This window comes from Jatrophihabitans lederbergiae (genome assembly GCF_031845305.1).
GTDB lineage: Bacteria > Actinomycetota > Actinomycetes > Mycobacteriales > Jatrophihabitantaceae > Jatrophihabitans_A > Jatrophihabitans_A lederbergiae.
In genome coordinates this window covers 56211-113377 of record NZ_JAVREH010000009.1, presented here as the reverse complement: position 1 = coordinate 113377, position 57167 = coordinate 56211, and the positions used below count along the sequence as shown (strand labels likewise).

Genomic DNA, 57167 nt, shown 5'->3' with positions numbered 1-57167 from the left:
GCAAGACGGCGGTGCTGCGCAGTTCCCGGCGACAGGCGGTGCTGGGAACGGTGCTGAACGTCAAGCCGTCCATCGACCGGCGAGAGCTCGACAGGCTCAGGGCGGTGCTGCACAACTGTGCCGTGCACGGTGTCGCGAGCCAGGCAGGTGGCAGGCCGGTACCGGAATTCCGCGAGCGGCTGGCGGGGCAGCTGGCCTGGGTCGGGTCAATCTCTACGGAGAAGGGACAGCGTCTGCGGCGGGAGTTCCAGGAGCTGGACTGGAGTTCCGGCTGACGGCGCAGCCGGCACGGAGTGCCCAAACAGCCAGTGTCAGGGCATCAGCGCCCGCACGTCACGAGCTATCACGCCCATGAACCCGGCCAGGTCGGGTTCGTCCCGGGTGGGCTGGAAGACGATGGTGTCGGCTCCGGCCAGGACGTAGCGTTGCGCGGCCGCGGCGATGGCTGCCGCGTTCCCGGCGACGCCGATGCCGCTGTCCGTGCCCATGCCCCACTCCGTGAGCTCCCGCGCGAGCCGGTCGCCGGCGTCCGGCCCGGTCGCCGCGGGCAGGTACACGGTCACGGTGTGCCGACGGCTGACGGCCGCCTCGCGGCGCGCGGCGTCGATGGTCTCGCGCGCGGAGGCGACCTGCTCGGGCGTCGTTGCGCCGGTGAGGATCGTGCCGTCGGCCAGCTCACCGGACAGCGACAGGGTCTTCGGGCCGACGGCGCCCAGCAGCAGCGGCGGCGGGAAGGCCGGCGGCCAATCCAGCGCGACGTCGTCCAGGTGCACGTAGCGGCCGGCCGTCTGCAGGGTCTGGCCCTCGAGCAGGGCGCGAAGCGCCGTGGTCTGCTCCCGCAGCAGGGTGAGCGGCGAGGCGACCCGGCCGCCGACCTGTTGCATCCAGTCCTGCACCCCGTGCCCCACGCCGGCGAGCAGCCGATCGGGGAACATCCGCGCGAGCGTGGCCAGCTCCATGGCGGTCAGGGCCACGTTGCGCAACGGCACCGGCAGCACACCGATCCCGACGCGCAGGCGGGTGGTCCAGGCCAGGGCGGCCGCGGCCGCGGCGATGCCGCTCTCGCGGAAGCAGTCCTCCCACAGCCAGAGCTCTTCCAGGCCCGCCGCCTCCGCGGCCTGGGCCGCCTCGCGCAGTTGTTCCGGCGGCAGGAACGGTAGGAAGACAACGCCCAGAGTGGTGGTCACCGGCACATCATCGCGTGCGGCGCCGGCCCTGCCCGCCCCGCCCCCGCGGCTGTCGTGACGTCCAAGAGCTGGTGGCGGGGGATCAGCTCCACCGGGCGGTACCTTTACGCCATGTTCGACCCGACATCCGGCAGCTGCCCGCCATCGGCCTGGTTGTCGAGACGTCCTGTCGTTTCCTGCGGCAAGCGCTGGCCACCCTCGGCTGGCACTCCTGCCGCACGGTCCCCGGCGACACCGGTTTCGAGGTGCTGCTGCCACTCACCAGCCGCACGACAGAGGAGAGCTGAGCATGGCCAACGGCATCAATGCGGCGGCGGTTCCGAGCGGAACCGGCTGTGCCGACTGCGAGCGGAGCCGGTCGTGGTGGTTTCACCTGCGCCGGTGCGCGGAGTGCGGGCAGATCGGGTGCTGTGACACCTCGCCGTCCCAGCACGCGAGCAAGCACGCCGCCGAGACCGGCCACCCGATCATCCGCAGCTTCGAACCGGGGGAGGACTGGTTCTGGAGCTATGAGACCCAGGACTACTACGACGGTCCGGCGCTGGCGCCTCCGGAGTTCCATCCGCTCGACCAGCCCGCGCCCGCACCGGCCGACCGCGTTCCGGCCGATTGGCAGCGGCACCTGAACTGACCCGGCCGATCAGGGGCCTGCTGGCATCCCTGATCGGCCGGACCTGAGCGCCGAGGTCAGACCGTCAGCAGGGCGAAGAAGCCGCCGACGACCGGACGCGCCTGGAAGCCGACCTGGCGATCGGTGACGGTGTCGTACCAGTCGGTCATGGGGACGCGCTGAGCCGAGGTGTTGGCGAAGGCGTACACGCCCGCGACGAGCACGTCCCGGATCTCGGCGTGGTCCTTGAGCCAAGCCGCGGTCCACAACTCCCAGTCGGCCTTGGTGTACTGGTGGCGGATGTCCAGCGGCACGCCGTAGGTACTCGCCCGGGACAGGTACCAGCGCGCCTCGACGGCCGCCACCGACGCCGGGATCAGGTGCAGTCCCAGTAGCCGGTCGGCATAGCCGTTGTACTTCAGGCTCCAGGTGCCGTCCTGGTCGTAGGCGAGCTTCAGGTGGTCACCGGCCGCGTCCGTGGCTTTCTGCCGCCACTGGCTGATGTAGCTGCGCGCGGTGGCCAGATACCCGGCGGAGTCGGCCTTGTTGCCCGCCATCATGGCGATCTGGCTCATCGCCCCGACGCCGATGATGCCCTTGAGGGCCAGGTTGACGCTGTGCGCGATGAAGCCGGTGAAGTCGTCGGTCTGGTTCTGCAGGTTCGGGTCCAGCGCATTGTCGACCAGGTACTCGGCCCACTGCTTGAGGATCGGGTAGTGCGCCGTGGCGAACGCCGCCTGGCTGGCTGCCGGCATCCGCGCCAGGTACGCCGCGGTCATGATGAGCATGTTCGCCGACTCCTCGACGGGCATGTCCTCCTCACCCGTGCCGTTGAGGTGACCGGTCGCGTTCGGGTAGTTGGAACCGAGGTCATGGGGCGCGAAGGTCTTGGGATAGCCATGGTTCTCGACGTAGTCCAGCGTCGGCGCCAGGATCATGCCGAGGTAGGCCGGATCGGCATACAGGAACACCGGCATGCACGGGTAGGTGACGTCGATCGTGGAAACGTTGCCGTCGCTGGAGATCTCCTTGAGGAAGGCCCAGGGTCGGCCGTTGCGGCTCACCAGTTCGGTGCCGGCGTAGGCCTGGCGCAGGGACAGCGCGCACAGTGCCGCGTAGTCCGCGCCGCCGGCCCGGGTCGCATCGCGGTGGATCTTCTGGTCCAGCCGGCCGGTTCGCTGCACCGCGGCCGGGAAGTCGGCGTGGAACGCCGCCACCATGGCCTGCCACGTCGGGTAATAGCTCTTCCAGAGCGGTGGCAGCTGCTCGCCCAGGTAGTTGATCGCGGGCTCACGGAGGTGGCCGATGCTGACCAGGAAGGGCGCGGACCGGCTGTGTCTCACCGATCCGAGGTCGAGAGCGAAGCCGAACACCGGGTAGTGGTCGTTGATCGGCCGGGGCTTGCGCTGGTCGACGGTGTCCAGCAGCGCGCCCTTGCCGACGAACTGGCTGCGGACGTCGGTGTCCGCGCCAATCTGCCAGCTGAGGCCGGAGCGGTCCTCGCTGGACACCACGACGGTTCCCCACTCGGCGGTGTCGGCGTCCTCGGCGAGCACGCGCGGGGCTGACTGGGCGTAGGTGAGGCTGATCAGGTTGGTGCCGCTGCCGGAATACCGCTGCTCGTCCCAGGTGATCGAGCGACCGGAGTCCGCCGCCGCCCACTCACCGGAGATGTCGAAGTAGACCGAGACCTTGTGGCGCTTGCCGTCGATGCCGCGCGCCGAGATCGCGATGTAGCTCAGCGGCTGGGACTGGCGCTTGAGGTCACCGGGCTCGACGGGCGACAGGAAGCTGACCGTCAGCTCCACCCCGGCCTGCTCGAGCACGAACTCGGACTTGGTGGCGATGGTCGTCACCGACAACTGCCGCATCGTCGGAAAAGGATTGGCGTTGGGCAGGCCGGGCGCGCCGAGGAAGAGGAACGACGTGCCGTCGATCGTGGCGAGGCCGGCCATGGCGGTGATCCGGCCGGTCCAGAACGTCGGCCAGGTCCCCGGCAGGTTGTCGGCGGGAAGCCAGGTGCTGAGGTACGGCGAGCGAACCACCAGCGGAATCGCCGGCGGCCGCACCGGGTCGAAGACCGGAGTCACCGCGGTCCTGGAGGGGGAGCAGACCGGGTGGTTCGGATCGACGGTCGGGTGGTTGGGTTCGGCGGCCGAGGCCACGTCGGCGGGGATGAGCGTGCTCGCCGCGAGACCGACACCGGTCGCGGTGCCCAGTTGCAGGAAGCGGCGGCGACCCAGTCCGCCCGCTGAGGTGTTCGTCGACGGGCTGGGTTGGGACGGAGCGTGGGGATCGTGGGCCATGTGGCGCCTCCGAGGGGTCGGCTGCGCAAACAGAGTCGTTCATTCACGGCTTTGACGTTGCGCATGGTGATGGGGGGTGACATGGAGCTAAACGCCCGAACAATCAAAAGTCAACAGCTTTGATCAATTTCGGCCAAGCTCGGCCGCCTGTGGAGGTTCGAGCCATTGTGTCCCCACGGGTGACGCTGGTTCTGTTCGTCCCCTTCGCATGGCGGTGCGGATGTGGCATCGTGACCGCGTATGTGGGTGTGGCCGGTGCTACTCGGAGTATTTCTCGTCACTGTCGTGGCGCTGTGGCGATTCGCCCGGTACGCCAACCGCATCGAGGACGACAGCGGCTACCTGGCCGACGAGCACCAACGGGCTCCTTACGGGCAGAAGTTCCTGAACATCCTGCGCGGCAGGGGGTAACCGGCGCGGGGTTGGCCGAAGCGTGCCGCTTGGGGGCCGTCGAGTGGCGGACCGGACGCGGCACAACCGGCTGAGTCAGGCCCAGAGCCCGTGTGCGATCGCGGCGCCGAGGAACGCGGCGCCCACGCCGGCCACCACGCTCGCCGTGACGTTGGCCAGCGCCGGCCGGCGCAATCCGCGCTCGACCAGCCGCATGCTCTCGTAGGAGAACGTCGAGTAGGTGCTCAGCGCACCGCACAGCCCGGTGCCCAGCAGTGCCTGCAGGTTGTGCGAGGCGGCTCCGGCAACCACCGCGCCGGTCAGCATCCCCAGCACCAGGGACGCCGCGACGTTGACGGTGAGGGTGCCCCATGGAAACTCCGTGTCGTGCCGGGACTGGACCGTCCGATCGGTGACGTACCGCAGCGGGGCACCGACCGCCGCCCCGATGATCACCAGCAGCAGCGTCATCCGGTTGTCCCACGTACCGCGTGCCGGCTGAGCCAGGTCGCGGCGGTCACCGCGGCCAGCGCCGCCAGGACGGTGCCGATCAGGTAGCTCAATGCTCGCGCCGGATGCCCGGTCGCGATCAGGCGCTGGATGTCGACGGCATAGGTCGAGAACGTGGTGAACCCGCCGAGCACCCCGGTGCCCAGGAACGGGCGCAATAACCGCTGCTGGGCAAAGACACTGCCGACGAGCACGAGCAGGACGCCGATCAGGGCGCAGCCGGCGACGTTGACCGCCAGCGTGGTCCAGGGAAACGCCCCCGCCGCGGTGGGCCAGGCCAGCGACGCCTCGTAGCGGGTCACGGCACCGAGCACCCCGCCGGCCGAGATCACGCAGAGAACCGCGGCCTCGCCGTCGCGCCAGGTGCCCGACCTGCCGCCATGGACACCAGAACCGACACCAGGACCGAAATCGATATCGGGGTCTATCGGCGGCGTAGCCGAGTGCTGCCGTTCCTCCACGACTGGACTCCTGCCTGCGCTTCGATCCGAAGGCAGCAGCCTATCCGGAGCAAGCGGCGTCCCGAGCCGGCTCAGTTCTTCGCGACGTGGCGGCGTTCGGCACCGGTGCTCCAACCGCTAGTGGCACCGGGGTTCGTCGGTTACCGTGAGGCGATGATCGTCGAGGTAAGCCGCACCTCGTCAATCCGGTGCGATTCGCCGGAGGCGACGGCGTCGCCACCCAACAGACGATGTCGCACCCAGCAGACGATGTCGCACCCAGCAGACGATGTCGCACCCAGCAGACGATGCCGCACCCAACAGACACTGTCGCCACCAACAGACACTGTCGCCACCAACAGACAATGAGGGAGACACGATGGACGCCATGACCGACGACCAGTTCGCGGAGCTGACCAAGGATTACGTCGCGGCCACCGAAGCGCGGCTCGCACTGATCAAAGCCGATCTGCCCGCCACACCCGAGGCGGTGGCGACCTACCGCGAACTCGCCGACCGCGAGTGGACGTTGGGACAGGCGTGGGACGCCGAACTCCAGCGCGTCGTAGAGGCCTGAGCCCGCTGACGGCCTGAGTGGACACCATGACCGGCGTGCGAACGGTTCAGGTCGACCCCGCCGTCGACCTGGATCGGCACGTCTACGGCGAGCGTGGAGCACCGGTCACCTTGGTCGAATACGGTGATTTTCAATGCCCGTACTGCCGTGCCGCCGCTCCCGTGCTGAAGGAGCTGGTGGACGGATCGGGCGGCCGGGTCCGGCTGGTGTTCCGGCATTTCCCGCTCTTCACGGTGCATCCGTTCGCGCTGACCGCGGCACTGGCGGCCGAGGCGGCGGGCGACCGGTTCTGGCAGCTGCACGACCTGTTGTTCGCTCACCAGGACCGGCTGACCGACGCCGACCTCACGGTGTACGCCGACTCCGCCGGGGTGACCGGCGTGGTCGGCGTACCCGCGCAGGCGTTCCGGCCCGCTGTGGAGGCCGACTACCGCGCCGGCGTCGTGGCAGGGGTGTGCGGAACCCCGACGCTGTTCCTCGACGGCGAGCCTTACCACGGACGGCTGGAGCTGGCGGCGCTGCGCGAGGCTGTTGGCCCGTGAGTCAGCCCGGGAACTCAGCCGGGCAGCAGCGTCGGGTCGAGCCAGGGTCCGGTCGGCAGCGCCGGCGGTTCCACCTCGTCGATGCTGCACAGCGGCAGCCGCTCGCCGAGGTAGCGCAGCAGCACCGAGCCGAGCGCCGCCGCGAGCACGGAACCGGCCAGCACCCCGATCTTGGCGTCCCGGCGCAGCACCTCGTCGGTAAGGGCGAGGTCGGTGATGAACAGCGAGATCGTGAAGCCGATGCCCGCCAGGACCGCGCCACCGAGAAGGTGACCGTAGCGGACCCTCCCCGGCAGGTCGCCCAGGCCGCTGCGCAGCGCCACCCAGGTCATCGCGGAGATCCCGATGGCGTTGCCGGCGAGCAGACCCACGATGACGCCCATCGTCATGCCGGACGTTGCCGCCGAGCGCAACGCGTGGCCGTTGAGCAGCACCCCCGCGTTGGCGAGCCCGAAGACCGGCACCACGACGAACGCGCTGACCGGGTGCAAGGCGTTCTGCAGCCGGTCGTTGGCGGGAACCGTGGCGCGTGCCGCGGCCGCCGCGAGCCGCGCGGTCACCGGATCGGCCCGCTCGATTGCGGCCTTGCCGTAGAACCGAACGCGATCCCCTTGCGCCACGTCCACCCGGGCCGCGGGTACCAGCAGGCCGATCAGCACGCCGGCGAGGGTGGGATGCAGTCCGGAGGCGTACACCGCGCACCAGAGCGCGAGGCCCACCAGGATGTAGGGCTGTAGCTGCCACACCCGCGCCCAGCGCAGGAAGGCGAGGGCGAGGAACAGCACCAGCACGGCCACCAGCGCGGGAGCCGAGACTTTCGGCGTGTAGAAGAAGGCCATCACCACGATCGCGCCGATGTCGTCGACGATCGCCAGGGTGAGCAGGAACAGCCTCAGCTGGTCGGGGCATCGCGGGCCGAACAGCGCGAGGATGCCGATCAGGAACGCGGTGTCGGTGGACATCGGAATGCCCCAGCCGGTCGTGGCCGGGCCGCTGTGCTCGAACGCCAGGTACAGCAGGGCCGGCAGTACCAGGCCACCGACCGCGCCGAGCGCCGGCACCACCACCGTGCGCCGGTTGCGCAGCTCGCCGACCGTCACCTCGCGGCTGATCTCCAAGCCGACCACCAGGAAGAACACCGCCATCGCGGCATCGTTGACCCAGTGCCGCAGATCCAGCGAGGTGGACCACGTCCCGACCCGGAACAGCGTCTGGGTGCTCCAGAAGGCCTCGTACCGAGCACCAGGAATGTTCGCCCACGCCACGGCCGCGACGGTGGCAGCGAGGAGCAACACCGCGCTGCCGGCCTCATTGGCCAGGAATCGCAGCATGGTGGGGGAGACGTAGGACCTTGGCAGGCTGATCCGTGCTGCCGGGCCGGGCCGGGTCGGAACGCCGATGGTGTCCTCGCTGGTCATCGCCTCGCCTTTCCAAGCCGACCCAGTGGCCCGGTGCCCTACCGCGCCTGTCCGGTGCCCTACCGTACGGCTTCCTCCGTGGCTGGAGCTGAGCTGACCACCCCGCAGACCACCACCAGGATCAGTAGGAACACGCCGGCGAGGAAAGTGGAAAGCCGGGTCCGCGCACCGGACTTGATGTTGATCATCGTCTGGCCGATCATCGCGCAGCCGCCCATGCCGCCGAAGAAGCCGGTCACGATGTTGGCGATTCCCTGGCCCCACGACTCCCGGTTCTTGTTGGATCCGGTATCGGGGAGATCGTCCACCAGCCTCAAAGCTGCTGATCGGCCGCCAACCGGGGCAGGTCGGTATCGGCGTCCCATTCCAGGGCGATGATGCCGAATTGTCTCGGCGCCGACGGCTCGGTCCGAAAGTGATAGCACATGAAGGTCTGCCCGTCGCTCACGAGAACGCTGCAGTGGCCGGGTCCGAACAGCCCGTCCGCCGGACGCGGCCCCAGCAGGCTGCGCTCCGGAGTCGGGCTCAGGTCGGACCAGGAGCCATCAGAGCCGGCGGCCGCGATGCCCACGCCGTAGAAGTCGTTGAAATTGCCACCGCTGTACAACACCACCTCCCGGCCACGCGGCGACGTGAGCACAGCCGGGCCCTCGATGGTCGACCACCGGACCGTTTCCGAGTCCTCCCAGCGCACGCCGGGAATGTCCTTCCACGGCATCGAGCGCTTCGGGTCGAAAACCTGCCAGGGTGCTGAGGGGCGCGCGACCACGACGGGGTCGGATTCCAGCCGTCGCAGGTTCCGGCTGATCCGGGCGCGGACTATGCCGGTTCCGTAGGGCTCGTCGGTGACGAAGTCGACGGCGAAGTACAGCCAACTGGTTCCCTCGGGCGTGACGTACACGTCCGGATCGATGGCGAAGTCGAGCTGCGGTGTCAGCACCTCACCGGAGTCGGCGAACGGGCCGGCCGGCGAGGTGCTGTCCGCCCGGCGCAACCGATGGCCCTGGTGACCCTCGGTCTCACCGGTCCCGTCGGCTCTCGAGTAGAGCATCACCCAGGGCCGGTCGAGGCCCTCGACGAACCGGACGCAGGGTGCCCAGCACCACCGGTCGGCGTCGACGCCGGGGTGGCTCTCGCCGACCCGCCGCCAGCCGGCGGGGTCCAGCAGGCTGTTCGACCCGTACACCGGAAACCCCGGCGCGGTGACGTAGACATAGAAGCGGTACGGAACCTCGGCGCGGTAGAGCTCGGGCACCTCGAGCAGAAACGGGTCCCCCTGGTCTACGGCTGGTTCTGGACAGAGGGCGACACCCAGTGCCGCGATGGTTGTCATGTAGGGCTCTCCGATCGGGGCACGATGGGGCGCCGGAGCGCCGGTCGTGCCGCGGGGTGAGGTCGCGCGCCGCTGTCACAGCGCGGGCGGGTCGAGGGCTGGCGGGTCAGCTCGGCTGGTGAACCGAGGGCAGGCCGTTGTGCCAGACCAACGGCTCGAGCCACAGCTGGCGACCGGGAGAGGACGAGCCGATGGCCGATGGCTGCCAGGCATGGAAGAACATCACACTCGACCCATCCTTCAGATTCAGGACGTAGCAATGCCCGGGACCGGCAGCCGCCCCGTCCGAGGCAAGCAAAGGGCTGGTCGAGCGATCGGTGCACGGACCGGTCGGCCCCTGGCAGCTGGCGTATCCGACGGCGTACTTGTCGGAGGCGTAGTCGTTGGCCGAGTAGAACAGGAAGTACCGTCCGCCGTGACTGACCATCTCGGGCGCCTCGATGAGATTGCCCTGCCAGCCTCGGGTGTTGGAGAGCAGGGCCACCGGGGAGCCCCTGACGCTGCCGGCGTCCGGCGCCAGTTGCTGTACCCACAGCTGCACCGGCTTGTCACAGCAGTTGCCGTCGTTCTTCCAGTACAAATAGAGGTTGCCGTTGGCGGCCCGCACCGGATTCGGGTCGATGGAGCCGCCCAGGCCGGTCTGGCAGATCAGCGCCGCCGATCGCGTGTCGGTGAACGGGCCGCTGGGCTCGGCCGATTCTGCCCGTCCGATGCACTGCTTGCCGGACTTGTTGTCGTGCGCGACGTAGAACATCACGTACCTGCCGGACAGTGCCACCACCTCGGGCGCCCAGGTGCTTCCCGTGCTGGCCCACGTGCCCACGTTCGGCAGCGCGTCCGCCGCGGTGGTCCAGGTCGTGAGGTCGGGGGAGGTGAGCACCTGGATGTTGGACCCGCCGCCCTGCGTCCCGTAGGCGTAGTACCGCGTGCCTGCCTGGATCACCGCCGGATCGGGAAAGTCCTGGTCATATACCGGGTTGGAATAGCGTTTGCCCAGCACAGAGTTGGACGAACCCGCTGCCGGTGCCGGTGCCGGTGCCGATCCCGAAGTCGAAGCCGACATGCCCGCACTGCCTGAGTTGGCCGACTGGGACGCCGGCTGGGAGGTGCCGCCGCAGCCGGTAAGTAGGGCTGCCAGGGCTCCCGCGAGCACGGCTGGTTGGAGTCGCAAGCGAACTCAGCCCTTCAGGCCACTGCGCGAGACGCTCTCGATGACCTGCCGCTGCGCGATGATGAACAGAATGATCACCGGGACACTGGCGACCACGGCTCCGGCCATGATGATCGGATAGTCCACCGTCGCGGCGTTCTGCAGTTTCGCCAGGCCAGACGGCAGCGTCAGCTTGTTCGGACTGAACAGCACGTACACCGGCCACAGGAAGTCGTTCCAGTTGGTGAGGAACGACAGCACCGCCAGGGTGGACAGCGCCGGCTTCGACAGCGGCAGGATCACCGTGGTAAAGATCCGCCACTGGTTGGCCCCGTCGATGATCGCCGCCTCTTCCAGCTCCTTGGGCAGCGTGGAGAAGAACTGCCTCAGGAAGAACACCCCGAAGGCGCCACCGGCACTGGGAACGATGATCGCCCACAGCGAGTCCAGCCAGCCCAGCTTGCTGACGATCAGGAAGTTGGGGATCAGGAACACGAAGGCGGGCAGGAAGATCGTCGTGATGACCGTCCCGAAGATGAGCTTCTTACCGGGAAAGTCCAGTCGTGCCAGCGCGTAGGCGGCCGCGGCGTCGACCGCGACGATCAGGATGGAGTTCGCCGCCGCCGCCACGATGCTGTTGAGGAACCACCGCAGCACCGGGTTCGCCGAGCCGGAGCCGAACAGCGTCCGGTAAGAGCCGATGTCCCACGGCCGCGGTATCCAGGACAGCGGCAACCTCGTCGCGTCCTCGTGCGTCTTGAACGAGGTGCTGATCATCCACAGCAGCGGTGCCAGGAAGATGACGGTCAGCACTATCAGCATCAGCCAGAAGAGCACCTGACCGAGCGGCGTCTTGGCGGCCGGCTGCCGGGGGGCCTGCTCGGTCCCGGGCTCATTCGGATCCGGCTCGATGTCCGCCGCGGAACTACCGGATGCAAGGGTCGTCATGTCAGTCCTTCTCCCGGAACAGTCTGAAGTTCAGCAAGCTGATGCCGATCAGGATGATGGCGACGATGTAACTCATGGCGGCCGCGATGCCCTGCCGGTATTGCTGCAGGCCGACCTGGGAGATGTAGAAGATCGCCGTCCGGGTCGTGTTGTCCGGTGCGCCCTTGGTGATCAGGAACGACTGCCCGAACATGTTGGCCGAGGCCAGCAGGGTCAGCGTGAGCACGAACAGCAGAACCGGGCGCAAACCTGGCAGCGTGATGTTGCGAAACTTGTCCCAGTTGGTGGCGCCGTCCACCTCGGCTGCCTCGTACAGCTCCGGCGAGATGTCCTGCAGGCCGGCCAGGTAGATGATGGCGTTGAAGCCCAGCGTCCACCAGACCGTCATGCCGACGAGGCCGACCCACGCCCACGGCACCTGGGTGGTCCACGGGGTGGTGCCGCTGAACCCGATCATGCCGAGGTAGTAGTTCAGCAGGCCGATGGTCGGGTCGAGCAGGAACCGGAACAGCACACCGACCACAGCCACACCGAGGACGTACGGCGTGAAGAAGATCGCCCGGAACAAGGTGCGTCCCGGAAACTTCCGGTTCAGCACGACGGCAATGGCCAGCGGGATCACGACCAGCAGCGGAACGCTGAAGATCGTGAAGATCGCCGTCGCGCGCATGCTCTTCCAGAAGTCGGCCCCGTCCCGCGAGCCGGACTTGAACAGGTCGAGGTAGTTCTGGAAACCCACCCATGGCTGGTGCGGCAGCAGGTAGTCGTAGTCGTGCAGGCTGATCCAGATGCCGTAGATCGCCGGCAGGATGATGAACCCGATGAACAGCACGCCGTACGGAGCGAGAAAGAGGTACGGCGTCGCCCAGCCGCTGCGGCGGATGCGCCGGGCAGAGGTGCTGCTGCCCGTCGCCGCCGTCGCCGTTCGTGCCTCGGTGGCCGTCATGATCAGCCGTACTTCTTCTTGTTCTGAGCCAGGATCTGCGATGCCTTGTTCGCCGCGGAATGCAGCGCGGCGGCCGGGTCGGACTTGCCCAGCACCGCTGCGTTGACCGCGTCGTACATCGCCGTCATCGCGTCACCGACACCCGCGACCGCCGGCGGGAAATGCACGTCGGGCACCTCGTCGGCGAACGGCTTGAGACCGGGGATGGAGGTGAAGTCGGTGCTCGCGGCCAGCTTGTTCTCGGCGGGCACCTTGCCGCTCTTGGCCCAGTCGGCCTCGTGCTTGGTGAACCAGCTGACGAAGTAAGCCGCAGCCGACACCTTGTTGGCGTCGTTGCCCTGGGTGCGGGGGAGCACGAACTGGTGCGAGTTGCCCCAGACGCCGCCCTTCTCACCGATCTTGGGAAGCGCCGCGAGGCCGATGTGGGTATTGGTGAGCTTGGTGACCTCGTTGACCTGCCAGATGCCTTGCCAGTTCAGCGCGTTCTTGCTGTTCTTCAGAGCGACGTAGTCCGCATCCTGGCCGACGTTCTTCGGGCTGTAGCCGTGCTTGACCAGGTCGGTCATCCAGGTCAGCGCCGAGATGCCGGCGTCGGAGTCCCACGTTGCCTTCGTGACGTCGCTGTTGAAGAGGTCGCCGCCGAACTGCCACAGCAGTGACTGGTACATGAGACCACCGGTGAACTGGAACGGGCTGACCCAACTGCCCGCGATGCCCTTTGATTTCAGCTTGTCCAGGGCGTTCATGTACTCGTCCTTGTTCGTCGGCGGCTTCTCCGGGTCCAGGCCGGCCTTCTCGAACAGGTCCTTGTTGTAGAACAGGCCCAGGCAGTGGACGTCCACCGGAATTCCGTAGCGCTTGCCGTTGTACATACCGCCCTGCCACACCGCCGGCGCGAAGTTCGACTGGTTCAGCTGCAGGTTGTTCGCCACCGCGTCGATCGGCACGATCACACGCTGTGCCGCCTGGGTAGGGATGTCGTCGATGTGCATGGCGGCGATGTCCGGGCCGTTGCCGCTGGTCACCGCGGCCGGCATCTTCTGGAAGAGGTCCGCCCACTGGAAGACGTTCATGTTCACCTTGACGTTCGGCGTCGCGGCGTTGAACTCGTTGATCATCTTCTTGGCATAGTCGCCGTCGGCGCCGGTCCAGCCATTCCAGAAGGACAGCGTCACCTTCGGACCGGTGTAGGAACCACCGGCGGCGGCACCGGTCGGACCACCGGCGGCACCAGGCGGCTTGCTCTGCCCGCCGCATGCCGCCAGCGCCAGCGCACCGCCCAGCGTGCCGGCAGCGCCGAGGAAGCCCCGGCGGGACAACGGAACGGTGAACTCATTCATCGGGTCTCCTTGGTGGAAAGAAGGGCCGGCGGCCGGATCGGTCGGGTGCCCTCGTTCTGTTGAGTTGGAACCACACATCTGCCGTGCGATGCCGCGCGCGGACCGGAGCCGGTGAGCGCTGGCGGCGGGCCGGGGCGAACAGCGACAGCGGGCCGACGGTCCCGCCGTCGCGCGGATCGCGGTCGTCTCGACCAAGTGGGCAATGGTCGGAGTTGACCATGACAGCGGATGCTGCCCGCCTCGTTCGTCGAAGGTAGTTGCGACACCCACGGCAACACCGTCGACACCCCATTGGTATCAAGCTGTGCCCGGGCCCGGCGAGCGCTTGTCTGCTTTGCCAGGTGCGGCACGTCGCCACGCGACGGTCGCCGTCCAGCCGACGTTCCACTGCGCTCCCGTCACGGGTGACGCCTTTCTCTTAGGTTGGCCCCTGGTTCTACAACGTTGAACATCCGCTTGTAAAGGGTTGGAAACAGAAGCGTGCTCTGATCTTGATCTACGCTGGCGCTACTGTGCTCGCAACCCGTCCGGCGAGAACTGATCCGGCGCGTCGGATACCGGCACGCGCCTGCGTGGCCGCCTCCGTGCCGATTCGGCAGGCCGTGGTCGTGGCGCTAGCGTTTGCACGGTGACCGCGCAAACCCCCACGGCCCCGCACCCACGCCCCCAACTGACGCGCGAGCGCTGGTTCAACCTGTCCGGACAGTGGCAGTTCTGCTATGACGACCGGGACGTCGGCCTGGACCGACGCTGGCACGAGTCGTGGGACCCTTCGGCAGGCGTCGTGGAGCGGACCATCGTGGTTCCGTTTCCTCCCGAGTCGGCAGCCAGTGGTATCGGTGACACCGGCTACCACCGGGTGCTCTGGTACCGCCGTACCTTTATCGCTCCGCACGCTCCTGGTGAGCGGCTGCTGCTGCACTTCGGCGCGGTGGACTACTCGGCACAGGTGTGGGTGAACGGGCACCTGGTGGCAGAGCACCGCGGCGGCCACACGCCGTTCAGCGCCGACGTCACCGGCGTCCTCGCGGACTCGGCCGACCAGGTCGTGGTCGTCCGAGCCGTGGATGACCCGCACGACCTCGAGCAGCCGCGTGGCAAGCAGGACTGGCAGGAGAAGCCGCACGCGATCTGGTACGAGCGCACCAGCGGCATCTGGAAAACGGTGTGGCTCGAGCCGGTGCCCGCAACCCGGGTCGAGCAGCTGCGTTGGACGCCGGATCTCGAGAGCGCCATGCTCACCCTCGATGTCCGGCTGAACCGGGTTCCCGAACGGGCGCTGCGGCTGCGGCTGCTGCTGACCCACGAGGGCGAGACCCTCGCCGACAGCGTCGTGTCGATGACCCGGGACCGCGCGACCATCAGTGTGCGGCTCCAGCAGGCCGACATGACGCTGGAACGCCAGCGCATGCTCTGGTCACCTGAGACGCCCAACCTCTTCGACGCCGAGATCAGCCTGTACGGCAACCCCGCGCCGGACGGCTCCACCGCCGGCGAGGCGGGAGAACTGCTGGATGCCGTCTTCAGCTACACCGCGATGCGCAGCATCGCCGCGTCGGACAACCGGATCCTGCTCAACGGCCGGCCGTACTTCCTGCGGCTGGTGCTGGACCAGTGCTACTGGACGGAGTCGCATCTGGCCATGCCCGACCCGGACGCTGCCCGCCGTGATGTGGAGCTGGTGCGTTCGCTGGGCTTCAACGGTGTCCGGCTGCACCAGAAGACCGCCGACCCGAGCTTCCTGTACTGGTGTGACCGGCTGGGCCTGCTCGTCTGGGCCGAGATGCCCGCCGCCTACGAGTTCACCTCGCGTGCCGTGCAGCGGGTGACACACGAGTGGCTGGAGGTGCAGCGCCGTGACTACAGCCACCCCTGCATCATCGCCTGGGTTCCGGTCAACGAGAGCTGGGGCGTGCCGAACCTGGCTACCTCGTCACCGCAGCGCGACTTCGTAACCGCGCTGTATCACCTGACGAAAGCGCTCGATCCCACCCGGCTCGTCATCGGCAACGACGGCTGGGAGCAGATCGTCACCGACGTCATCACCGTGCACGACTACACCGCACACGCCGAGGTGCTCCGGCAGCGCTACGGCAGCAACGCCGGGGTCAGCGACACCCTGCAAGAGGTGCAGCCCGGGTACCGCAGCGTGCTGCTGCCGGGGATGACCCGCGACGGCCACCCGCTGATGATCACCGAGTTCGGTGGCATCTCCTACGACGCCGAGGACGGTCCGTCCTGGCACGGCTACTCGGTGGTGCATTCCACGGAGGACCTGATCCGGCGCTATCGAGGCCTCGTCGACGCATTGCTGGACGCGCCCGCGGTCGCCGGCTTCTGCTACACCCAGTTCACCGACACCCTGCAGGAGAAGAACGGCCTGGTCGGCGCCGACCGCAAGCCCAAGGCCGACCCTGCCGTGCTCCGGGCGATCACCCGGCGACCGTCGGCCGCTGTTCCGGCGGACGAGATCGGCTCGTTCGAGTACGGCGATTACCCGTCGACGGTGATGACCCCGCCGTCTCCCACGGTCGACTTCCCTGAGCGGTTGAGCTAGTTCCGCAACCGCGGGGCCAGCTCGTTGTCGACCATTGAGAAGGCCGACGCGATGGCCATGTGCATGTCGAGGTACTTGTACGTGCCGAGCCGACCGCCGAAGTACACGTCCGGCTCGGCGGCGGCACGGGCCCGGTAGCGGGCCAGCACGGAGCGGTCCCGCTCGGTGTTCACCGGGTAGTAAGGCTCGTCCGCGCGACCGGCCTCCCGGGAGTACTCCCGCACGATGACCGTGCGGTCCTGCGGATAGGACGCCCGCTCCGGGTGAAAGTGCCGGAACTCGTGGATGCGGGTCCACGGCACGTCCGAGTCGGCGTAGTTCATGACCGGCGTGCCCTGGAAGTCGCCCACGTCGAGCACCTCCTGCTCGAAGTCGAGCGTGCGCCAGCCGAGCTCACCCTCGGCGTATCCGAAGTACCGGTCGATGGGGCCGGTGTAGACCACCGGGGTGCCGGGCCGCAGCTGCGAGCGAACGTCGAAGAAGTCGGTGCCCAGCCACACCGAGATTCCCGGGGTGTCGGCCATCCGCTGCAACCAGGCGGTGTACCCGTCGGTCGGCAGGCCCTCGTACTTGTCGTTGAAGTACCGGTTGTCGAAGTTGTAGCGCACCGGAAGCCGGCTGATCACGTCGGCCGGCAACTGGCGGGGGTCGGTTTGCCATTGCTTCTCGGTGTATCCCCTCACGAAGGCTTCGTAGAGCGGCCGGCCGATCAGCGCGATGGCCTTCTCTTCGAGGTTGTCGGCACTGGAGGCGTCGATCTCCGCGGCCTGTTGCCGGATCAGCTCCCGCGCATCGGATGGTGTGAGGTGCTCACCGAAGTACTCGCAGATCGTCGCCAGGTTTATCGGCATTGGATAGACGCGGCTCTTGCTGATGGTGAAGACCCGGTGCTGGTAACCGGTGAACGTGGTGAAGCGGTTGACGTAGTCCCACACCCGCTCATTGGACGTGTGAAACAGGTGAGCGCCGTAGCGGTGAATCTCGATGCCGGTGCTCGGTTCGATCTCGGAATAGGCGTTTCCACCCAGGTGATTACGGGATTCGAGCACGAGCACCCGGAGGCCGAACTCGCTCGCCACCCGCTCCGCGACGGTGAGGCCGAAGAACCCCGAGCCGACCACGACCAGATCGTGCGCGGGTAACCGCTCGGCGGCCTGCTGGCTGGAGCGCACCGTCGAGGTCACGGGTTCAGCTCCTGGGCGGTCTCGCAGGGGGCGGGCACCGCGCAGGTGGGGCAGCGGCCGTCCACGTCGCCGGTGATCGGGTGTATACGCAGGGCATTGAAGATCCTGCTGAGCAGTGGCGCCCGCAGGAACGGCGTCGCGGACGAGACGGCAGCCTCGGCAAGGATCGGCACACCGTGCCCGGTCAGCCGCAGCGCCCCCAGGGCGGCATCCTGCATTCCGTGGCCGGCTGCGATCACCCCTTGCAGGTGGGCAGATTCGAGCTCGCTCGTCAGAACGGTGGGGGATGCGCTCACGCCGATACTCCCTCGTCATCGGAGCTGTAGTCCGCTGTGTGCCCGTGCTCGTCCAGCAGGTCAGCCATCGAGCCGGCGATGTAGTCCCACTCCTGGCGCGCCTGGATCGGTCGCAGCCGATGGTCGCGCTCGGACAGCCGGTGGGTCACCACCTCGCGGCAGGCCTCCGCGAACTCCGCGCCGTTGTCGGCGAAGTGCACGATGTCGGCATAGTCGGCGACGACGTCGGCGATCCGGGTGGAGACCACCGGCAGGCCTGCCGCGAGGTACTCCAGCGTCTTGGTCGGGCTGATCGCGCGGGTCGCCTCGTTCAGAGCAAAGGGCATCAGCCCGACGTCGAAGCCGGCCATCACCCGCGGCAGGCTGTCGTAGGGAACCTGGCCGGCGTAGTGGATGTTGTCGGCTTGCGGCAGCGCGGCCTCGTCGATCTTGGCCAAGGGGCCGACGATCTGCACGGACCAGTCCGGCAGTGCCGCGGCCATCGCCTCGAGAATGGCGAGGTCGAGCCGCTCGTCGATGACTCCGACGTAGCCCGCGACCTTACGCGTACGGGATGCGCGCAGCCCACGGGAGATCGCATAGTGGGTGCTCTCGACGCCGCTGGGAAACAGGTGCACGCCGTCGCGGCGCTGGTTGAGCATCGACCGGTGCAGCGACCGTCCACCGGTGAACACGATGTCGGCGGCGCTCAGCAGTCGACGCTGGCGCAGCCGGAGCCCCTCCGGCGCGTACCGGAAGGCGGACAGGTCGTCCATCACGTCGTAGACCAGGCGACCGCCCGGCAGCTGCCGCGCGATGTCGTACGCCATCGGCGTGTACAGCCAGAGGTCCGGGGCCGGGGCGCATCCCTGCTCGGCAAGCAACTCCGACAGCAGAGTGCCGTAGGTCGACGCCCGCGGATCGGTGAAACTGATGGAGCCGGTGGGATCGTTGACCCCCGGGACCTCCAACCACACGCGGGTGATCCCGTCGGTCCGCTCCGAGCGGATGGATGCCTGCTCGACATCACCGGCGAGGGGTTCCTCGACGAACCAGGTCTGGGCGCCGGACTCCCTACGCTGCTCGGCGAACCGCGAGACGAGGTGCTGCGGGCGCTGCCAGACCCACGGCCAGCGCAGATGTGACAGCACTACCAGATCCGGCTGGGACTGCGTATTCATGACGACCTCCTGGTCAACGACGACGGAACCGAAATGGCGGCGGTGGCGGAGTCCTCGGGTGGGTCCTGCCACGGCCAGTGCTCCAGTTGGGCGACGACGCCGCTCAGCAGCGCGTCGCACGGGGGTTGGAAGCGATACGCGGGCAGGTCGGCCGCCGTCGCCCCGGCGGCGACCTTCTCCCAGGCATCGGTGAAAACCGTCCGCCGCCGAGCCAGGGTTGCCGGGTCGATGGCGTACACCCCGACCGGATCGACCCGTCCGGCGGTGCGTGCGAGCAGCGAGTCCCAGTCGGAGGAATCCACCTGGGGAAACCAGCAGAAGCCGTGCAGCGCAATGCCCCGGTCGAGGGCGAGCTCGTACTGTTCCAGGACGTAGCGCAGCCACGAGACCTGATCGGACGGCTGGCCGCGGAGGTTCGTCTCGGTCAGCATCATCGGCAGCCCGTACCGGTCGGCGTAGTGCTGGGCGACGGCGGCGAAGCCGACCGGGTGCGGCGAGGGGGCGCGTGCCCCGGTCTCGTCGTAGTACCACTCGGAGTGGCAGTAGTAGTCCAGGCCGAGCACGTCCACCCGCAGCGGTGTCAGCTCCGTCAGCGGGCCACCACCGGCCCGGAGGAACTCGGCCAGGAACGGGCGGGACGGATCGAGGTCGTGCCCCAGCATCAGGTCGAGAAAGAGGTGGCGCCTGTCGTTGGCCAGGGCCACGTACTCCGCCGATGCCGGTGAGCCGGCGTGGTGTTCCGCGGTATCCACCCAGACGTGGCGGGCCTGCGGCAGCAGCTCCGCCCAGCACTCGGCGGCCCTGCTGATCGCGGGCAGCACCGAGCTGGCCAGCCGCACGAGCCCGCGCATGCCCCGGTCATACGGCGGCCACAGCGCCTGGTGCCCGGCGAGGAACAGCGTCGCGAACGGCTCGTTGAACAGCGTGTACGCCGGCAGCCAGGGATACCTGTTCGCCACCGCCTCGGCAAAGTCGACAAGAGCCGGCCCGAAGTCGGCGCCGCGGAAGCCGTCACTCAGCCAGTCCGGATAGCTGGTGTGGTGGACGAGATCGATGATGGGCACAGCCTCGGCCGCACGCAGGTGCCCGAGGACCCGGTCCGTCTCCGACCAGTCGAAGCGTCCGCGCTCCGGTTGGATCGTCGGCCACCGGAGCGGGTAGCGCAGGTGCCGGACACCCGCTGAGAGCAGGTCGTCGAGGTCTGCCTGCCAGCTCCGCGAATGGCCTGTCACCTCGACGAGATCCGTGCCGTAACCAGGCAGATAGGTGCTCTCGAAACCTGCCACCACGGTGCTACCGATCGGGGGCAACGGAAAAGGACCGGCCAAGCCAGCGTTGTGCATTACAGCTCCACATAATGGGCGCCGACGAACCGGCATCCCAGGAAAGCGCTGCCGCACTGCGTCAGCGACACTGGGCTGCGGGTTCAGCCATGGTCACGTACAACATCTGAACGCGTCGGTACCGGTGGTTGCGGTGTGTCGCGCTGTGCCGTCGTACGGACCCATGTTCGTAACCGGAGTGTAGCCGACTCCGCGGTCCTGCGGCCGGCCGCTGGTGCGACTGTTGGAGCAGCCGGTCCGCGCGTGCGACCGGGCGCCGGCCGAGTTCGTCTATCACTTGGTGTTCCGCAACGCCCCTGAGGAGCGCCCGCTATCGGACGAGGAATGGGCCGGCGTGTGCACCGAGGCGATGAGCCGGACCGGTATCGCCCGTAGCGCAGTGTCGCGCCCGTGCCCGTAGCAGCGGTAGTGACACCGCCGCAGCCGCGCAGTGCGCCGGCCTCGCGGCGATGTCGTTCGCGAGTAAGCCGCGGAAGGCCCGTCCGTACAAGGCCACACCCGCGGTCCGAGATTCAGGTAGGGCCGCCGCTCGAGGCGCGCCTCTGATGTCACATGCCTCGGCTGGGAGGTGCAGCAGCGAGTACTTGCCGGCACCACGACGGTTTGGCTCAGGTGGCAGGCATTTCTTCCAGCTCGGAGCGCGCGTGGACTTCTGTGCCAGCGGTGGGAAAGCGAACTACGACGCCACCCTGCGTTTGGTTATGAGGGCTGTCATTGAGGAGCATGACGACGGTGCCGACGGGATCCTCGGGGTGGTCGGTCGGTCCCTTTACGCGCACTCGCGTACCGATCCTGAGCGGCTGTGCTGCGGTGTGCATGCTAGTAGGTTAGTCGCGGGCGCAGCCTGTGGGGCCTACGTGGCCTGCCACGTAGTAGGCGGTGATGATTCCTTTCGGACCGTAATTGGTCCCGCTGTAGGTGTAATCGTTGTCGTCGAGCAGCACGCACATGGTGCGGGCTATCCCTCCTGTACCGGTAAATTGGTACGTCGCGAGTCGGCCGTTGGCGAACGGGATCGAACCGCCGACTCCGTTCACCCAATTGTCCATGGCCCGTTGCCAGTACAACTGCGCCACTGAGTCGGTCGGGTGATTCGCCGTATTACGGGTACTTCCCCCAATCTGGATGTGCGTCCACCCAAAGCTGCTGGTTCCCGTGCGAACGACGTTCTGATACCAGTCGTTCGAGGTGTTCGCGTAGGTCTTGACGATGTGGCTAGCTCCGGGACCCGAGCGGGCCGTAGTCATTGGATGCACGGATGCCGCCGCGGTGCTGCCCTCGGCTGCTGCTGCTGCGTTCGCGGACGTCGATGACCGCCTCGCGCAGCGCGAACACGTCCAGCTCGCTGTAGCCGATGCCGCGACCGCTCAGCCCGGCCGTGCCGACCCGCTCGGTCAGGTAGGCCGGCTCCGAGGAGTCGGCGTACTGCCCGGTGACAGGTAATCCCCCACCATCCGGCTGCTGATCGGACTGGTGCGTGCCGGGCCGCTGAATGGGTAAGAAAGGCCATAGCGATCAAGGGGGAGCGGGCGTAACCTCAGCGCCATGCACGATGCCGGGTGTACCGGCTACGGCGCGTGGACATTATGTGACATCGAGGTGCCGTCATGACCGCAAGCTCGCAGTCCGGAGCCGCCCGCGGAAGCTCAAGTCCTCCCGCCGGAGCCGCCGACGCTTCCGCCACCCCCGCCGACTACTACGCCGACCTGGTCGAGCAGCTCTTCTCCGAGTACGAGTCGGCGCTGTCCCTGTCCCGCATAGTCACGGTGGTCAACCAGTGCAGGCATGACCTCGCGGGCAGTCCCGCCACCGCCATGCCAGAATTGCTGGATCGCTTGGCGCGTTGCCGGTTGTCCGCGCTCGCCGAGGAGGCGACGGAGCAGCGGTAGCCCAAGCTCGGCGCCGGCCGTCAGCTGCTCCAGGCCTCGACTTCCGTGCGCACCGTGCGTCCGGAGGCGATCGCCTCATCGATGGCCAGCCCGACGAGGTGGTCCTGGCAGGCCTGCGCGAGCGGGTACGGCGCGGGGCCCTCGTCGCGTGCCCAGGCCGCGGTCGCGCTCATCATGCTGGCGATCGCGATCTCCTCGTCCATCAGGCGAAGCCCGGCGTAGGGATTGCGGTACACGACCTCACCGTCGAAGCTGATGTGCTCGGTGTCGTAGCCGTCGAGGTTGAGGTCATAACCCAACTGCGACCGAACCAGCGAGGACCGAACGATGGAACGCGGCGCCGTCAGCCGAATCACGGTGTCGTCGGCGATCTCGCCCAGGCTGCCCCGAATCAGAATCCGCCGCAGCCGCAACTGGTTGTGCCACTGGTTGTCGGTGAAGTCGTAGAGCCCGCTCCGGCCGTCGCCGAAGTCGATCGTGGCCAGCACGGTGCCGGCCTGCTTCGGGGCCTCGTCGTCGGTCCAGCCGTCGCGGGACAGCGGGTCGACGAGCGGCGCGGTGAACCGGACGCCGGCCACCTCCGCCGGTCCGAATCCGACACCGAGCAGTCCGCGCATCAGGGACACCGCGTGATAGCCGTGCGTCGATGAGACGTGCACCGAGCCCGGCTGGCCGATCACGCCCCGGTCCACCAGTTCGCGGCGAGCGGCGTGGCCGGGCAGCCGGAGGTACTGCTCGGCCACCTGCACCGCGTCACGGCCGCCGACCCGGTCCCACAGCGAGCGGAGCGCGGGCGCGTCCGGGGCCGGCGGTGTCTCGCACAGCACCCGGGTGCCACCCTCGACCAGCGCGGTGATCACCTCGGGGTTGGCCGCCCACGGCACGCTGCTGACCACCAGATCCGGATGCTGCCCGGCGACCAGCTCAGCCGGCGATGAGTAGGTGGCGATTCCCCAGGTACGGCGAACCCGCTCGGCCACCTCCGCGCGGCGGGCGGTCGCCCCGACCAGCGTGAACTGCTCCGGAAGCATCGCCGCGAGCCGAAGGAAGAACTCGGCGCGCCAACCGGTACCGACCACCGCGATGGAACTGGGTCCGCTCATGGCCCCAGTGTGGCAGCCGACCGGAGGCCACCGGTGGTCACCGGTGGTTATCGCATGCCGGGATCAGGCCGGGTTCTCGCCGTCGGGCTCGGCGCCGTCCAGGAACGCCTCGACGACGGCGAGGTAGCGCTCGGTCTCCTCGACGTGCGGCATGTGGCTGGACTCGGCGAAGACCCGCCAGCGCGAGTCGGGGATCAGGTCGAAGAACGGCTGGACGGCGACCGGCGTCGCCTCGTCGTACCGACCGGAGATGATCAGGGTCGGCACGGTGATCCGCGGGAGTCGATCCACCACGGTCCAGGACTTCAGGGACCCGACGACGTGGAACTCACTGGGGCCGTTCATGGTGTGATAAACGGTCGGATCGTCCTCGATCGCCGCGAAGCTGGCGGCGACCTCGGGCGGATTAGGAACGACCCGGCAGACGTGGCGGTCATAGAAGACCTGCATCGCCCGCAGGTACTCGGCCGAGTCTGTGGTGCCCGCCTCTTCGTGCTCGCGCAGGGTCTGATCGACCTCGGTGGGCAACTCGGCACGGAGCGCGGCTGCCGCCACGCTCCACAGCGGCATCGAGGCAGGCGAGTCGGCGATGATGAGGCGCTGGAGACCGGCTGGCCGGCGGACGGCGAATTCGGCACCCAGCATTCCGCCCCAGGACTGGCCCAGCAGGTGGTAGGCGGCGCCGATTCCCAGTCCTGCCAGCAGATTCTCGAGTTCTGCGACGAACAGGTCCGCCGTCCAGTAACTCGGGTCCGCCTGCGGCAGGTGACTGGACCTGCCGTTGCCGATCTGGTCGTAGTGGATGACCGGGCGCCCGCTGCGCGCCAGCGCGGTGAGCCGCAACAGGTAGTCGTGGGTGCAGCCGGGGCCGCCGTGCGCCACCACGAGCGGAACCATCGGGCTGTCGAGGTCACCGGTGATCCGGTACCAGGTCTTGGACCCGTCGAAGTCGACGGTGCCTTCGCGGTCAGCCGGAAGGATCTGGTCGAGCTGCTGTGTGGACATGGAGTTCCGCGCTCCTCGGGGTAGGTCCGCGGCCACCTCGCGTGGTCGCCGGCTGAGCAGGACCCTAGCAACGACCACCGGCCGCCGTCAGGTCCTCGCCAGGGACATCGGCGAATCGTTTAGCCCTATTCCCGCTGCACAATCTGCCATCCGCATAACGTAAAGCCCAATTGTCCGGGCCTGTGGGTAACTAACATTTTCTTCTGGAAAGTGGCCGTTGATTAGTGACCTACGGAGCCGTACCGTGCTCGTGTATACAGTAGACCGGATCATTTCAGGTTCGGTTCACCGTTCGATCGGACCCGGAGGAACCTGCCGATGAACGACGTCCCAGCGCAGCTGCCGAGCTTTGTGCTCATGCCCGACACCACCGGAGCCGAAGTGCCACAAGGCATCTCACGGCGCAGCATCCTGGGTGTCGGCGCGTCCGTCGCCGCGGCGACCTTGCTCGCCGCCTGTGGTGGTGGCAAGGGCGCCGGCGGCAGCACCGGCAGCAAGAGCAGCACCCTCACAGTCGGCATCCCCTCGACGCCGGACACCCTCGATCCCGGTGCCACCGGGCTCGCACTCACGCTTCTGATGGCATTCACGATGTTCGATCCGCTGGTGTGGTGGTTGCCCGACGGCAGCAACGGCGCGAAATTCGTCCCTGGTCTGGCCACGAGTTACTCCGTCAACAAGGACGCGACGGTCTTCAATTTCAAGCTGCGCAAGGACGTCACGTTCCACGACGGGACGAAGTTCGACGCGACCGCGGTGAAGGCCACCTTTGACCACGTCGTCGACCCCGCGACGAAGTCGAAGAGCGGTCTGGGCGCACTCGGGCCGTACAAAGAGACGCAGATCGTCAGCCCGTACGAGGTCAACATCGTGTTCAGCTCGCCCAACGCAAGCTTCCTGCACCAACAGGCGGCCGGCAACTTCGGCATCGCGTCGCCCACGGCGCTGTCCAAGTACGGCGCCGTTGGCTTCGGCAATCACCCCGTGGGCACCGGACCGTTCAAGTTCAGCAGGTATGTCTCAGGTGATCGGCTTACTGTCGTCCGCAATCCCGACTACAAGTGGGGCCCGTCCGATCTCGGGACGGCCGGTCCGCCGGCCCTGGAGTCAGTCATCTTCCGCGTGATCACCGATGACAGCGGTCGCTACAACGGCCTGCAGTCCGGCCAGACTCAGGTCGCGATGAACCTGCCGCCCAACACCATCAACGTTGCCAAGGCCAAGTACGACCAGCTGACCGTGCCTTCGATCGGCACGCCCATCGGCCTGATGATCAACGTGACCAAGGAGCCCACCGACGACCCCAAGGTCCGGCAGGCGATCCTTTACGCCGTCGATCAGGAGACGCTGGTGAAAAGCGTGCTGTTCGGCACGAGCACGGCTGCGCACGGCGTGCTCACCCCGACCACTCCCGGCTACAGCAAGCCCGGCGCAGCGCTCTACTCCTATGACCCGGACAAGGCGAATGCACTGTTGGACTCGGCCGGCTGGGTCAAGGGATCCGACGGCACTCGCAGCAAGAACGGTAAGAAGCTGCAGCTGGAGATCCTGCTCTACAGCGGCGCGGGAATGGAGCTGCCGACCCAATTCGTTGTCTCCCAACTGGCCAAGGTCGGCTTTGCCGCGAACACGTCGGTGCAACCCTTCGCCACCGCACAGGGATCTTTCAACAACGGCGTGCACAACCTCGGTTCGTTCGGCTACTTCGGCATGGACCCCTACCTGCTCAACATCTGGGTCAACTCCAACGCGATCAAGACCGGCTTCAACTGGTCCCATTACACCAACAAGGCCATCGACGCCGAGATCGCCAAGGCCAACGCCACGGCTGATGACACTGCCCGTAACGCGATGTATACCGACATCGGCACCAAGCTCATGCAGGACGGGGTCTTCCTGCCGCTGTACGACGTCACCTTCGCGTTCACCATGTCGAAGAAGTTGTCGGGCGTGAAGACCACGCTCAACGGCTACGTGCTTTTCCACGGCGCAAAGCTCGGCTGACCATGGGCTTCATACTGCGGCGACTGGCAGCCGCGATTCCCGTTCTGCTGGGCATCACGATCATCGCGTTCTTGCTGATTCACATGCTTCCAGGCGATCCGGCCAAGGTCATCCTGTTCGGCTCGAATGCCTCTCCCGAGCAGATCGCCGCCCTGCGTCAGTCGTTGGGCCTCAATGATCCGCTCTTGAGCCAGTACCTGCAGTTTCTCACCCAGCTGCTGCATGGCAACCTGGGCACCTCTTACCTGACCCAGCAGTCAGTGGCCCACGAGTTGCTGTCCAGGACGCCAAGCACGTTGATCCTGACCGGAGCGGCCATGCTGGTCGCGATCGTGATCGGCGTGCCACTCGGGCTCATCGCGGGCATGCGGCCGAACTCGCTGGCCGACCGCCTCGCCCGTGGGGCGTCGTTTCTCGGTGTGGCCGTGCCCTACTTCTTCCTCGCACTGCTGCTGGTGCTGCTGTTCAGCGTCAAGCTCAATGTGCTGCCGGCCATCGACGACGGCACCGGCAAGGCGTTGATCATCCCGGCCGTCTCCCTCGGTTGGGGGTACGCCGCGATCCTCACCCGGTTGATCCGCGGACGGGTGATCGATGAGTACCGCAGCGACTACATCAAGTCGGCGCGGGCCAGGGGTTGTTCGGAGTGGCGCGTGCTGCTGCGACACGGGGCCCGCAACTCGGCCATCCCGGCAATCACCACGATCGGCCTGCAGTTCGGCAACATCCTCACCGGAGCGGCCATCACCGAGGTCATCTTCGGCCGGGCGGGGTTGGGCAGCTTCCTGGCCGCGTCGATCAGTGACAAGAACATCCCGGTGGTGCAGGGGTCGGTCGTGCTCATCGGGCTCGGCTACGTGCTGATCAACCTGATCGTCGATCTGATCGTCGGGGCCGTCGATCCGCGCACCCGTCTCGCTACGGCGGCAGCATGACCAGCGCCGCGCGGCGATCTGCCGCGAGCCCCCAGTTCGCAAGGAGCATCCAGTGACAGCGACGACAACCGCGACAATCATCCCGACAGTCAGGCTGGAACACACCGGGGGCGGCGGCGGTGGCCGCACCCGTCGCATGATCGGGCTGATCGTGGTCGCCCTGCTGGTGCTGACGATTCTGGTCGTCATGGTCCTGCCCGGCGCGGTGGCACGCACCAACCCGATCACCACCGGCGTCGAGGTCCTCCAGGCGCCCAGCGGCTCGCACTGGTTCGGCACCGATCAGCTGGGCCGGGATGTGTTCAGCCGCACTGTCTACGGTGCTCGGCCCGTGCTGGTGGCCAGCGTGCTCGGTGTGCTGCTGGCCACCGTCGCCGGCGTGATCATCGGCATCATCGGCGGCGCGGCGCCGTCCTGGATCCGGGCCGTGGTCATGCGGGTGGTCGACGTGCTGCTGGCACTGCCCGTGCTGCTCATCGCGCTGATCCTGATCGCGACCGTCGGTGCCGGCATTCCCAGCGTGGTGTTTGCCCTCGGAGCCGCGTTCACGCCCGGTTTCGCCCGGGTGGTGGAGTCGTCGGTCCGCCGGCTGCGCTCAGTCGAATACGTCGAGGCCGCCAGGGTATTCGGCTCTACCGGCGTGCGGACGTCGTTGCGCCACCTGCTGCCCAACTTGATCACCGAGGTCGTGGTGCTGGTAAGCAGTGCCGTCGGCTGGGCCATCCTGACCGCCACCACTCTCAGCTTCCTCGGCCTCGGTGTGCGATTGCCCGCAGCGGACTGGGGCAGCGACCTGCACGCCGGGTCGTCCAGCCTATCCACGTCGTGGTGGCTGTCGACCTTTCCCGGGGCGGCGATCACCGTCACCATCCTGATCGCGAACTTCGCCGGCGACTACGTCATGACCGCGCTCGACCCGCGCGGTGGTCGGCGCGCGAAGCACGGGCTACGCGCCTTCATCGGACGCGGTGGCAGCACCACAAAGGAGGACGCATGACCAGCTCGGCCACCTCGGCCCCGGCCGGCCAGCTCAGCCGAAACGCCGGATCAGGCGCTCTGCTCGAGGTCATCGACCTGCAGATGGAGATTCGGACCCGGGAGGCTCGGGTCCGGCCCGTCGACGGCGTGACCTTCTCGATCAACCGGGGCGAAACCGTTGGCCTCGTCGGTGAATCCGGCTCGGGCAAGACGATGACCGGGATGTCGGTGATGCGGCTGCTCCCGCCGGGCGGCTCCATCGTCGGCGGATCACTCCGCTTCGACGGCCGAGAGCTGTCCAGTCTCGATGCGGCCGAGATGCGCGCCCTGCGCGGCAACGACATCGCGATGGTCTTTCAGGACCCGATGACGTCGCTGAACCCGACCCGCACCATCGGCAGCCAGCTGCGCGAGGCCTACCGAATCCATCGCGGCGGCGGCCACGCAGCGGCATCCAGGCGGGCCGAGGAGGTGCTCGGCCTGGTCGGCATGCCCCGGCCCAAGGAGCGGCTGGACGACTACCCGCACCAGTTGTCCGGCGGTATGCGGCAACGAGCGATGATCGCGATCGCTCTGGTGTGCGAGCCGAAAATGCTCATCGCCGACGAGCCGACGACTGCCTTGGACGTCTCGATCCAGCGCCAGATCCTCGAACTTCTCGACGATCTGAAAGAGCGCCTGGACATGGGCATTCTGCTCGTCACCCACGACCTGGGTGTCATTGCCGGCCACGCAGACCGGGTGGTCGTCATGTATGCCGGCCGGGTCGTCGAACAAGCCGGCACGCCGCAGTTGTTCGCCGACCCGCGTCACCGCTACACCGAAGCCCTGTTCGAGTCGATGCCCACCCTCGAACTGGACGCGCGACAGTCGCTCGCGGCGATTCCGGGGACACCTCCGAAGCTGACCGGCTTACCGCCGATGTGCCGCTTCGCCCCGCGCTGCCGGTTCGCCGCGGAGGACTGCCGGACCGAGGACCCGCCGCTCGTCGATGTCGGTGCCAGGCACCTGCACTCCTGCTTTCACCCCCGCTCGGTGGACGTCCTGGACCCGCTGCGGAATGTGGAGCTGGGCCAGCGGGCCGACCGGATGGACACCTCCACCCACGAGCCGTTGCTGGAGATTCTCGACGTGCACAAAGAGTTCGGCCTGCGCAACAGCATGCCGTTCAAACCGAAGCGCCGGGTGCACGCCGTCTCTGGCGTCTCATTGAGTGTGCTGCCCGGCGAGACCCTCGGCATCGTGGGCGAATCCGGCTGCGGCAAGACGACCATCGGACGCATGATCGTGGGCCTGGAGCACCCGACCAGCGGCACAATCGGATTCGACGGCCGGCAGCTGACCGGGATGAGGGGAAGCGAGCTGCGAAGCAGGCGGCGCGACTTGCAGATGATGTTTCAGGACTCATCGGCTGCCCTCGATCCCCGGATGCCGGTCTCGGCCCTGGTCGAGGAACCGCTGGTGGCCCAGCACGTCGGGACGCGGCGCGAACGCAGGGCGACCGTGGCGGAATTGCTCGACGCGGTCGGTCTGCCCGGCGACGCCGCCGACCGCTATGCCCACGAGTTCTCCGGCGGCCAGCGCCAGCGAATAGCGATGGCTCGTGCGCTGGCCTTACGGCCGAAGCTGATCGTGGCCGACGAGCCGGTGTCGGCCTTGGACGTGTCGGTGCAGGCCCAGATCTTGAACCTGATGCGCAAGCTGCAGGACGACTACGGCCTGACCTACGTGGTCATCTCCCACGACCTGTCGCTGCTGAAGTACCTCGCCGATCGCATCGGCGTCATGTACCTGGGAAAGTTGGTTGAGCTGGGCACCAGCGCCGAGGTGTACACCGCCCCGAGACACCCCTACACGGCCGGGTTGATCCAAGCGATCCCGCTGCCGGACCCGACCCTGGAACGGTCCAAGACGAGCGCTGGACTCGGGGGGGAGATCCCGTCGGCAATAGATCCACCCAGCGGATGCCGGTTCCGGACGCGCTGCCCGCTGGCCACCGAGAAGTGCGCCCAGCAAGTGCCCCTGCTGGCCGAGAGCGGCGGACGCCACGCGGTTGCCTGCCATTACCCGCTCGACTCAGGCATAAGCTCCCTCCCCACGCCCAGGACCGCTTCGTGACCGAACACTTTCTGCAGCCGGGCCATGACACCGTTGTCGATGTCTTCGATCCGCACGCGGCGGCCGTCCTCATGGTGGAGCCGGGCGATAGCGTAGAGGTGCGATCCCTGAACGCCCATGGCCACATCGAGCGGCAGACAAAGCCGGGCGAGCAGGTGGCGACGCTGTTACGCGGCTCACGCGGTCACACCCTGACCGGCCCCATCGGCGTTCGCGGCGCTCGGCCCGGGCAGATCCTGGCCGTCCGGCTGCACTCCCTGACGCCGGACGACTGGGGGTTCACAGTATCCGGAGCGAAGGACAACGAGCTCAACCGCCGGCTCGGAATTACCGGCGAGCTGCCGGCGTGGCTGCTCTGGGACCTGGACGTCGAGGCCAAGACCGGGACCGACGATCGAGGGCACACCGTGGCGCTGGCGCCGTTTCTCGGCGTGACGGGCGTCCCGCCGGCCGAGCCCGGCCGGCACTCGACAATCCCACCCCGGACGGTGGGAGGTGGCAACATCGACTGTCGCGAGCTGGTCGCCGGTTCCACTCTGTACCTGCCGGTCACGGTTGCCGACGCGCTGCTGTCCGTTGGCGACGGTCATGCCGCGCAGGGGGACGGCGAGGTCTCCGGAACGGCAATCGAAACCGGGATGACGACCAGGATGACCCTCGATCTGCTCGACGAGGCGGCCATATCCGGCGTCCACGCCGAGACTCCCGCTGGACGGATAACCTTTGGTTTCAATGCCGATCTGAATATCGCCATGACCGACGCCCTTGCGGCCATGGCGGACTGGATGCAATCGATTTACGGTCTCGACCGCTCCACCACCCTCGCTCTGGCCAGCCCGACGGTGAGCTTGCGGGTTACCCAGGTCGCCAACGACACGTGGGGCGTCCACGCACTGCTGCCTGAAGGCGCTATTCGATGACTGGCCGCGGTATGCAGGGTTATGCGTGTGGGAGGTAGCGATGGAGGAGGTCCTCGGCGTGGTTGCCCAGGCAGGAGACACCATTGGGGCGCAGGATGTGCCGTTACGTGATCAGGTGTTGGTCGCGTTGCGGCAGCGGATCGTCAATGGTGATTATGCTCCCGGTGAACGGCTGACCGAGGATCGGCTCGCTGAGGATTTCGGGGTTTCGCGTAATCCGGTACGTGAGGCGTTGCGGGTGGTGCAGGCCGAGGGGTTCGTGGTGATGGTGCCGCGCCGGGGTGCGGTGGTTGCCTCACCGGATGCGACCACGATCGCGGATATGTTCGCGGTGCGGCAGCGGTTGGAGACCCTGGCTGCGCGGCTGGCCGCCGAGCGTGCCTCGGCGGCTGATGTGGTCGTGCTGCGGGAGTTGCTGGATGCTGCCCGGCAGGCCACTGATCAGGTGCAGTTCGCCCGGGTCGCGGAGTTGAACAGTCAGTTGCACCTCAAGGTCATCGATATCAGTGGCAACCGGTGGCTCTCGGCGATGGCCAGTGCGTTGTATCTGCATGTGCAGTGGGTGTTTCGGATGGGTGCCGCGCATCGGGCGCCGCATTCGTGGGTCGAGCACATCCGTCTCGTCGACGCCATCGAGGCCGGTGATCCTGATGCGGCCGAAGCCGCTGCCATGGCACACGTCGACGCGGCTTCCACCGCCGCGCTGGACACCCTCGACAAGGACTGACCACCGTGATCCGGTCGAGTTAGTCTGTGACCCGCTGTCGTTTACCTTGTGCATACGGGGAACTCATACCACTCGCCGGTCGATGTTGGGTTGGTGTGCCGCTTCGGTATCAGCTTGTGTCCTAACGCCCGAGTTAGCTTGCTTGAGACTCGTATACAACATACGCTCACGGTTGAGTCACCACTTCGAGATGGGAGTTCCCGTGGATGTTCGAGTCTTGCGAGCCGTCGGTGCCCGGGTGCCGAGCGGTGCCGCCGTTGTCGGGGCCGCGGTGGTCACCGCCGCTCTGGCGGCCGGATGCACGTCGGTGAAACAGGCCGACAGCGGAGGCGGTTCCGGCTCCTCGGGGTCGGCTACCGCGAACTCATTCGGAACACCGGCCGCCGCGACGGACGTCAAGTCCGGTGGAAAGCTGGTGATGGCACTGTCCGCGGAACCCGACCAACTGGACCCGACATTGTCGCGAAGCCTTTACTCCCGCTATGTGTTCTCGTCCATGTGCCAGAAGCTCTACGACACCGATGCGCAGTCGCACATCGTTCCGCTACTCGCCACGGCCCTGCCGAAGGTGTCCGACGGCGGCAAGACGGTCACCATCCTGGTTCGTCAGAACGTCAGGTTCGCCGACGGCACGCCCTTCAACGCCGCCGCGGTGCAGGCCACCTTCGAGCGCAACCTGACGCTGACCGCCTCCGGCCGCAAGAGCGAACTGGGTCCGATCAGCTCGGTGGACGCCCCCGATGCCAGCACCGTCGTCGTCCACCTCAAGACGCCGTTCGCCCCGCTCACGGCCGCGTTGACCGACCGCGCCGGCATGATCCTGAGCCCCACCGCGACGAAGAGGCTGGGTGCCAAGTTCGCCAGCGCGCCGGTGTGTGTAGGACCGTTCAAGTTCTCCAAGCGGGTGCCGCAGAACTCGATCGATCTGGTGAAGGACCCGAACTACTACGACGCCGCCAACGTGCACCTCGACTCGATCTCGTATCACATCATCACCGACGCCAGCATCCGGGCGGCCAACCTGCGCTCCGGTGACGTGCAGGTGGCCGACAGCCTGTCCCCGCAGGACGTTCCCAACCTGCAGAAGGACGGCTCGCTGACGGTGCTGCAGTCACCGTCGCTGGGATACCAGGGCGTGAGCTTCAACGTCGGCAACGTCAAGGGCGTCGGCACGCCGGCTGAGAAGATCAACCGTCCCACCGCGCTGGACGCGCGCGTGCGCAAGGCCTTCGAGTACTCGATCGACCGTGCCGGCCTCGTCAAGGTCGTCTTCAACGGGATGTTCGACCCCGCCTGCTCGGCTATCTCGCCGATCAGCGAGTTCTCGTCACCGCAGGCTCAGACCTGCACGCAGCACGACCCCGGCAAGGCCAAGGAACTGCTGAAGGAAGCAGGCGTGCAGACGCCGTTCCCGATCTCGATGATCACCTCGAACAACCCGGACAGCCTGCGGCTGGCCCAGGCGCTGCAGTCCATGGTGAAGGACGGCGGGTTCAACCTGCAGATCAAGCCCGTGGAGTATGCGTCCCTGCTGGACCAGCAGGATGCCGGCAACTTCGAGTTGCTGCAGTTGGGCTGGTCCGGCCGGATCGACCCGGACGCCAACATCACCAACTTCGTCGGCACCGGGGGCAGCCAGAACGTCGCCGGCTACAACGACCCGGCACTGGACACGCTGCTGGAGCAGGCTCGTCAGACCACGGACATCGCCAAGCGCCGTGACCTCTACGGCCAGGCGGTGGCCAAGGTGCAGGAGGCAGACCCGATCATCTACCTGTACCGCCAGCGCAACCTGACCGGCGTGGCCAACAAGATCAAGGGCGTTCAGGTCTTTCCCGACGGCGTGATCCGGGTCGGCTTCGCGGGCTACGGCAAGTAGCAGTTATGTCCCGCTACCTCTTTCACCGGGCCTGGCAGTCGCTGCTGACGCTGTTCCTGGCCACGGTGGTGGTGTTCCTCGGGGTACGCGCGCTTCCCGGCGACCCGGCCCTCGCCCTCGCGGGGGAGGACCGGTCGCCGGCGGTGCTCGCGGCCATCCGCCACCAGTACGGCCTGGACCAGCCGTTACCCGTCCAGTTCTGGCGCTATCTCACCAACGCGGTGCAGGGCAATCTCGGTACGTCGATCCGTACCGGTACCAGCGTGACGTCCATGCTGCGGACGGCGCTTCCGGTGACCTTCGAGCTCGCAGCGCTGGCCATCGTGTTCGCATCCCTGGTCGGCGTCGGCGCCGGTGTCACCGCCGCCGTGCACCGGGGCCGCGCACCCGAGTGGGTCGCCAACGCCGTGGCGCTGATCGGGCTGTCCGTGCCGAACTTCTGGCTCGGACTGGTGGCGATCCTCTACCTGTCGGTGGCGACGGGGCTGTTCCCGGCGTCCGGCTTCGTGCCGTTGTCCAGCAACCCGGTGGACAACCTGCACCACATCGTCCTGCCCACGGTCATCCTCGGCATCGGGCTGTCCGCGGTGATCATGCGTCAGACCCGGTCCTCGATGCTCGACTCGCTGTCGGCCGACTACGTCCGTACCGCCAAGGCGAAGGGGCTCAAGCCGCGAGTGGTGATCAGCCGGCATGCCCTGCGCAACAGCCTCATCGTCGTCGTCACGATCGTGGGTCTACAGCTCGGCGCGCTGATCTCGGGCGCCGTGGTGACCGAGCAGATCTTCGGCCTGCCCGGGATCGGCAAGATGACGATCGACGCGGTGTTCCAGCGCGACTATCCCGTCATCCAGGCCGTCGTCCTGGTGACGGCGACCGCCTACATCGTGATCAACTTCCTGGTCGATCTGCTGTACTCGCTGATCGACCCCCGCATCCGGGTCGGAGCTGGTGCCGCATGACAAGCGCTGTCGCCGTGACCGCGCCGAAGGTCCGGCGTGACGCCAGCCGCCGTGCCCGCGTCATCCGGCGGTTGCGGCGCAACCCGCTGGCCGTCATCAGCTTCACAGTGCTGGCGATCGCCCTGATGATCGCCATCCTGGCGCCGTGGCTGGCGCCGTACGCGCCGGAGCAGACGGACTTCTCGCACGTCTTCGCCCAACCGGGCACGCCCGGCCACCTGCTGGGGACGGACGACCTCGGCCGTGACGTCCTGTCGCGGATCATCCTGGGGCTACGGGCGTCGTTGGAGGTGGGCCTGCTCGCCGTGGCGACCGCCCTGCTGATCGGTGTGCCGCTGGGTCTGGCCGCGGGTTACTTCCGCGCGGTGGACGCGGTCATCTCGCGGCTCACCGATCTGCTGCTGGCGTTTCCGTTCCTGATCCTGGCGGTCGGTCTGGCAGCAATTCGTGGCGCCAGCCTGGGCAACGCCGCGGTGGCCATCGGCATCGCCCAGATCCCCGGCGTGATCCGGGTGGTCCGCTCGGACACCCTGCGGCTGAAGTCGCTGGACTTCGTCGCGGCGGCCGTGGTGGACGGAGCCGGTGACTTCTGGGTGCTGCGGCGCCATGTGCTGCCCAACGCCACCTCGGTCATCCTCGTGCAGGCGACGGTCGCCATTCCCGCGGCCATCCTGGGCGAGGCGGTGCTCTCCTTCCTGGGGCTGGGCATCCAGCCGCCGGCACCGAGCCTCGGAACGATGCTGGCCACCGCTCAGCAGTTCGCCGCACGGGCACCCTGGGCGGCAATTCTGCCTGGTATTGCGATCATGGTGCTGGCTTTGGCATTCAACGTGTTCGGCGACAGCCTGCGCGACGCTCTCGACCCGAAGGGAAGCCGGGAATGACCGCGTCCGCCTCCACCCGGGCACCGGCCGAGCAGGGAACAGCACCCGTGCTGCAGGTCCGCGACCTCTCCGTCACGTTCGCCACCGAGAGCGGCACCGTATCGGCCGTCGACCGGGTGGAGCTGAACCTGGCACCGGGTGAGATCGTCGGCATCGTCGGCGAATCCGGTTGCGGCAAGAGCGTGACCGCGATGAGTCTGACGGGTTTGTTACCGCGCAGTGCCCGGATCGAGGGGTCCGTCCGGTTGCTCGGCACCGAGCTGATCGGAGCGCCGGAGTCGGTGCTGCGCGCCGCTCGGGGCAAGAGCATCGCCTACATCTTCCAGGAGCCGATGAGCTCGCTCAACCCGGTGCTGACGGTGGGCCGCCAGATCGCCGAGGTGCTGCAGGTGCACGAGGGGCTGTCGCGCAAGGCGGGTCGGGCACGTGCCATCGAACTGCTGACGCTGGTGGGCATCCCGTCGCCGAAGCAGCGGGTCGACAACTATCCGCACCAGCTCTCCGGCGGCATGCGCCAGCGGGTGATGATCGCGATGGCGGTGGCCTGTGGCCCCAAGGTGCTGGTCGCCGACGAGCCCACCACCGCCCTGGACGTGACCGTACAGGCCGGAATCCTCAACGTGCTCAGGGAATTGCGGGACCGGTTGGGCACCAGCATCCTGATCATCACCCATGACCTCGGTGTCATCGCCGACGTCGCCGACCGGGTGGTGGTCATGTACGCCGGCCGCGTCGTCGAGCGAGCCGAGGTGGACGAGCTGTTCGCACATCCCCGGCACCACTACACCTCCGGTCTGCTCGCCGCCTCTCCCACGTCCGGGCGGCATGCCGGTAGCGAGCGCTTGCAGGAGATTCCGGGTCTGGTCCCGGTGCTGTCCAGCCAGCCGGACGCCTGCACCTTCGCCGATCGCTGCCCGGCCGCCGACACCCAGTGCGTGACCAGGCAACCGGCGCTGTCCGCCGCGCATGCCGCCGAGGCCGTGCGACCGGACCACCTGATGGCCTGCTGGCATCCCCGCGGCACGTCCGCGGACACCCGAGAGGCGGCACGCGCATGACTGACCGGGACCTGGCACTCGAACTCGAGGACCTGGTGATGCACTTCGGTCCGGTGCAGGCCGTCGACGGGGTGTCGCTGAGCATCCGCAAGGGCCAGGTGATGGCACTGGTGGGCGAGAGCGGGTCCGGAAAGTCGACGGTCGGCCGCTGCATCGTGCGGCTGCTGGAGCCCACGTCGGGAACCGTGCGCATCGGCGGGACCGACGTCACGCACCTGTCCCGGCGGCGACTGCGCAAGCACCGCAAGGACGTCTCGATCATCTTTCAGGACCCGGCCGGATCGCTGGATCCTCGGATGCTGGTGGGCGACGTCGTGGGCGAACCGCTGCGGCTGCAGGGCCGGCTGTCCCGCCGGAACCGTGAGGCGCGGATCGCCGAAGAACTCGGCCGGGTCGGCCTGCGTGCCGAGGTGGCCAGGCGCTACTCGCACGAGCTGTCCGGTGGCCAGCGTCAACGCGTGAGCATCGCGCGCGCCCTGGTGTCCTCGCCCACCCTGCTGATCGCCGACGAGCCGACCAGCGCCCTGGACGTGTCCGTCCAGGCATCGGTGCTGAACCTGCTGGCGGATCTGCAACGCGACATCGGCTTCGCCTGTCTGTTCATCACCCACGACCTCTCCGCCGTGGAGTACCTGGCCGACACCATCGCCGTGATGTACCTCGGCCAGCTCGTCGAGCAGGGCTCACGGGAAAGGGTGTTCGCACGTCCGGCCCATCCGTACACCCAGGCCCTGCTGGCTGCCGCGCCGATCGCCGACCCGCCGCGCCAGCGCGTGCGCAAGCCGGTGCTGCTGGGCGATGACCTGCCGTCCGCGATGGATCCACCACCGGGTTGCCGCTTCAACACCAGGTGCCCGCTTGCGGTGGAGCGCTGCCGCACCGAGGTTCCCGCGTTCACCCCGATCGGCGACGGCAACGCCGCCTGCCACTTCGTCCACCCGGACGGGACCGGCCCCGATATCCGCACCGACAACCCCGCAGAGAGCAGGACATGACGTTCACCACCCGCCCGACCTTGCAGGGCACCTTCGGTATGGCGTCATCGACGCACTGGATAGCGTCCCAGACGGCGATGCGGGTGTTGGAGCGCGGCGGCAACGCCTTCGACGCCGCCGTGGCCGCGGGCTTCGTGCTGCACGTGGTGGAGCCGCACCTGAACGGTCCCGGCGGTGAGGTGCCGGCGATCATCGCCACGGCCGAGGACCCGACGCCACGGGTGCTGGCCGGGCAGGGACCGGCACCCGCCGGCGCGACGATCGAGCACTTCACTTCGATGGGCTTCGAGCTGATACCGGGGTCGGGGCCGCTGGCAGCGGCAGTACCCGGTGCGGTCGACGCCTGGCTACTGCTGCTGCGCGACCACGGAACCCAGACGCTGCAGGAGGTGCTGGAACCGGCGATCAGCTATGCGGCGAGTGGCCATCCGATCGGGGAGCGGGTCTGCGCGACAGTTTCCAGCGTCCAGGAACTGTTCGAGAGCGACTGGACCACCTCGGCAGAGCTGTGGTTGCGCGACGGAAGTGCGCCGGAGCCCGGATCGCTGTTCGCCAACCCCGCCTACGCGCAGACGTTGCGGCGTCTCGTGGACGAGGGTCGCGCCACCGGTCCGAGCCGCGAGACGCAGATCGAGGGCGCGCGCCGCGCCTGGAGCCAGGGATTCGTCGCCGAGGCTGTCGAGAAGTTCTCCCGGCGCCCGTTCCGTGATTCCAGTGGGCAGGCTCATCCGGGCGTGCTGACCGGTGCGGACATGGCCGGCTTCGAGGCGAGCTGGGAGGAGCCGGTCACCCTGGACTGGCACGGCGTGACGGTGTCCAAGATTCAGCCCTGGGGCCAGGGCCCGGCACTGCTGCAGACCCTTACCATCCTCGACGCGCTGGATGACCCGGCGGCGTTGGATCCCTCGACAGTGCAAGGCATTCACCCGATCGCCGAAGCGCTGAAGCTGGCCTTCGCCGACCGGGAGGCCTGGTACGGCGACGGCTATGACGTGCCGCTGAAGACGCTGCTGTCCGCCGGCTATGCCGCCGAGCGTGCCGCCCTGATCGGGGACCGGGCCTCGGGTGACGTGCGCCCGGGCAGCCCGGACGGGCGCGAGCCGAAGATCGCGGCCCACTTGCGCGAGCGGGCGCAGCGAGAGGGCGCGCCACGTGACGCCACCGTCGGCGAGCCGACCGTCGACACCCGCGGTGATGCGGGGGAGGCGACGGTCGATGCCAACGGGGTCACCCGGGGCGACACCTGTCACGTGGACGTGGTGGACCGGTGGGGCAACATGATCTCGGCGACCCCGAGCGGCGGATGGCTGCAGAGCTCGCCGACGATTCCTGAGCTGGGGTTCCCCCTGGGCAGCCGGTTGCAGATGTTCTGGCTGGAAGAGGGCCTGGCCTCCTCCCTGGCACCCGGACGGCGACCGCGGACCACCCTGACCCCGACGATGGTGCACCGGGACGGCCGGCCCGTACTCGCGTGCGGTTCGCCCGGGGGTGACCAGCAGGAGCAGTGGCAGTTGCTGTTTCTGCTGCGCCACCTGATCGGCGGCCAGTCACTGCAGGAGGCGATCGACGCTCCGACCTGGCACACCACCAGCTTTCCCGGATCCTTCTATCCCCGCGAGGTCGAGCCGGCGGTGCTGGTGGTCGAGGATCGGTTGGGCGGGGATGTGCTGTCGGGGTTGGGGGGCAGGGGGCATAAGGTGCAGCTGGCTGGGCCATGGAGTCTCGGTCGGATGTGCGCGGTCTCGCGAAATCCCGGCACGGGCATCGTCGCGGCGGCGGCCAACCCTCGCGGTATGCAGGGTTATGCGTGTGGGAGGTAGCGATGGAGGAGGTCCTCGGCGTGGTTGCCCAGGCAGGAGACACCATTGGGGCGCAGGATGTGCCGTTACGTGATCAGGTGTTGGTCGCGTTGCGGCAGCGGATCGTCAATGGTGATTATGCTCCCGGTGAACGGCTGACCGAGGATCGGCTCGCTGAGGATTTCGGGGTTTCGCGTAATCCGGTACGTGAGGCGTTGCGGGTGGTGCAGGCCGAGGGGTTCGTGGTGATGGTGCCGCGCCGGGGTGCGGTGGTTGCCTCACCGGATGCGACCACGATCGCGGATATGTTCGCGGTGCGGCAGCGGTTGGAGACCCTGGCTGCGCGGCTGGCCGCCGAGCGTGCCTCGGCGGCTGATGTGGTCGTGCTGCGGGAGTTGCTGGATGCTGCCCGGCAGGCCACTGATCAGGTGCAGTTCGCCCGGGTCGCGGAGTTGAACAGTCAGTTGCACCTCAAGGTCATCGATATCAGTGGCAACCGGTGGCTCTCGGCGATGGCCAGTGCGTTGTATCTGCATGTGCAGTGGGTGTTTCGGATGGGTGCCGCGCATCGGGCGCCGCATTCGTGGGTCGAGCACATCCGTCTCGTCGACGCCATCGAGGCCGGTGATCCTGATGCGGCCGAAGCCGCTGCCATGGCACACGTCGACGCGGCTTCCACCGCCGCGCTGGACACCCTCGACAAGGACTGACCACCGTGATCGACAAGGCGGACAGTTCCCGCGCACCCTCAACCGCCGCCCAGTCAGCGACCCGGACGACGGCGGCGCTACCGGATCCGCCCCAGCCGCAAGGGGTCGCGCCGCAAGGGGTCGCGCCGCAAGGGGTCGCGTCGCAAGGGGTCCTGCCGGCACCGAACTCTCGCCAGAAGCTTCTGCTGCGTCGTCGGCACGCTCTGGTCGTCGTGCTGACGTTCCTCACCGGCGCCGCCGACGCGACCGGATTCCTCGCCCTGGGCGGTGCGTTCTCCAGCGTCATGACCGGCAACATGGTGCTGCTCGGCCTGTCCGTCGGCCACGCCGAAGCCACCCTCGCAGTCAACTCCGGTGCCGCGATCATCAGCTATATCATCGGTGTCCTGGTCGGCGCTCACATCGCCGGAACGGCCCACCCCAGCGACCCTGTCTGGCCCCGCCAGGTCACCCGGGCGCTGGCGGCGGAGCTGCTTGTCCTCAGCGCGTTCCTCGTCCTGTGGGAAATCACGGCCGAGGACCGGTCAGCCATCGCAGCCCGCGCGCTGCTCATGCTGGCCGCCGCGGCGCTGGGCATACAAGGCAGCGCGATCCAGCGATTCGGCGTTCCCGGACTGTCCTCGACCTACCTGACCGGCACCCTCACCAGCCTCATCAGCGCTGTCGCCGCCCGCAAACCGGCCCGAACCCTGCTGGCCAGTACCCAGGTGCTTCTCGCACTCATCGTCGGCGCAGCCGTCGGGGCCGTTCTCGTCGACCACCTGCCCCGGCTCTCGCCCGTCCTGCTGCTCGTCCCGATGGTCTGCGTCCTCGTCGCGTCACGAGGACTGAAGTCCGAGCAGGCGTCCGGTGAGGGGGCGTACATCGAAGGTCGCGTGGACTGATCACGCCCATCCGCCACACCGCGCCGGCGCGATCTCAGAAGGTCCGGCTCTGAATGGCGTCCGCCATCGATCCCTCGCATAACGCAATCACGCCGGGGGCGGATTATCCCTTCGCGGCGCGGCCGGCCACCGACGCCACTAGCGACTTCAGCATCGATGCCGGCAATGGCGCACCGAGGGTCTCGGTCTGGACGTCTGCTTCTATCAGCGGGCCGGTGATGAAGGCGAAGGTGAGATACACCGCGGCCCGCTGACGGTTGGCGCTGAGCTTCACGATGCCCGTGCCGGTGGCCACGACGTTGGACGGTCCGCCGGCTGAGCCCGGGGTGATCTTGATCGAGGCGGCCTCGACCTTGCTGCCGGCGGGCAGGGAGGTGGCGAGATTTTTCTTCACCATCTGCTCCAGGCAACCTTCGAGCTTGCGGTTGTGCAGCATCTCGACGTCGGCGTCGATGTCGCTCTGCGACCGGTAACTGGTGGCTGACGACGAGATCATCCCATTGCCCATTGTGTAATCGGCCGAGTGCGCCTCGGCCACCTTGTCGTGCTGGGTGTCGCGGCCGCCGACGCACTTGCTCAACGCCGCGTCGTCACTGGCCTGGCCGGCCTGGGCCTGGTAGGGCGTGCCCTTCCAGCCGGCGGGCAGATCCTGCGGCTGCAGAACCATCTTCTTCAGCTGTGCGGCCATGGCTGGCGCGGTGGACGGCGGACTGCTCGCCGGCGATGTCGCGCTACTGGAGGCGGCTGATTCGCTCGCGCCGGCTGATTGGCTCGAGCCGGCTGCCGAACTGGTCATCGGTGAGTTGGTCGGAACGGTTGAGGTGCTCGTGGACGAGGTCTTGGACGAGCCACCACAACCGGCGAGCAGGACAGCGCCGCAGCCGGCGGCACAGAGGCGAAGGAGCGGGTTTTTCCACATGAGCAGCACATTAGCGGACCAACGGCGCACTTCGGCTCAGCCACTCGGGACGCTATGCAGGTGCCAACCGCCGAAGCCTCGACGGTTAACGGACCGCCGTCAGGATTCCGGCGTGATCTGGCGGGCGGCGCTCTGGTTGCCGTACACGACATCGCCTGGAACCGCGGCCGCGAACCGGCGGGTTATCGCGCGCAGGATCGCTGGGTCGGCCTTGGGTTGCCGGTCCTCGGTGAGCAGCCCGTTGCGCTCCTGTTCGGTATCGGTCAGCTGGGTATAGCAGAACCCGGCAAGGGCGGTGCTGGCGAGCGCGGCGTCGAGCAGGCTCCGATACCGCCGGACGAAATCCTCTTCATCCTGTGCGGTGCCGTAGCCGTTCCAGAAGTCCTCGCCTGCCTGGTAACTGATCCCACCGAACTCCGTGAGCAGGATCGGCTGGTGTTCGAGCACCACGCTGGGAAGCAGGACCGGCCGGTAGTAGGGCTGCACCTCCTTCAGCGACCGCCGTACCGCTTCGGCGTCGCCATAGCGTTCGAGCAGGGTCGCGCCCTCGCCTGCGTAGTCATGGATCGTGATCATGTCGGTCGCGGCGTGCTCCCAGCCGTCATTGCCGACGACCGGTCGGCTTCCGTCGAGCGCCTTGGCCATCGAGTACATGGCCTGCACGTACGCCCGCTGCCGGGGATCGGTTTGGAGAGCCGGGACGCCCCAGCTCTCGTTGACCGGCACCCAGGTGACGATGCTCGGAACGCTGAGGTCGCGTTCGAGCACCTCGAGCCACTCGCGGGTACCACGTAGGACAGCGGTGTCAGACCAGCCGTACGCCGCGGGCAGTTCCGCCCAGACGGCCAGTCCCAGCCGATCGCACCAGTACAGGAAGCGAGGGTCCTCCACCTTCTGATGCAACCGGATCCCGTTGAACCCGAGTTCCTTCACCAACTCGACCTCGCGCCGCAGTGCCTCCGGCGAGGGGGCTGCGAGATGGGACTGCGGCCAGTAGCCCTGGGCCAGGACCAGGCGCAGATGGTAGGGGCGATCATTGAGCGTGAACCGGTTCGCCGAGGTGCCCACGGACCGGAATCCCAAGTAGCTCTCGACCGAATCGAGATCCTCACCGTCGCTGCCGGTCAGCGTCAGCGTGATGTCCATCAGGTTCGGCGTCTCCGGCGACCACAGCCAGCGCTCGCGGTCCAGACCCATCTGCGCTCGTGGCAGCAGCACTTCGCGGGTCAGTCCTTCTCGGCCCGCGGTGTCGGTGATGGTGTACGTGTCGTCGGCGAGCAACTCACCGCGCAGCGACACCGCGACTCGCAACCGCGACCCGGCGGCGACGCCCAGCAGGTTGAAGGAGCCCCGTATCGCGCCGCGGTCGATTTCGGTATTCCACCGCACGCTGTTGATCCGGCTATCCGGAACCGGCTCCAGCCACACCGGCTGCCAGATTCCGGTCGTCCGGTGATACCAGATCTTGTGCGGGTGCTCTTCGAGATCCTGTTTGCCCCGTGGCTGACTGGGATCCATCGGCAGGTCCTCGGCCCGCACCACGACCACCTGCTCACGGTCGGGTAGCAGCGCCTGTGTCACGTCGGCGGTGAAGGGCGTGTGGCCGCCCTCGTGCCGGACGACGAAATGACCGTTCACCCATACCTCGGCGCGGTAATCCACGGCGCCGAAGTGCAGCAGCAACCGTTCACCGGGGACAACCGACGCCGAGAACGTGCGGCGGTACCAGACGATCGGGTGGAACGACCGGTCCCCGATTCCGCTCAGCTCCGATTCCGGCGGGTAGGGCACCTGGATCCGCAGCGAGAAGACGTCGTTCCGCTCGGGCCACCGCTGCGCGCGTCCGACGTCGGAATCGTCATACCCGAATTCCCAGCTACCGCAGAGATCGGTCCACCGCGCTCGGGCGAACTGCGGGCGTGGATGCAATGTCTGAGTCACATAGTCCTCCAGATGTGGCGTTGCCGACGGCGCGTCCGTGAGCGATACACCATGCCTAGCACGATGAGCCGGGTCAGCTGCGGGCGGGCATGACGGCCGTCCCTGGCGTCGTATCCCCGCGGCGCAGTGGTCGCCGCCCTGGCGCGACCAGGTAGCGTCAGCACACGTTGGGTCTTCGCGGTCGATGAGCTGGCCACAGACATACCGGTTCCGCGGGACGCCCAGGGCGACCAGCGCTTCGCTTCGGGAGGTATCCGTGACCCACCTTCTTGATCCACCGCCGCCTGGTGTGCCCGCGTCCGCGGTACCCCTGCCCGCTGTACCCCTGACCGACGCCACCCTCGCGGAGCTGCCGGGGAATGTCGCGGTTCCCGGCTATGACCGCGCCGGTCTGGTTCCCGCCGTGGTGCATCTGGGCGTCGGTGGCTTTCACCGGGCGCACCAGGCCGTGTACTTCGACGAGCTCGCGCGGCGCGGCAACTCCGAGTGGGGGGTCGTCGGCGTCGGCATCTCGAACCGGGAGCTGGCCGCGGCGCTGCGCGCTCAGGATCGGTTGTTCACCGTCGTGACGCGCGGCGCCGACGAAAGCGCGGCGCGGGTGATCGGCGTGCTCGCGGAGCACCTGCTGCTGGCGGACCAGGCAGACGCCGTACGAAATCGGCTCAGCGATCCACGCACCCGGCTGGTGACGCTGACCATCACCGGTGACGGCTACGCCCTGGACGACAGCCAGTCCGCGGCGCCCGACTCGCTGTTCGAGGTTCTGGTGGATGCCCTGGAGCTGCGCAGAACGGCCGGCGTGGCGGGTTTCACGGTGCTGCCGTGTGACAACCTGCCCGACAGCGGAGCGACGGCCGAACGAGCGGTTCTCGGCATCGCGCGGAGCCGCAACGACGAACTTGCGGAGTGGATCGAGCGGAACGTCAGCTTTCCCGACAGCATGGTGGACCGGATCACGCCCTCGATCACGTCCGAGGATCGCGAGCGGATTCAGGGCGAGTTCGCGGTGGCCGATCGCTGCCCCGTGATCACCGAGCCCTTCACCCAGTGGGTCATCGAGGACGACTTCAGCACTACCCGGCCACCGCTGGACGAGGTGGGCGTCCGCTTCGTCGAGGACGTGAAGCCGTACACGCTGATCAAGACCAGGATGCTGAACGGCACCCATTGCGCGCTCGGTTACCTCGGCACACTCGCCGGCTACGAACGCACGGACCAGGCGATGGCCGATCCGGTGATCGCGGCATTCGTCCGGCAGTTGATGCGGGTCGAGATCGCGCCGTTGCTACCGGGTGATCTACCGGGCATGGATCTGTGGAGGTACCAGCGAAGCCTGATCGAACGCTTCAGCAACCCGGCGATCGGCGACCAGCTGTCACGGCTGTGTCGCCGGGGCTCCACGAAGATGCCGAACTACCTGTTGCCCTCGCTTCTGCAGGCAAGCGCGAGCGGACAGCCGTGCCGGCTGCTGACCGTGGTCACCGGTGCCTGGCTGCGCTATGCGCGGGGGATCGACCTCAGCGGCGCGCCGATCACCGTCCACGATCCTCGGGCGGCGGAGTTGCGCGCGGCGTCCGAGGCGCTGCGGAGCGGGCCGGAGCGGGGGATCGGTCTGCCTGACGTGTTCGGTCGACTGGCACCCGACGTCGAGCTGGCACGCCGGCTGCGCTCGGTCATGATCGACCTGGACAAGCTGGGGGTTGTCGGCCTGCTGACTCCACTTCTCGAAACGAGCGAGCCGCGAACGGCTGGTTTCGCCGAACGGGCAGTCGGCCGCTGGCCGGAGTTTCATCAAGGCGCACTGGCCGACAGAAACCTGACAAGCTCGCCGGCCAGTTGCTCGGGCGCTTCTTCGGCCATGTGGTGACCGCTGTCGATCACCGCGCTACGCACGTCGACCGCCCACCGGCGCCAGATGTCGAGCACGTCGCCATAGCGCATCTCGAGATCGTCCCGCGCCGACCAGGCGACCAACGTGGGGCAGCTGATGCGGTGGCCGGCCGCCTGGTCGGCGTCATCGGCCTCTCGGTCGACCCCGAGGCCCGCGCGGTAGTCCTCCAGCATGGCCCGCACGGTCGCCGGATCGTGGATCGCCCGCCGGTAGTCGCGGTAGTTCTCGATTCCCATGTGGTCCGGGTCTCCGCCATACCACCGATCGGGGTCGGCGAGGATCGCACGCTCGGGCTTCTCGGGCTGGGCGAAGAAGAACCAGTGCCACCACGCCGCGGCGAAGGTGGCATCGGCTCGGGCCAACGCCTCACCGATCGGCACGCAATCGAGCACAGCAAGCGCCTTGACCGAGTCGGGGGAGTCCAGGGCCATTCGCATCGCGACGTAGCTGCCACGGTCATGGCCCACCACGGCGAAGCGGGCATGGCCGAGCCCTCGCATCAAGCTCACCCCGTCAGCTGCCATCGCCCGCTTGGAGTACGGGGCGTGATCGGGCGTTGTCGGCGGCTTGGACGACTGGCCGTAGCCACGCAGGTCCGGGCACACAACGCTGTAGCCGGCGTCGACCAGCAACGGCGTGACCCGGTGCCAGGTCGTGTGGGTGCGCGGGTGGCCGTGCAAGAGCAGCACCGGCGGACCGTTCCCGCCGCTGCGGCCGTGTAGCAGCACGCCGCTGCCGACGTCCCGACGCCATTCGGTGAAGTCCTCGAACACAGCTCTATGATCGCAGCAGTCCGCAGAGGTGAGCAAAGCCGGTGCGAGAAGTGCTCAGCCGCCTATGCGAGGCCAGGTCTCGTTCACGGTGTGCGCGCATCGTCGCGCAGCAGGCTGCGACCGGCCGAGGTGTTGCGAAAGATCGTCGATCCTGCCGCCGTCATCGGAAGCGCCACGATGGCGCCGACGACCCCGGCCAGGGCCGCGCCCACCAGCACCGCCAGCAACGACGCCAGCGGGGTGAGCGCGATCGTCCGCGAGAAGACCCGTGGCGCGATCAGGTAGTTCTCCAGTTGCTGATACAGGACGAAGTAGACCAACGCGATCAGGGCAGCCGGGATGCTGGCGGTCAGGGCGACCAGCACCGCCAGCACCGCGCCGATGGTCGCGCCGACCTGCGGCACCGCGTCGAGCACCGTGATGACGATGGCCAGCAGGGCCGGGTACGGCACGCCGATGAGTTCCAGCGCGATATAGGACGCCACCCCCGCGCACGCGCAGATCGCCAGCTGGCCGGTCACGTAACCGCCGACCTTGCTCAGGGACTCGTCGAGCACGGCCCGCCGCTCGTCGGTGGCCAGGATCCGGTCCAGGCCATCGCGCAATCTCGGCATGGCAAGCATGAAGTACACCGTCAGGATGAACAGCGTGACGGCGGTGAAGACGGCCGAGATCAGCCCGCCGACTATGCCGAAGATGCCGCTGGCCGACCTTTCCAGCACCGAGGACAGGCCGCTCTGGATCCGCTGCTGGACGTTGCCCTGATTCAGGTAGTCGCCGACCGACGTGCCGGCCAGGCGTTCGTTCAGCCGGGTCAGCAGATCGGGCACCGAGCTGACGAAATCGGTGACTTCTCCGGTCGCCGGCGCGAGCACCAGGAAGACCAGTCCCACGAGCAGCGCGCCGATCAGCAGGCCGAAGGCGAGCACGCAGAACCCGCGGCGGATGCCACGGCGCTCCAGCCGCTGGATCACCGGTTCCAACCCGACTGCGAGGAACAGGCCGAGGAAGATCAGCACCAGGATCGAGCGGGCGCGGTAGACGCCGTATGCCGCAAGCAGGGTGAGCAGCACCGCAACGGTGACCTTGACGTAGTACCGCACCGGTGGCAGCCGGCTGAGGCCGCGCTCGCCGTCGTCCATCAATGCATGCTAGCTGGTGCCGCGAGCCGAACCAGGGAACTGCCGTCGCTGGGGTGAACCTACCGGTTTGCGATGGCAACCTCGGCCCAAACTAGCTCGCGGCATCGCCTTCGGCCCTCTCGTCTGATATATCTGCTGCTTATCAGACGTGCGAGAATGCCAGATCGGTCAGGAGCGGCAGTGATCAACGTCGAGGGCGAACAGGTGGTTACCGAGCCGGCTCCGCTGGCCGGCGCGGTGGCTCGCGGATGAACAAGCTGGACGCGCGGGTCGCCGTCGTCACCGGTGCAGCGTCGGGCATCGGAGCAGGTATCGCTACCGCGTTCTCCCGCGAGGGGGCCGACATCGTGGTCGCCGACCTGGCGCCGGAAGCCGATGCCGCCGAGGTGCTCGCCGGGATCAGGGACACCGGACGGCAGGCGCTGTACGTGCGCACCGACGTCTCCGACGAGGCCAGCGTGCGGGCGATGGCCGATCAGGCCTTGGCCACGTTCGGTCGGGTGGACATCCTGGTCAACAACGCCGGCATCTTCACCGAGTCGCTGCTGGCGGACATGCCGGTGGCGGACTGGGACCGTGTGGTGAACACCAACCTGCGCGGAACGTTTCTCTGCACCCGCGCCCTGATCGGGCAGATGCTGGAGCGGGGCGACGGCCGGATCATCAACATCGCCTCGCAGCTGGGGCAGATCGGCGGCGGGGCGGTGGCGCACTACTCGGCGAGCAAGGCCGGCGTCATCGGCTTGACGAAGGCCCTGGCCCGAGAGGTTTCCCGCCGTGGCGTGCTGGTGAACGCCATCGCGCCCGGACCCATCCAGACCCCGCTACTCGACAGCGAGACCGAACAGTGGCGCAGCGCGAAGCTCGCCGAGCTGCCGATAGGCCGCTTCGGCACAGTGGATGAGGTGACACCGACCGCGGTGCTGCTCGCCTCGGCCGACGGCTCGTATTACGTCGGCCAGACCCTGGGTCCCAACGGCGGAGACGTGATGCTCTAGGCCGGCGGCCTGCAGCGAGAGGACAGCACATGAATATCCACGAAGTCGTCACCGCCGCGCACCAGGCGGATGTGAAGCTAATCCGCTTCGAGTACTGCGATGTCAGCGGCGTCGCGCGCAGCAAGGCCATTCATGTCGCCCAACTCGAGCACAAGCTGCTGGAGGGAGTCAGCCTCACCCGGGCCCAGATGGCGATCAACCTGCTCGAAACCGTGGTGGACATCGAGGGAATGGAGCCGATCGGCGAGATCCGGCTGGTTCCCGATCCCGACACGTTCACTGTGCTGCCATGGGCGCCCGGCAGTGCCAGCGTGCTGTGCGACCAGCTGGGACACGACCGGCTGAACTGGGGCGCCTGCCCTCGGTCCTACCTCAAGGACGTCCTGGCCAGGGCCGCCGAGGCCGGTTTCACCGTGCAGGCGACCTTCGAGAACGAGTATTACCTGGCGCGCGAGGACGAGGGCCGCTACGTGCCCTTCGACTTCGTCGACCACGCCCCGGTCTACAGCCCGATCGGCCACGACCTCAATTCAGCCATCATGATCGACATGATCGACGCTCTGGTGGTGCAGGGGATGGAGGTCGAGCAGGCGATCAACGAGTACGGCCCCGGCCAGCAGGAGATCTCCGTCAAGCACACCGACGCCCTCGGTGCCGCCGACAACCAGCTGAAGTTCCGCGACACGATCCGCGGTGTCGCACTGCGGCACGGGCTGCTCGCCTCGTTCGCGCCCAAGCCGTATCCGGACGAGATCGGCAGCGGCGCGCACGTCCACCTGAGCCTGTGGGACGTCCAGGGCAAGCGCAGCCTGCTCTACGACAAGTCGGCGGACCGGGGCCTGTCCACGCTGGGGCGGCATTTCATCGCCGGCGTTGCGGAGCACCTGCCCGCGTTGAGCGCCCTGACCGTTCCGAGCTACAACTCCTACCGCCGGCTCAAGCCCAGCGCCTGGGCGTCGACGACCACCGCGTGGGGTTTCGACAACAAGGAGGCAGCGCTGCGGGTGGTCTCGCCGTTCTACCAGCGCGAGGAGCAGAGCTACAACATCGAGTTCAAGGCCTCGGACGGCAGCGCGAACCCGTACCTGTCCCTCGGTGCCCTGATCGCGTGCGGCCTGGACGGCATCGAGCGGGAACTCGAACCGGGGGAGCCGAGCGAACGCGACCCCGCCCGGATGTCACCCGAGGAGCTCGAACGCGGCAAAGTCCGCCCGCTGCCCTCGACCATGGCCGCGGCGCTGAACGAGCTGCAGGGTGACGAGTTCCTGCTGGACAGCATGGGTGATCTGCTCTCGCGTTGCTACCTCGCCGTGCGCCGTTCCGAGGAGCAGGCGTTCTCGGCCGAGAGTGACGAGTTCGAGATCCGCAACCACTTCTACCGGTTCTGACGCCATGACTGTTCTTCTCGACCTCGGCGACATTCCCGTTATCGACAACCACTGTCACGCCATCCAGGCCGCTGACTACCCTGACCCGGCGCAGTGGCGGCAGCTGTTCACCGAGTCACCGGACGAGCTGATGCGCACGACGCACTCGGCCGACACTGCCTTCTACCGCAGGCTGATCCGCGCGATGGCGGACTTCCACGGGGTTCATCGCACCGAGGCGGAGGTGCTTGCGGCCCGGGCGAGGTTGAGTCCGGAACAGCTTGTCTCGGCGCTCTTCTCCGACGCAAAGATCGGCGGCGTGGTCATCGACACCGGTTATCCCGCGCCGGAATCGGCCCTGAGCCACGAGGCGTTCACAGCGGCCAGCGGAGCCGGCCACGTCGCGCTGCAACGGCTGGAGTTGACGTTTCAGGATCTCGTCGCCGAGCATGCCCGCTACGACGACCTGGTCGAGGCGCTGCGTCACGAGCTGGCAGACGTGCGGGCCGCGGGCTTCGCAGGATTCAAGACCATCGCCGCCTACCGTACCGGTCTCGACATCCGGCGCTGGCCGGACGACGAGGCGCGAGCGTCCTTCGCGCGTGCCCGGAACGAGGTCGCCGCGTCCGGTTCGGTGCGGCTGGGCCACAAGCCGTTGCTGGACACCCTGCTGCACGTCGCGTTCGAGGCCGCCGCCGAGCAGCGCCTGCCCGTCCAGTTCCACGTCGGGTACGGCGATCCCGACGCCGATCTGCGCCGGGCCGCACCGCTGGAGCTGCGGGCGGTGTTCGAGAACCGGGCGTACCGTTCGATGGATATCGTCCTGCTGCACGGCTGCTGGCCGTACTTCCGCGAGGGTGCCTACCTGGCCTCGGTCTATGGCAACGTCTATCTCGACCTGTCGTACGCCATTCCGTTCCTGTCCGTGACGGAGCTGACCACGATGACCCGGGCAGCGCTGGCCATCGCTCCGTTCGGCAAGCTGATGTACAGCTCCGACGGCGCGCGGGTTCCCGAGCTGCACTGGATCGGTGCCCGGGACGGCCGGCGCGCCCTCGGCACGGTGCTCTCCGAACTGGTCGAGCACGACGACCTCGAACCGGACGAGGCCCGCGACGCCGGCGAGCGAATCCTGAACGGTACCGCCCACCGGCTCTACGGCTTCGCTATCGCGTGCCACCGGACGCCGTCGTGATCTCGTCGAGTGGCTGGGGTGCCTGATGGTGAGCCCCTCTCTCGCGGCGGGACCGCGGCGCGCGAGCGACCTCGCCTATGCCGAGTTGCGGGCGCGGATCCTCGACCTGCGCCTGCCACCCGGCGCGATGGTGAACGAGCTGGCGATGGTCGACGAACTCGGACTCGGCAGGATGCCGGTGCGCGAGGCGATCGCCCGGCTGGCCGTCGACCGGTTCGTGACGGTGCTACCACGCCGGGGAACCGTCGTGTCAGCGGTGGGACTCGACGATGTGGTCGACATGTTCGAGGCGCGGGAGGCGATCGAGTGCGGGGTGGTGCACATCGTGGCCGGTCGCGCCACCAAGGACGAGCTGTCCACGCTGCGGGCCCTGGTCAGGGCCGCGGACCGGGCCCGTGCGGGAACCGATCGCGAGGCCTTCCTGCGCGACGACCACGCGATCCACGCCATGCTGGTGCACCTGGTACGCAACTCGCTGCTGCAGGACGCCGCCGACCGGCTGCTCGCGCACAACCTGCGCTTCTGGCGGCTGTACTGGGCCTCGCGCCCTGCCCAGCACGCCACGATGCTGCCGCACGACGAGCTGCTCGTCGCGCTGACGGCGCACGATCCGGAACAGGCGGAGCGGGCGATGCGCGCGCACCTCGCCGCCTCACGTCAGCTCCTGCACGCCTCGTTCTGAGAGGGGCCGCTTCCGTCAGAGAAGGGGCAAGCGTTTCAACCGGAAACGGATCGCGGTGCCTGGCGCCGCCTGCCCGCAGCGCCAGACGTCCGCCTGGGGAACCACCCCGATCACCGGGTACCCGCCCGTGACGGGATGATCGGCAAGGAAGAGCACCGGCTGACCGTCGGCCGGAAGCTGGACCGACCCGAGCACGATGCCCTCACTGGGAAGCTCGGCGGTCATCCGCCGCTCCAGCTCCGGCCCCTCCAGCCGCAAGCCGATCCGGTTGCTCCGGGCCGACACGGTCCAGGTTGCCGAACCGAGCACCGACAGGGCGGCCGACGTCAGCCGGTCATCCCGTGGACCCAGGTAGCAGTCCACCCGCAGCACCGGCTCTGCTGCCCGGTACGGGGCAAAGTCGATCCGAGCCGGCTCGGAACCTCCCTGTCCCAGCGGCAGTTCGGTGCCCGCGGCGACGACGGCCGGACCCAGCCCGGACAGCAGGTCGGTCGCCCGGCTGCCCAGCACCGGCTCGACGGCGATGCCACCGGACACCGCGAGGTAACTGCGCACTCCACGGCGCGCCGCACCTACATCGAGGACCGTTCCGGCAGGCAGCAACAGTGGAATTCCCCAGTCGGTCGGCCGGCCGTCCCGCCGGACCTCGGCCTCGGCCCCCGTGACGGCGACGTGGCAGGCCCGGCTGGCCCGGACGCTCACCCCGGTCATCGTGGTCTCCAGCGCCGCGGCGTCCTCGGGATTGCCGACGAGCCGGTTGGCCAGCAGCAGGGCAGGCAGGTCGGCCGCCCCGCTGCGGGGGACGGCCAGCCGTGCGAAGCCGGGCCGGCCGGCATCCTGCACCGTGGTCAGCGCGCCCGCGCGGAGCACCTCCAGGTACCCGCTCACCGGTGCACCGCGCGGAACCGCACCCGGTCTCCGGGAGCGAGGTACCCGGCAGCTGGATCCCCTGGATCCCACAGCGGAATCTCGGTCCGTCCGATCAGCTGCCAGCCGCCCGGCGTGTCACGTGGGTAGATGCCGGTGAACTCGTCGGCCAGCGCGACCGAGCCCGCCGGGACGGCGGTACGGGGAGTGGCGCGGCGGGGCACGCGCAACCGTTCGGGCAGCCCCGCTATATAGGCGAATCCCGGGGCGAAGCCGATGAAGGCGACCTCGTGTTCCAGGCCGGTGTGGACCCGTACCACCTCGTCGGTGCTCACGCCCCAGAGCTCGGCCACCACCGGCAGGTCCGGGCCGTCATAGCTCGCCGGCACGTCGACCAGCCGGCTGCGGGTGGTCGCGCCCGCCACCGGGTGCCAGCCCCGCAGCTCGCGGGCCAGCGCGGCGGGGTCCGCCACCACGTCGAACAGGATGGTGGTCGCGGCCGGAACGATCTCGATGGTCGCCGCCAGGCTGCCGTCGGCCTGCCTGCGCTCGGCCTCCCGGTAGTAGTTGCGCATCCGTTGGGCGTTCTCGAACTCGACGAGCAGCGCGGTGGGCCCGGCGGCCCGCAGGATGAACGGAGCGGTCATCGATGCTGGGGTTTGCGCTCCGTCGAGGCGCCGGCATCCCGCTGCTGGAAGGCGTTCAGCAGTTGGGCTTCGGCGTCCTCCAGGTAGGCCCGCAATTCGGCCGCCGCCTCGTCGGCCCTGCCGGCCTGCAGCAAACTCACCAGGCTGCGGTTGCGCAGCAGGTACGGCTCGTGGAACTCGCCGGGGTGCGACATCACGTGGAATGCCAACCTCAGCTCGGCCAGCAGCCGCCGCATCAGGCTGTCCAGTCGGGGGCTGCCCGCCAGGCTCACCAACTCCTGGTGGAACTGCAGGTCGAACGTGGCCACCTCGCCCCAGCGCCTGCCGGCCGCGGCGGCCTCGGCCTGCTCGACGGTGGCGATCAGAGTGCCCAGCTCGCCCCGCGCGGCGGAGCGCACAGCGGCGCCCTCCACGACCTGCCGCAGCAGGTACAGGTCCGTCACGTCGGCCGCGGTGAGCACCCGCACGAAGACCCCACGGTGCAGCTCGTGCACCACCAGTCCTTCGTGGCTCAGCAGCCGGAATGCCTCCCGCAGCGTGTTGCGCGATACTCCCAGCGCCTCGCCGATGCTCTCCTCCGACAGCCGGACGCCCGGCGCTAACAGCCCGCCGGTGATCTGCTCGCGGAGGATCTCGGTGACCCGCTCGGCGGTTCCGGAGCGCAGCAACCGGCCGCGCTCGCTCTGGAGCACGGCGGACACCGGGCCTGCGCTGTTCATCGTGTGCTGGGTCCTCTCTCGGGACCGTTCCGCGTCTCAGGCCGGTCCCGCCGGTCATCTGCAGCATCGTACAGACGATGACCCTGCCGAACCGGCCTCTTGAAGGATTGTTCAACGATTGGTTACAGTGCCACAAGCTCGCAGAAAGGCGATGACATGTCGGACACGATTGCCGGCGCGACGGCGGGACCCGTGCTCGTCACCGGGTTCGGACCCTTCGGCGCCCATACCCGTAACCCCAGTGCGGACCTTGCCCACTCGCTGGCAGGGGAGGTGATCGACGGGGTGCCGGTCGTCGCCAGGGTGTTCGCGACCAGTACCCACACGGTGGCAGCCGAGCTGAGCGCCGCGCTCGACGAGTTGAACCCGTCGGCGATCGTGTCGCTCGGCCTGGCGCCGGGACGGCCCGCGCTCTCGTTGGAGCGGATCGCGATCAACGTCCGGGACTTTCCGGTGCCCGACCACGCCGGGGTGCTGCTGACCGACGCCCCGATCGATCCGTCCGGGCCGGCCGGTCACTTCTCCGGCCTGCCGATCAGGGCGATCCTCAGCGACTGGCAGCGGTCCACGATTCCCGGCCACATCTCCGACACTGCGGGAACGTATCTGTGCAATCAGCTCTTCTACCTCGTCGCCGCTGCCGGGGAGCGACGCGGTATTCCGGCAGGTTTCATCCACATTCCCGACACACCCGAGTCGGCCGCGGTGTCAGCCGGCAGCCAGCCGGTCGGGCAGCCCACCATGGAGCTGGCCACGATGCGGCGCGGCCTGCTGGCAGCCATCGAGCTCACGCTGCATCCCGAGCGCTCGTACGGCACGGGCACCCTCGCCGCCGGCGCGATCGCCTGAGACGGGATGGACCTCAACAGCGATCTGGGAGAGGCTTACGGAGCCTGGCGAATGGGCGATGACGAGGCCGTTCTCGACGTCGTCACCAGCGCGAACATCGCCTGCGGATTCCACGCCGGCGACCCGGTCACCATCCACCGCACAGCCCGCGCCGCCATCTCGCGCGGCATCGCCATCGGCGCTCACGTCGCCTATCCGGACCTGCGCGGCTTCGGCCGCCGGCATGTCGCGCTGACACCGGAGGAGCTCACCGCCGACGTGCTGTACCAGCTCGGAGCACTGGACGCCCTCGCCACGGCGGCCGGCGGCCGCGTCAGCTACGTCAAGCCGCACGGTGCGCTGTACAACGAGATGGCCGTCGACGAGAGCCTGGCCAGGACCGTGCTGACGGCGATTGCCCAGTTCCACACGCCGCTGCCGCTCCTCACGTTGCCCGGTTCCGCGGCCGGCCGCGTCGCCGCCGAACTTGGAATTCATTGCTACACCGAGGGATTCGCCGACCGCGCGTACACCGACGACGGGCAGCTCGTGCCGCGCGGCCAGCCCGGCGCGGTGCTCACCGACCCGGACGCCGTGGCGGCCCGGGTGGTACGGATGGCAACCGAGGCAACGGTGGTCACGGCGTCCGGATCGGTCATCGACGTCGAGCTCGCGACCGTGTGCATCCACGGTGACACCCCTGGGGCGGTGCGGATCGCGCGGGCGGTCCGCGACGCCCTGCGGGCGGCAAACGTTGATTTGGCCCCATTCGTGTCGGACGTCGGGGCGGACACACGATCGTAACTATCGATCTCTTGTCGGATCGTTCAACGATTCGTTAGGGTTCCTTCAGCCCAGGTGGGCCGCCTCAGGCCCCCTGCCTCGACACCAAGGAGTCCTTTGTGTTGTCCACACTTCGAGTGCTACCGCTGGCGGCCGTAGCTGCCATAGCGGTGCTCGCAACCGCCTGTACCGGCGGCAACTCCACGGCCAACGGCAAGGCCCCGACCGGTAAGCCGATCGAGGGCGGTACCGCTACCTTTGCCGAGAGCGCTGGTGGCAAGCCCGACTACATCTTTCCGATGATGACGCCGATTCATCAGAGCATCGCCAACATCGAGCAGTTCAACCGGCTGTCCTACCGATCTCTCTACTGGATCGGCAAGGACGGCCAGCCGGTCATCGACCCCAAGTTGAGCCTGGCCAAGGACGCCGTCTACAGCGCGGGCAATACCGAGGTCAGCGTGACCCTGAACGACTACAAGTGGTCCGACGGCAAGCCGGTGACGACTCGCGACGTCGAGTTCTGGATCAACCTCTTCCGTGCCAACAAGACTGTCGCGGCCGGCTACATCCCGGGAGAATTCCCCGACAACATCACCAAGTTCACCGCCGTGGACGACAAGACCTTTACGCTCAAGCTGAGCGAGGCCTACAACCCCCAGTGGTTCAACTACAACGAGCTCGCGCAGATCGCGCCGATTCCACAGCATGTCTGGGACAAGACCTCGCTGACCGGGACGGTCGGTGACCTCGACCGCAATCCCGCCAGCGCGAAGCAGGTTTACACCTTCCTGGACAAGCAATCCAGCGATGTCAGCAGCTACGGCAAGAACCCGCTGTGGAAGACGGTCAACGGCCCCTGGGTGCTGAGTACTTACCGCACCGACGGCTATGCCGAATTCGTACCCAACCCCGGGTACTCAGGACCCAACAAGCCACATCTGGCCAAGTTCGTCGAGCAGCCCTTCACCTCGGAGACGACCGAGCTCAACGTGATCCGGTCGGGCAAGACGATCGACTACGGCTACCTGCCGGTGCAGGAGAAGAGCCAGGAGAACGTCCTCAAGCAGAGCGGCTACCGGATCGATCCGTGGCAGTCGTGGGGGACCAACTTCATCGCCCTGAACTTCAACCAGCCGCAGTCCGGGCCACTGGTCAAGCAGCTCTACATCCGGCAGGCGATGCAGTCCCTGGTCAACCAGGACGCCTTCATCAAGGGCCCGCTGCGCGGCACCGGCAGCCTCAACTCGGGGCCCATCCAGATCAGCGCGTTCGTCAAGGCCTACGATCCCTCCAAGGCCCTGCCGTACAACCCCGACAAGGCGAAG

The 57167-nt window shown here is 67.9% G+C and carries 55 protein-coding genes and 1 pseudogene (2 of these 56 cut by a window edge); 31 read left to right on the top strand and 25 right to left on the bottom strand.

From position 1 onward, the window contains the following. Positions 1-275 carry the final stretch of a reverse transcriptase family protein gene (locus RM423_RS09845; protein ID WP_311422849.1) on the top strand. Its footprint begins 1036 nt before the window's first position, so 275 of the gene's 1311 nt are visible here — the last part of the coding sequence; the start codon falls outside the window, past its left edge; its stop codon occupies positions 273-275. Between the two features lie 36 nt (positions 276-311). On the opposite strand, the gene RM423_RS09840 is transcribed toward RM423_RS09845, so the two are convergent. Then, positions 312-1187 (bottom strand): LLM class flavin-dependent oxidoreductase, encoded by an 876-nt coding sequence (locus RM423_RS09840; RefSeq protein ID WP_311422848.1) that lies wholly within the window; start codon positions 1185-1187, stop codon positions 312-314. 71 nt (positions 1188-1258) lie between these two features. On the opposite strand from RM423_RS09840, the gene RM423_RS09835 reads away from it, so the two are divergent. Both RM423_RS09835 and RM423_RS09830 read left to right on the top strand, forming a co-directional pair. After that, positions 1259-1474: a hypothetical protein gene (locus tag RM423_RS09835; RefSeq protein WP_311422847.1), complete on the top strand. Its 216-nt coding sequence runs from the start codon at positions 1259-1261 to the stop codon at positions 1472-1474. Between the two features lie 2 nt (positions 1475-1476). Next, a complete protein-coding gene (locus RM423_RS09830) occupies positions 1477-1818 on the top strand; it encodes a UBP-type zinc finger domain-containing protein (protein ID WP_311422846.1) in 342 nt (113 codons plus the stop codon). Between the two features lie 56 nt (positions 1819-1874). Here RM423_RS09830 and RM423_RS09825 read toward each other — a convergent pair whose 3' ends face one another. After that, positions 1875-4103 carry a glutaminase family protein gene (locus RM423_RS09825; protein ID WP_311422845.1) on the bottom strand — a complete coding sequence of 743 codons (2229 nt, stop codon included), beginning with the start codon at positions 4101-4103 and terminating at the stop codon, positions 1875-1877. Positions 4104-4343: 240 nt separating this feature from the next. On the opposite strand from RM423_RS09825, the gene RM423_RS09820 reads away from it, so the two are divergent. Further along, a complete protein-coding gene (locus RM423_RS09820) occupies positions 4344-4514 on the top strand; it encodes a hypothetical protein (RefSeq protein ID WP_311422844.1) in 171 nt (56 codons plus the stop codon). A 75-nt stretch (positions 4515-4589) separates the two neighbouring features. On the opposite strand, the gene crcB is transcribed toward RM423_RS09820, so the two are convergent. Both crcB and RM423_RS09810 read right to left on the bottom strand, forming a co-directional pair. Further along, a complete protein-coding gene (gene crcB / locus RM423_RS09815) occupies positions 4590-4964 on the bottom strand; it encodes a fluoride efflux transporter CrcB (protein WP_311422843.1) in 375 nt (124 codons plus the stop codon). Then, the gene (locus RM423_RS09810; RefSeq protein ID WP_311422842.1) at positions 4961-5464 is read right to left on the bottom strand and encodes a fluoride efflux transporter FluC; all 504 of its coding nucleotides are present in this window, start codon (positions 5462-5464) and stop codon (positions 4961-4963) included. Before RM423_RS09810 ends, crcB begins: the two co-directional genes overlap by 4 nt. A 358-nt stretch (positions 5465-5822) precedes the next feature. Between RM423_RS09810 and RM423_RS09805 the strand changes: the two genes are divergently transcribed. Together RM423_RS09805 and RM423_RS09800 are read left to right on the top strand one after the other, a co-directional pair. After that, complete coding sequence (locus RM423_RS09805; RefSeq protein WP_311422841.1) at positions 5823-6020, top strand: hypothetical protein; 198 nt, start codon at positions 5823-5825, stop codon at positions 6018-6020. A 26-nt stretch (positions 6021-6046) separates the two neighbouring features. Further along, positions 6047-6562: a DsbA family protein gene (locus RM423_RS09800; RefSeq protein WP_396327665.1), complete on the top strand. Its 516-nt coding sequence runs from the start codon at positions 6047-6049 to the stop codon at positions 6560-6562. Positions 6563-6576: 14 nt separating this feature from the next. On the opposite strand, the gene nhaA is transcribed toward RM423_RS09800, so the two are convergent. From nhaA to RM423_RS09765, 7 genes and pseudogenes are all read right to left on the bottom strand, one after another. Continuing rightward, positions 6577-7980, bottom strand: coding sequence for a Na+/H+ antiporter NhaA (gene nhaA, locus RM423_RS09795; protein WP_311422839.1), 1404 nt, complete (start codon positions 7978-7980; stop codon positions 6577-6579). An 86-nt stretch (positions 7981-8066) separates the two neighbouring features. After that, a pseudogene (locus RM423_RS09790) lies at positions 8067-8294 on the bottom strand (SulP family inorganic anion transporter); the annotation flags it as partial. Next, positions 8294-9313, bottom strand: a complete 1020-nt coding sequence (locus tag RM423_RS09785) for a family 43 glycosylhydrolase (RefSeq protein WP_311422837.1) — start codon at positions 9311-9313, stop codon at positions 8294-8296. The pseudogene RM423_RS09790 and the gene RM423_RS09785, both read right to left, overlap by 1 nt. Before the next feature lie 106 nt (positions 9314-9419). Next, positions 9420-10376: a glycoside hydrolase family 43 protein gene (locus RM423_RS09780; RefSeq protein WP_311422836.1), complete on the bottom strand. Its 957-nt coding sequence runs from the start codon at positions 10374-10376 to the stop codon at positions 9420-9422. Between the two features lie 114 nt (positions 10377-10490). Beyond that, entirely contained in the window at positions 10491-11411 is a 921-nt protein-coding gene (locus RM423_RS09775) for a carbohydrate ABC transporter permease (protein ID WP_311422835.1), read from the bottom strand. A 1-nt stretch (position 11412) separates the two neighbouring features. Beyond that, complete coding sequence (locus RM423_RS09770) at positions 11413-12357, bottom strand: carbohydrate ABC transporter permease (RefSeq protein WP_311422834.1); 945 nt, start codon at positions 12355-12357, stop codon at positions 11413-11415. Between the two features lie 2 nt (positions 12358-12359). Then, complete coding sequence (locus RM423_RS09765; protein ID WP_311422833.1) at positions 12360-13697, bottom strand: ABC transporter substrate-binding protein; 1338 nt, start codon at positions 13695-13697, stop codon at positions 12360-12362. A 628-nt stretch (positions 13698-14325) separates the two neighbouring features. Here RM423_RS09765 and RM423_RS09760 point away from each other — a divergent pair. Then, a complete protein-coding gene (locus tag RM423_RS09760; RefSeq protein WP_311422832.1) occupies positions 14326-16254 on the top strand; it encodes a glycoside hydrolase family 2 protein in 1929 nt (642 codons plus the stop codon). Here the strand turns inward: RM423_RS09760 and glf are convergent. From glf to RM423_RS09740, 4 genes are read right to left on the bottom strand one after another with little or no spacing between them, the layout of a single operon-like run. Next, positions 16251-17438, bottom strand: a complete 1188-nt coding sequence (glf, locus tag RM423_RS09755; RefSeq protein ID WP_311422831.1) for a UDP-galactopyranose mutase — start codon at positions 17436-17438, stop codon at positions 16251-16253. The genes RM423_RS09760 and glf overlap by 4 nt on opposite strands. After that, positions 17435-17734 carry a hypothetical protein gene (locus tag RM423_RS09750; RefSeq protein WP_311422830.1) on the bottom strand — a complete coding sequence of 100 codons (300 nt, stop codon included), beginning with the start codon at positions 17732-17734 and terminating at the stop codon, positions 17435-17437. The genes glf and RM423_RS09750 overlap by 4 nt, the downstream gene beginning before the upstream one ends. Next, the gene (locus RM423_RS09745; RefSeq protein ID WP_311422829.1) at positions 17731-18894 is read right to left on the bottom strand and encodes a glycosyltransferase; all 1164 of its coding nucleotides are present in this window, start codon (positions 18892-18894) and stop codon (positions 17731-17733) included. The genes RM423_RS09750 and RM423_RS09745 overlap by 4 nt, the downstream gene beginning before the upstream one ends. Continuing rightward, a complete protein-coding gene (locus RM423_RS09740) occupies positions 18891-20237 on the bottom strand; it encodes a glycoside hydrolase 5 family protein (RefSeq protein ID WP_311422828.1) in 1347 nt (448 codons plus the stop codon). The genes RM423_RS09745 and RM423_RS09740 overlap by 4 nt, the downstream gene beginning before the upstream one ends. A gap of 223 nt (positions 20238-20460) precedes the next feature. On the opposite strand from RM423_RS09740, the gene RM423_RS09735 reads away from it, so the two are divergent. Then, entirely contained in the window at positions 20461-20637 is a 177-nt protein-coding gene (locus RM423_RS09735; RefSeq protein WP_311422827.1) for a hypothetical protein, read from the top strand. A 427-nt stretch (positions 20638-21064) separates the two neighbouring features. Here the strand turns inward: RM423_RS09735 and RM423_RS09730 are convergent, their stop codons facing one another. Next, positions 21065-21484 (bottom strand): hypothetical protein, encoded by a 420-nt coding sequence (locus RM423_RS09730; protein ID WP_311422826.1) that lies wholly within the window; start codon positions 21482-21484, stop codon positions 21065-21067. A 360-nt stretch (positions 21485-21844) separates the two neighbouring features. Between RM423_RS09730 and RM423_RS09725 the strand changes: the two genes are divergently transcribed. After that, the gene (locus tag RM423_RS09725) at positions 21845-22126 is read left to right on the top strand and encodes a hypothetical protein (RefSeq protein WP_311422825.1); all 282 of its coding nucleotides are present in this window, start codon (positions 21845-21847) and stop codon (positions 22124-22126) included. Positions 22127-22146: 20 nt separating this feature from the next. Here RM423_RS09725 and RM423_RS09720 read toward each other — a convergent pair whose 3' ends face one another. After that, the gene (locus tag RM423_RS09720; RefSeq protein WP_311422824.1) at positions 22147-23229 is read right to left on the bottom strand and encodes a Gfo/Idh/MocA family protein; all 1083 of its coding nucleotides are present in this window, start codon (positions 23227-23229) and stop codon (positions 22147-22149) included. 63 nt (positions 23230-23292) lie between these two features. Next, positions 23293-24234, bottom strand: coding sequence for a proline iminopeptidase-family hydrolase (locus RM423_RS09715; protein WP_311422823.1), 942 nt, complete (start codon positions 24232-24234; stop codon positions 23293-23295). Positions 24235-24552: 318 nt separating this feature from the next. Between RM423_RS09715 and RM423_RS09710 the strand changes: the two genes are divergently transcribed. From RM423_RS09710 to RM423_RS09645, 14 genes are all read left to right on the top strand, one after another. Continuing rightward, on the top strand, positions 24553-26238 hold the full coding sequence (locus RM423_RS09710) for an ABC transporter substrate-binding protein (protein ID WP_311422822.1): 1686 nt from the start codon (positions 24553-24555) through the stop codon (positions 26236-26238). Between the two features lie 2 nt (positions 26239-26240). Next, positions 26241-27173 carry an ABC transporter permease gene (locus RM423_RS09705; RefSeq protein WP_311422821.1) on the top strand — a complete coding sequence of 311 codons (933 nt, stop codon included), beginning with the start codon at positions 26241-26243 and terminating at the stop codon, positions 27171-27173. A 52-nt stretch (positions 27174-27225) separates the two neighbouring features. Next, positions 27226-28170 (top strand): ABC transporter permease, encoded by a 945-nt coding sequence (locus tag RM423_RS09700; RefSeq protein ID WP_311422820.1) that lies wholly within the window; start codon positions 27226-27228, stop codon positions 28168-28170. Next, positions 28167-30269, top strand: coding sequence for an ABC transporter ATP-binding protein (locus RM423_RS09695; protein ID WP_311422819.1), 2103 nt, complete (start codon positions 28167-28169; stop codon positions 30267-30269). Before RM423_RS09700 ends, RM423_RS09695 begins: the two co-directional genes overlap by 4 nt. After that, positions 30266-31189 carry an acetamidase/formamidase family protein gene (locus RM423_RS09690; protein ID WP_311422818.1) on the top strand — a complete coding sequence of 308 codons (924 nt, stop codon included), beginning with the start codon at positions 30266-30268 and terminating at the stop codon, positions 31187-31189. The genes RM423_RS09695 and RM423_RS09690 overlap by 4 nt, the downstream gene beginning before the upstream one ends. A gap of 40 nt (positions 31190-31229) precedes the next feature. Then, complete coding sequence (locus RM423_RS09685; RefSeq protein ID WP_311422811.1) at positions 31230-31916, top strand: GntR family transcriptional regulator; 687 nt, start codon at positions 31230-31232, stop codon at positions 31914-31916. A gap of 202 nt (positions 31917-32118) precedes the next feature. Continuing rightward, positions 32119-33795 (top strand): ABC transporter substrate-binding protein, encoded by a 1677-nt coding sequence (locus tag RM423_RS09680; RefSeq protein WP_311422817.1) that lies wholly within the window; start codon positions 32119-32121, stop codon positions 33793-33795. A gap of 5 nt (positions 33796-33800) precedes the next feature. Beyond that, positions 33801-34757, top strand: a complete 957-nt coding sequence (locus tag RM423_RS09675) for an ABC transporter permease (protein ID WP_311422816.1) — start codon at positions 33801-33803, stop codon at positions 34755-34757. Next, positions 34754-35641, top strand: coding sequence for an ABC transporter permease (locus RM423_RS09670; protein WP_311422815.1), 888 nt, complete (start codon positions 34754-34756; stop codon positions 35639-35641). The genes RM423_RS09675 and RM423_RS09670 overlap by 4 nt, the downstream gene beginning before the upstream one ends. Further along, a complete protein-coding gene (locus tag RM423_RS09665) occupies positions 35638-36699 on the top strand; it encodes an ABC transporter ATP-binding protein (RefSeq protein WP_311422814.1) in 1062 nt (353 codons plus the stop codon). Before RM423_RS09670 ends, RM423_RS09665 begins: the two co-directional genes overlap by 4 nt. Continuing rightward, positions 36696-37694: an ABC transporter ATP-binding protein gene (locus tag RM423_RS09660; RefSeq protein WP_311422813.1), complete on the top strand. Its 999-nt coding sequence runs from the start codon at positions 36696-36698 to the stop codon at positions 37692-37694. The genes RM423_RS09665 and RM423_RS09660 overlap by 4 nt, the downstream gene beginning before the upstream one ends. Beyond that, the gene (locus tag RM423_RS09655) at positions 37691-39514 is read left to right on the top strand and encodes a gamma-glutamyltransferase family protein (RefSeq protein ID WP_311422812.1); all 1824 of its coding nucleotides are present in this window, start codon (positions 37691-37693) and stop codon (positions 39512-39514) included. Before RM423_RS09660 ends, RM423_RS09655 begins: the two co-directional genes overlap by 4 nt. A gap of 2 nt (positions 39515-39516) precedes the next feature. Beyond that, entirely contained in the window at positions 39517-40203 is a 687-nt protein-coding gene (locus RM423_RS09650) for a GntR family transcriptional regulator (protein WP_311422811.1), read from the top strand. A gap of 5 nt (positions 40204-40208) precedes the next feature. Next, a complete protein-coding gene (locus RM423_RS09645; protein ID WP_311422810.1) occupies positions 40209-41087 on the top strand; it encodes a YoaK family protein in 879 nt (292 codons plus the stop codon). 103 nt (positions 41088-41190) lie between these two features. Here the strand turns inward: RM423_RS09645 and RM423_RS09640 are convergent, their stop codons facing one another. Together RM423_RS09640 and RM423_RS09635 are read right to left on the bottom strand one after the other, a co-directional pair. Continuing rightward, the gene (locus RM423_RS09640) at positions 41191-41775 is read right to left on the bottom strand and encodes a hypothetical protein (RefSeq protein WP_311422809.1); all 585 of its coding nucleotides are present in this window, start codon (positions 41773-41775) and stop codon (positions 41191-41193) included. Between the two features lie 330 nt (positions 41776-42105). Beyond that, the gene (locus RM423_RS09635; RefSeq protein ID WP_311422808.1) at positions 42106-43947 is read right to left on the bottom strand and encodes a glycoside hydrolase family 2 protein; all 1842 of its coding nucleotides are present in this window, start codon (positions 43945-43947) and stop codon (positions 42106-42108) included. Between the two features lie 256 nt (positions 43948-44203). Here RM423_RS09635 and RM423_RS09630 point away from each other — a divergent pair, with 256 nt between their 5' ends. Further along, positions 44204-45814, top strand: a complete 1611-nt coding sequence (locus RM423_RS09630; protein ID WP_311422807.1) for a mannitol dehydrogenase family protein — start codon at positions 44204-44206, stop codon at positions 45812-45814. On the opposite strand, the gene RM423_RS09625 is transcribed toward RM423_RS09630, so the two are convergent. After that, on the bottom strand, positions 45739-46611 hold the full coding sequence (locus tag RM423_RS09625; RefSeq protein WP_311422806.1) for an alpha/beta fold hydrolase: 873 nt from the start codon (positions 46609-46611) through the stop codon (positions 45739-45741). The two genes, RM423_RS09630 and RM423_RS09625, sit on opposite strands and share 76 nt — an antisense overlap. Positions 46612-46694: 83 nt before the next feature. Then, complete coding sequence (locus RM423_RS09620) at positions 46695-47753, bottom strand: AI-2E family transporter (protein WP_311422805.1); 1059 nt, start codon at positions 47751-47753, stop codon at positions 46695-46697. Positions 47754-48001: 248 nt separating this feature from the next. Between RM423_RS09620 and RM423_RS09615 the strand changes: the two genes are divergently transcribed. From RM423_RS09615 to RM423_RS09600, 4 genes are read left to right on the top strand one after another with little or no spacing between them, the layout of a single operon-like run. Beyond that, positions 48002-48751, top strand: a complete 750-nt coding sequence (locus tag RM423_RS09615; protein ID WP_311422804.1) for an SDR family NAD(P)-dependent oxidoreductase — start codon at positions 48002-48004, stop codon at positions 48749-48751. Between the two features lie 29 nt (positions 48752-48780). Continuing rightward, positions 48781-50139, top strand: coding sequence for a glutamine synthetase family protein (locus tag RM423_RS09610; RefSeq protein WP_311422803.1), 1359 nt, complete (start codon positions 48781-48783; stop codon positions 50137-50139). 4 nt (positions 50140-50143) lie between these two features. Then, entirely contained in the window at positions 50144-51313 is a 1170-nt protein-coding gene (locus RM423_RS09605) for an amidohydrolase family protein (protein ID WP_311422802.1), read from the top strand. A 28-nt stretch (positions 51314-51341) separates the two neighbouring features. Next, positions 51342-51995 (top strand): GntR family transcriptional regulator, encoded by a 654-nt coding sequence (locus tag RM423_RS09600; RefSeq protein ID WP_311422801.1) that lies wholly within the window; start codon positions 51342-51344, stop codon positions 51993-51995. Between the two features lie 15 nt (positions 51996-52010). Here the strand turns inward: RM423_RS09600 and RM423_RS09595 are convergent, their stop codons facing one another. From RM423_RS09595 to RM423_RS09585, 3 genes are read right to left on the bottom strand one after another with little or no spacing between them, the layout of a single operon-like run. Then, a complete protein-coding gene (locus tag RM423_RS09595; RefSeq protein WP_311422800.1) occupies positions 52011-52883 on the bottom strand; it encodes a 5-oxoprolinase subunit C family protein in 873 nt (290 codons plus the stop codon). Next, on the bottom strand, positions 52880-53509 hold the full coding sequence (gene pxpB, locus RM423_RS09590; protein WP_311422799.1) for a 5-oxoprolinase subunit PxpB: 630 nt from the start codon (positions 53507-53509) through the stop codon (positions 52880-52882). Before pxpB ends, RM423_RS09595 begins: the two co-directional genes overlap by 4 nt. Beyond that, on the bottom strand, positions 53506-54228 hold the full coding sequence (locus RM423_RS09585) for a GntR family transcriptional regulator (protein ID WP_311422798.1): 723 nt from the start codon (positions 54226-54228) through the stop codon (positions 53506-53508). The genes pxpB and RM423_RS09585 overlap by 4 nt, the downstream gene beginning before the upstream one ends. A gap of 156 nt (positions 54229-54384) precedes the next feature. On the opposite strand from RM423_RS09585, the gene RM423_RS09580 reads away from it, so the two are divergent. The 3 genes from RM423_RS09580 to RM423_RS09570 form a co-directional block, all read left to right on the top strand. Next, a complete protein-coding gene (locus RM423_RS09580) occupies positions 54385-55077 on the top strand; it encodes a pyroglutamyl-peptidase I family protein (RefSeq protein WP_311422797.1) in 693 nt (230 codons plus the stop codon). A gap of 6 nt (positions 55078-55083) precedes the next feature. Then, positions 55084-55860 (top strand): LamB/YcsF family protein, encoded by a 777-nt coding sequence (locus tag RM423_RS09575; RefSeq protein WP_311422796.1) that lies wholly within the window; start codon positions 55084-55086, stop codon positions 55858-55860. Between the two features lie 98 nt (positions 55861-55958). Continuing rightward, on the top strand, positions 55959-57167 hold the 5' portion of the coding sequence (locus RM423_RS09570) for a peptide ABC transporter substrate-binding protein (RefSeq protein WP_311422795.1). Its footprint extends 612 nt past the window's final position; the window shows 1209 of its 1821 coding nt (coding positions 1-1209); the start codon lies at positions 55959-55961; its stop codon lies off the right edge, out of view.

Excerpts from the sequence above, each read along its gene's own strand:
- RM423_RS09830 (WP_311422846.1), top strand. The coding sequence starts at position 1,477 with ATGGCCAACGGCATCAATGCGGCGGCGGTTCCGAGCGGAACCGGCTGT.
- RM423_RS09825 (WP_311422845.1), bottom strand. The coding sequence starts at position 4,103 with ATGGCCCACGATCCCCACGCTCCGTCCCAACCCAGCCCGTCGACGAAC.
- RM423_RS09820 (WP_311422844.1), top strand. The coding sequence starts at position 4,344 with ATGTGGGTGTGGCCGGTGCTACTCGGAGTATTTCTCGTCACTGTCGTG.
- crcB (WP_311422843.1), bottom strand. The coding sequence starts at position 4,964 with ATGACGCTGCTGCTGGTGATCATCGGGGCGGCGGTCGGTGCCCCGCTG.
- RM423_RS09805 (WP_311422841.1), top strand. The coding sequence starts at position 5,823 with ATGGACGCCATGACCGACGACCAGTTCGCGGAGCTGACCAAGGATTAC.
- RM423_RS09800 (WP_396327665.1), top strand. The coding sequence starts at position 6,047 with ATGACCGGCGTGCGAACGGTTCAGGTCGACCCCGCCGTCGACCTGGAT.
- nhaA (WP_311422839.1), bottom strand. The coding sequence starts at position 7,980 with ATGACCAGCGAGGACACCATCGGCGTTCCGACCCGGCCCGGCCCGGCA.
- RM423_RS09785 (WP_311422837.1), bottom strand. The coding sequence starts at position 9,313 with ATGACAACCATCGCGGCACTGGGTGTCGCCCTCTGTCCAGAACCAGCC.
- RM423_RS09780 (WP_311422836.1), bottom strand. The coding sequence starts at position 10,376 with ATGTCGGCTTCGACTTCGGGATCGGCACCGGCACCGGCACCGGCAGCG.
- RM423_RS09775 (WP_311422835.1), bottom strand. The coding sequence starts at position 11,411 with ATGACGACCCTTGCATCCGGTAGTTCCGCGGCGGACATCGAGCCGGAT.
- RM423_RS09770 (WP_311422834.1), bottom strand. The coding sequence starts at position 12,357 with ATGACGGCCACCGAGGCACGAACGGCGACGGCGGCGACGGGCAGCAGC.
- RM423_RS09765 (WP_311422833.1), bottom strand. The coding sequence starts at position 13,697 with ATGAATGAGTTCACCGTTCCGTTGTCCCGCCGGGGCTTCCTCGGCGCT.
- RM423_RS09745 (WP_311422829.1), bottom strand. The coding sequence starts at position 18,894 with ATGAATACGCAGTCCCAGCCGGATCTGGTAGTGCTGTCACATCTGCGC.
- RM423_RS09740 (WP_311422828.1), bottom strand. The coding sequence starts at position 20,237 with ATGCACAACGCTGGCTTGGCCGGTCCTTTTCCGTTGCCCCCGATCGGT.
- RM423_RS09730 (WP_311422826.1), bottom strand. The coding sequence starts at position 21,484 with ATGACTACGGCCCGCTCGGGTCCCGGAGCTAGCCACATCGTCAAGACC.
- RM423_RS09725 (WP_311422825.1), top strand. The coding sequence starts at position 21,845 with ATGACCGCAAGCTCGCAGTCCGGAGCCGCCCGCGGAAGCTCAAGTCCT.
- RM423_RS09720 (WP_311422824.1), bottom strand. The coding sequence starts at position 23,229 with ATGAGCGGACCCAGTTCCATCGCGGTGGTCGGTACCGGTTGGCGCGCC.
- RM423_RS09715 (WP_311422823.1), bottom strand. The coding sequence starts at position 24,234 with ATGTCCACACAGCAGCTCGACCAGATCCTTCCGGCTGACCGCGAAGGC.
- RM423_RS09710 (WP_311422822.1), top strand. The coding sequence starts at position 24,553 with ATGAACGACGTCCCAGCGCAGCTGCCGAGCTTTGTGCTCATGCCCGAC.
- RM423_RS09705 (WP_311422821.1), top strand. The coding sequence starts at position 26,241 with ATGGGCTTCATACTGCGGCGACTGGCAGCCGCGATTCCCGTTCTGCTG.
- RM423_RS09695 (WP_311422819.1), top strand. The coding sequence starts at position 28,167 with ATGACCAGCTCGGCCACCTCGGCCCCGGCCGGCCAGCTCAGCCGAAAC.
- RM423_RS09685 (WP_311422811.1), top strand. The coding sequence starts at position 31,230 with ATGGAGGAGGTCCTCGGCGTGGTTGCCCAGGCAGGAGACACCATTGGG.
- RM423_RS09675 (WP_311422816.1), top strand. The coding sequence starts at position 33,801 with ATGTCCCGCTACCTCTTTCACCGGGCCTGGCAGTCGCTGCTGACGCTG.
- RM423_RS09670 (WP_311422815.1), top strand. The coding sequence starts at position 34,754 with ATGACAAGCGCTGTCGCCGTGACCGCGCCGAAGGTCCGGCGTGACGCC.
- RM423_RS09665 (WP_311422814.1), top strand. The coding sequence starts at position 35,638 with ATGACCGCGTCCGCCTCCACCCGGGCACCGGCCGAGCAGGGAACAGCA.
- RM423_RS09660 (WP_311422813.1), top strand. The coding sequence starts at position 36,696 with ATGACTGACCGGGACCTGGCACTCGAACTCGAGGACCTGGTGATGCAC.
- RM423_RS09655 (WP_311422812.1), top strand. The coding sequence starts at position 37,691 with ATGACGTTCACCACCCGCCCGACCTTGCAGGGCACCTTCGGTATGGCG.
- RM423_RS09650 (WP_311422811.1), top strand. The coding sequence starts at position 39,517 with ATGGAGGAGGTCCTCGGCGTGGTTGCCCAGGCAGGAGACACCATTGGG.
- RM423_RS09640 (WP_311422809.1), bottom strand. The coding sequence starts at position 41,775 with ATGGCCGCACAGCTGAAGAAGATGGTTCTGCAGCCGCAGGATCTGCCC.
- RM423_RS09620 (WP_311422805.1), bottom strand. The coding sequence starts at position 47,753 with ATGGACGACGGCGAGCGCGGCCTCAGCCGGCTGCCACCGGTGCGGTAC.
- RM423_RS09615 (WP_311422804.1), top strand. The coding sequence starts at position 48,002 with ATGAACAAGCTGGACGCGCGGGTCGCCGTCGTCACCGGTGCAGCGTCG.
- RM423_RS09610 (WP_311422803.1), top strand. The coding sequence starts at position 48,781 with ATGAATATCCACGAAGTCGTCACCGCCGCGCACCAGGCGGATGTGAAG.
- RM423_RS09605 (WP_311422802.1), top strand. The coding sequence starts at position 50,144 with ATGACTGTTCTTCTCGACCTCGGCGACATTCCCGTTATCGACAACCAC.
- pxpB (WP_311422799.1), bottom strand. The coding sequence starts at position 53,509 with ATGACCGCTCCGTTCATCCTGCGGGCCGCCGGGCCCACCGCGCTGCTC.
- RM423_RS09585 (WP_311422798.1), bottom strand. The coding sequence starts at position 54,228 with ATGAACAGCGCAGGCCCGGTGTCCGCCGTGCTCCAGAGCGAGCGCGGC.
- RM423_RS09580 (WP_311422797.1), top strand. The coding sequence starts at position 54,385 with ATGTCGGACACGATTGCCGGCGCGACGGCGGGACCCGTGCTCGTCACC.
- RM423_RS09575 (WP_311422796.1), top strand. The coding sequence starts at position 55,084 with ATGGACCTCAACAGCGATCTGGGAGAGGCTTACGGAGCCTGGCGAATG.